This is a genomic window from Mycobacterium sp. ACS1612 (assembly GCF_001667505.1).
Taxonomy (GTDB): Bacteria; Actinomycetota; Actinomycetes; order Mycobacteriales; family Mycobacteriaceae; genus Mycobacterium.
The window spans coordinates 111,675-157,475 of record NZ_LZHZ01000001.1; the positions used below are offsets into that span (position 1 = coordinate 111,675).

Below are 45,801 nucleotides of genomic sequence, written 5' to 3' on the forward strand. Positions count from 1 at the left end.
GATTGCCGAAGCCAGTAAGCGCATTTCGGCACTGCTCGCAGGCACCAAGCAGTACTCGCAGATGGACCGGGCGCCGTATCAGTCCGCGGACATCCACGAGCTGTTGTGGAGCACGGTGATGATGTTCGGCGAGAAGGTCGGCAAGGAGGCGCCGATCAAGATCGTCAAGGACCTCGACAAGTCGATACCTGAATTGCTCTGCTACCCAGGCGATCTCAACCAGGTCTGGACGAACATCATCGACAACGCGATTCAGGCCATGGATGGCCACGGCACGCTGACGCTGCGCACCCGCCGGGAATCCGACGAGATGATCAGGGTCGAGATCTGCGACGACGGCCCCGGTATCCCCGACGACATCATCGACCGCATCTTCACTCCGTTCTTCACCACCAAGCCGTTCGGCGAAGGCACCGGCCTTGGCCTCGACCTGGCCTGGCGCATCGTGGTGGAAAAGCATCGTGGCAATCTGCGCGTGGAGTCGCAGCCCGGCGAGACCAAGTTCATCGTGACGCTGCCACTGCAGGCGCCCGCACCGGAACTACCGACGCCGACGGAGCTTCCTGCCGGAGTGGAATAGTGGCGACTCGGTCGAAGTTAACCCGACCATGACGAAGCCCAATCTCGGCGCCTACGGCGTATTCGGCCACCACCAGCTTTGGCAACAACTCAGTCCGGCGCAACTCAAAGACATCGAAGCGCTCGGATACGGCGCGATCTGGGCGGGCGGGTCACCGGCGGCCGAGTTGGCTTGGGTGGAGCCACTTCTGGAGCCGACCACCACGCTGCAGGTCGCCACGGGCATTGTCAACATCTGGACGGCCGACCCAGGACCGGTCGCCGAGTCCTACCACCGCATCGACACCGCCTACCCTGGTCGCTTCCTGTTGGGTATCGGCGTCGGCCACCCGGAGGCGGGCCACGAGTATCGCAAGCCCTACGACGCGCTGGTGGAGTACCTGGACAAGCTCGACGAGCACGGCGTGCCGAAGGACCGTCGGGTGGTCGCGGCGTTGGGACCCCAGGTCCTCAAGCTGTCCGCGCGCCGCGCCGCAGGCCCGCACCCGTATCTGACGACGCCCGAGCACACCGCGCAGGCCCGCGAACTGCTCGGCCCTGACGCGTTCATCGCACCAGAACACAAGGTCGTGTTGACCACCGACGCCGAGAAGGCGCGCGCCGTCGGCCGCAAGGCGCTCGAGATCTACCTCAACCTGACGAACTACCTCAACAGCTGGAAACGTCTCGGGTTCAGTGATGAAGAGGTCGCGAAACCGGGTAGTGACCGTCTGGTGGACGCGGTCGTTGCCTACGGCACCGTCGACGCGATCGCGGCGCGACTGAAGGAGCACCTGGACGCGGGCGCTGACCATGTGCCGGTGCAGGTGTTGACGTCGCCGGACAAGCTGGTGCCTGCGCTCGCCGAACTGGCCGGACCACTCGGACTGAAGTAAGGGGAAATGGACATGACCGAACTCAAACCGGACCTGGGCCGCTACGGCGTCTGGACCTTCGGATCGCCGGGGCCGGAACAGGCCGCCGAGATCGAAAAACTCGGCTACGGCGCGCTGTGGGTCGGCGGTTCACCCAAGGGGGATCTGGCGTTCGTCGAGCCGATCCTGGATCAGACACAGACGCTGCAAGTGGCAACCGGCATCGTCAACATCTGGACAGCGGACGCCGGCGAGGTCGCCGAGTCGTATCACCGCATCGAGAAGGCGTTTCCGGGTCGCTTCCTGCTGGGTGTCGGGGTCGGCCACCCCGAACACACCCAGGAGTACCGCAAGCCCTACGACGCGCTGGTGGAGTATCTCGACGTGCTGGACGCGAACAAGGTGCCGACCAGCCGCCGGGTGATCGCGGCGCTCGGCAAGAAGGTGCACGAGTTGGCCGCGAAGCGCAGCGCGGGCGCGCATCCCTACCTGACGACGCCGGAACACACCGCGCTGGCACGCGAATGGATTGGGCCGACAGTGTATTTGGCGCCCGAGCACAAGGTGGTGCTGACCACGGACGCGGAGCAAGCCCGGGCGATCGGACGCGAGACCGTCGACTTTTATCTGAATCTGAGCAACTACCTGAACAATTGGAAGCGGCTCGGCTTCACCGACGAGGACATCGCAAAGCCGGGTAGCGACAAGCTGATCGACGCGGTGGTCGCGCACGGCAGCGCCGACGACATCGCCAAGCGGCTGAACGAACATTTGGAGGCCGGCGCGGATTCGGTGCTGATCCAGGTGCTCGGTGGACCGGACAAGCTGCTGCCGACACTGACGGAACTGGCGGGACCGCTCGGGCTGAAGGGCTGAGCGTCGGCGGCGCTCTTCAGCCGCTAGGACTGTTCGGCTTGCAGCGAGGCGACTCGCGCCTCGAGTCTGGCGTTGACGGCCTCCAAGGCCGCGTTGCGTGCTTCCAAGTCGAGGATGCGCGCAACAGCGGCCAGGTTGACCCCGTCGTCGGTGAGTTCGGTGATCCGCTGCAGGGTGGCGAGGTCGTGATCGCTGTAGCGGCGCGTGCCGCCCTCGGTCCGTTGGGGGCTGAGGAGGCCGTGGCGCTCGTAGAGGCGAAGGGTCTGGGGGCCAAGACCGGACAATTCCGCGGTGACCGAGATGCCGTACACCGCCCGCAGCGATCCGCTATCCGGCCTCTCACGTCCGGTGCTCGCCGCGGTTTCAGCCATGTGCGGTTTCTCCCTTGCCAAAATGCCTCTCCAGTGCTATCACAAATCTATAGCAGAAGACATAGATCTGGCGCATCCGAGTTAGTGGGAGGTGGACAGAATGTTGATGCGCACGGACCCATTCCGCGAATTCGACCGTTGGACACGGCAAGTGCTGGGCACGGCAGCGCAACCGGCGGTGATGCCGATGGACGCCTGGCGCGAAGATGACCACTTCGTCGTCGAGTTCGACCTTCCAGGTGTTGAGCCCGACTCTCTCGACCTCGACGTGGAGCGTCACGTCCTGACAGTGCGTGCGCAGCGGTCGCCGCTCAATCCAGACAGGGAAATGGCCGCCGCCGAACGGCCGCGCGGCGTGTTCAGTCGCCAGTTGTTCCTCGCCGAGAACCTCGACACCGATCGGATCGAGGCGAGCTATCACGATGGCGTGCTGCGGTTGAGCATTCCGGTTGCCGACCACGCCAAGCCACGGCGCATTGAAGTCAACCGCAGTGACGAAAAGCGGCCGATCAGCGCATAGTCGGCCGGCAGGACAGCGATGCGACGCATAGGAGGTGATGCACTGAGGAGCACCACAGATTCGCACAAAACCTTTGTGCTAGAAGACTTCCGAGCATAGCGAGGTCGTCGTCATCTGAAGAGACGGACGCGACCCAGCGATAGTGGCGCGGACCTTCTGGCACCTTGTTTGTCTGTCGGCGGACCCCGGCCTGTTTCACGATTCGCCGGGGCCCGCCCCACAGCGCAGAAGAGTGAAAGCATGGATGACAGCGCCTTCGACCCGTATGCCGTCCTGGGTGTCCCGGCTACTGCCAGCCAGGAGCAGATCAACCATGCCTATCGCCGCAAACTGCGGGCCCTGCACCCCGATGCAAGAGACGCCGCGCTGCCGGCGGATCCGGCCGCGGACGACGAGCTTCGACGAATCATGGCCGCCTACGCGGCATTGCGCACGCGGCCGACCGATCGGATACCGCGTTCCGGCCCTGTCCGCATACCGGTCAGGCACGGCCGCCCACGCTGACGAGGCCCGCTAGGGTTCTACCCATGCGGTTGCTGGTCACCGGGGGGGCGGGTTTCATCGGCGCGAACTTCGTTCACGCTGCTGCCCGGGAAAATGCGGTGACGGTTCTCGACGCGCTGACGTATGCGGGTAGCCGCGAATCACTGGCGCAGGTCGAAGACGACATCCGCCTGGTCCAAGGCGACATCACCGATGCCGAGTTGGTGTCCAAGCTCGTCGCCGAGTCTGACGCCGTCGTGCACTTCGCCGCGGAGACCCACGTCGACAATGCGCTTGCCGATCCCGAGCCGTTCGTGCACACCAACGTCGTCGGCACCTTCACGATTCTGGAGGCGGTGCGCCACCACGGTGTCCGTCTTCACCACGTGTCGACCGACGAGGTCTACGGCGACCTGGAATTGAATTCGGCGCAACGGTTTACCGAATCGACGCCGTACAACCCGTCCAGCCCGTACTCGTCGACCAAAGCCGGGGCCGACTTGCTGGTGCGCGCGTGGGTGCGGTCCTACGGGGTGGCTGCGACCATCTCGAACTGCTCCAACAACTACGGGCCATATCAGCACGTGGAGAAGTTCATCCCCAGGCAGATCACCAATGTGTTGTCCGGGCGACGGCCCAAGTTGTACGGCACCGGCGCCAATGTCCGGGACTGGATCCATGTCGAGGACCACAACAGCGCGGTTTGGCGAATCCTGACCGACGGGCAGATCGGCCGAACGTATCTGATTGGCGCAGAAGGGGAACGAGACAACTTGTCGGTGATGCAGACGATCCTGCGACTGATGGGCCGCGATCCCGACGATTTCGACCACGTCACCGATCGCGCAGGACACGACCTGCGGTACGCGATCGATGCGACACCGCTGTACTCCGAACTCGGCTGGAGCCCGGAGCACACCGACTTCGAGGAGGGCCTGAAGGCCACCATCGGCTGGTATCGCGACAACGAATCCTGGTGGCGGCCACTCAAAGACGCCGTCGAGGCCGGTTACGAGGAGCGGGGTCAGTGAAGGTTCGCGAACTGTCTGTCCCCGGCGCCTGGGAGATCGCGCCGCAGGTGCACACTGACTCGCGTGGGCTGTTCTTCGAATGGTTCACCGACTCGACGTTCACCGAGTTCGCCGGGCACCGCCTGGATCTGCGGCAGGCCAACTGCTCGGTGTCCGCGGCAGGTGTACTGCGCGGGGTGCATTTCGCGCAGCTTCCACCGAGCCAGGCCAAGTACGTGACCTGCCTGTCCGGATCGGTGTTCGACGTGGTGGTCGACATTCGGGTGGGTTCGCCCACCTTCGGCAAATGGGACGCCGTGGTGCTGGACCCGCGCGAGCATCGCTCGATCTACCTGTCCGAGGGCCTGGGCCACGCGTTCCTCGCTCTCGAGGACGACTCCACGGTGATGTACCTGTGCTCGGCCGACTATGCGCCGGGCCGCGAGCACACCATCAATGCGCTCGACCCGGCGTTCGACATCGCGTGGCCTGCGGTCGACGGCGAACCGATCATGTCTGACCGCGACCGTGCGGCTCCGTCGCTGGCGGAGGTGCGGGCGGCGGGTCTGCTTCCCACCTGGGACGACACCCAGAATTTCATCGCCGACCTGCGTCGATAGCCGCCGCCGCCGGACGAAAACCTGCCCTACACCGAGGGGCCTTGCACACAGCGAGATGCCGATACTAGGATATCCTAGTATTCAGCCATTCGGGGCGAGGGACAAACTCATGACCACACAGATTTCGCACTTCATCAATGGCAAGCGCACGGCGGGCCAGTCCACGCGCACCGCCGATGTGATGAACCCCAGCACCGGTGCGGTGCAGGCCAAGGTGCCGATGGCCTCGGCAGCCGATGTGGACGCCGCCGTCGCAGGCGCGGCCGAGGCGCAGAAGGAGTGGGCGGCGTGGAATCCGCAGCGCCGGGCCCGCGTACTGATGCGCTTCATCGACCTGGTCAACCAGAACGTCGACGAGTTGGCCGAAACGCTGTCGCTCGAGCACGGCAAGACGGTCGCCGACTCCAAGGGCGATATCCAGCGCGGCATCGAGGTCATCGAGTTCGCGACCGGCATCCCACACCTGAGCAAGGGTGAGTACACCGAGGGCGCGGGCCCCGGCATCGATGTGTACTCGATGCGTCAGCCGCTCGGTGTGGTCGCGGGCATCACGCCGTTCAACTTCCCGGCGATGATCCCGCTGTGGAAGGCGGGGCCTGCGCTGGCGTGCGGCAACGCATTTATCCTCAAGCCCAGCGAGCGTGACCCGTCGGTGCCGGTGCGGTTGGCGGAGTTGTTCCTCGAGGCAGGCCTCCCGCCGGGGGTCTTCCAGGTGGTGCACGGCGACAAGGAGGCCGTCGATGCGATCCTCGAGCATCCGGTGATCCAGGCCGTCGGCTTCGTCGGCAGCTCCGATATCGCGCAGTACATCTACTCCGGCGCGGCCGCCAACGGCAAGCGGGCGCAGTGCTTCGGCGGTGCGAAGAACCACATGATCGTGATGCCCGACGCCGACATGGACAACGCGGTCGACGCGTTGATCGGCGCGGGCTATGGCAGCGCCGGCGAGCGTTGCATGGCGATCAGCGTTGCCGTTCCGGTGGGTGAGCAGACCGCAGACCGGTTGCGCGCCAGGCTGATCGAGCGGGTGAACGGACTGCGTGTCGGCCACAGCCTCGATCCGAAGGCCGACTACGGTCCACTGGTCACCGAGGCCGCGCTGGCCCGAGTGAAGGACTACATCGCCCAGGGCATCGAGGCGGGCGCCGAGGCCGTCGTCGACGGGCGCGAACGCGCCAGCGACGACCTGCAATTCGGCGACGACAGCCTCGAGGGCGGCTACTTCATCGGCCCGACCCTGTTCGACCACGTCACCCCCGACATGTCGATCTACACCGACGAGATCTTCGGGCCGGTGCTGTGCATCGTGCGGGCCAACGACTACGAAGAGGCGCTGCGCCTGCCCACCGAGCACGAATACGGCAACGGTGTCGCAATTTTCACTCGCGACGGTGACACCGCGCGTGACTTCGTATCCCGGGTCCAGGTCGGCATGGTCGGCGTGAACGTGCCCATTCCGGTGCCGGTGGCTTACCACACCTTCGGCGGTTGGAAGCGGTCCGGATTCGGCGACCTCAACCAGCATGGGCCGTCGTCGATCATGTTCTACACCAAGACCAAGACGGTGACGCAGCGCTGGCCGGCGGGCAGCCACGGCGCGGAGTTCGTCATCCCGACCATGAAGTAAATGGACTACTTCGGGCTGGACGACGACGAACGCGTGATCGCCGAGACGGCGGCCGCGTTCGCCGAGAAGCGCCTCGCGCCATACGCATTGGAGTGGGACGAGAAACATCACTTCCCCACCGACGTATTGCGTGAGGCCGCCGAACTCGGCATGGCGGCCATCTACTGCCGCGACGACGTCGGCGGCAGCGAGTTGCGCCGACTCGACGCGGTGCGCATCTTCGAGGAACTCGCGAAGGCCGATCCGACCATCGCGGCGTTCCTGTCGATTCACAACATGTGCGCCTGGATGGTCGACACGTTCGGCACCGATGCCCAGCGTAAATCCTGGGTGCCGCGGATGGCTTCGATGGAGGCGATCGCCTCCTACTGCCTGACCGAACCAGGCGCGGGCTCCGATGCCAGCGCGTTGCGCACCAAGGCGGTCCGCGAAGGCGGGGACTACGTCATCGACGGCGTCAAGCAGTTCATCTCCGGCGCAGGGACATCCGACGTCTACGTGGTGATGGCCCGCACCGGCGCTGATGGTCCGCGCGGCATCTCGGCGTTCGTCGTCGAAAAGGGCACGCCTGGGCTGAGTTTCGGCGCCGACGAGCAGAAGATGGGTTGGAACGCGCAGCCGACGGCGCAGGTCGTCTTCGAAGGTGTGCGGGTACCTGCGGACGCAATGCTCGGTGGCGCCGAGGGCGAGGGCACCGGGTTCGGCATCGCGATGAACGGGCTCAACGGCGGGCGGATCAACATCGCCGCCTGTTCGCTCGGCGGTGCCCAGGCCGCGTATGACAAGGCGTCGAGCTATCTGGCGGACCGCCAGGCCTTCGGTGGCTCGCTGCTCGACGAACCCACCATCAGGTTCACCCTGGCCGACATGGCCACCGCGTTGCAGGCGTCGCGCACCTTGTTGTGGCGCGCGGCGACCGCATTGGACAACAACCACCCGGAGAAGGTCGAGTTGTGCGCGATGGCCAAGCGCTACGTCACCGACTCCTGCTTCGACGTGGCCGACCAGGCGCTGCAGTTGCACGGCGGCTACGGCTATCTGCGTGAGTACGGATTGGAGAAGATCGTCCGCGATCTTCGTGTGCACCGAATCCTCGAGGGAACCAACGAAATCATGCGTGTGGTCATCGGTCGGGCCGCGGCGGCCCGGGCCCGCGCGTCCGCGTAAGGAGAAGCATGAACATCGCGTTCTTGGGGTTGGGCCACATGGGCGGCCCGATGGCGGCGAACCTCGTCGCGGCCGGGCACACCGTGCGTGCCTTCGATCCGGTGGCCGCGCTCAAGGATGCCGCCGCCGAGGCGGGCGCGCAGGTCTTCGACAGCGGCGCCGAGGCGGTAGCGGAGGCCGACGTGGTGATCACGTCGTTGCCCAATGGCGCCATCGTGAAGTCGGTGTACGCCGAGGTACTGTCTGCCGCCCGTGCGGGCGCGCTGTTCATCGACACCTCGACCATCTCCGTTGACGACGCCCGTGACATTCACAAGCAGGCGACCGACCGCGGCCTGGCCCAACTCGACGCCCCGGTCTCCGGCGGCGTGAAGGGGGCGACGGCGGGAACGCTGGCGTTCATGGTCGGCGGTGAGGACGAGGCCGTGGAGCGCGCACGGCCCGTGCTGGAGCCGTTGGCGGGCAAGATCATTCACTGTGGGGCCTCGGGCACCGGCCAGGCCGCCAAGCTGTGCAACAACATGGTGTTAGCTGTGCAGCAGATCGTGGCGGGCGAGGCGTTCGTGCTGGCCGAGAAGTTGGGGCTGTCCGCGCAGTCGCTGTTCGACGTGATCACCGGCGCAACGGGCAACTGCTGGGCCATCCACACGAATTGCCCTGTGCCGGGGCCGGTTCCGACGTCGCCGGCGAACAACGACTTCAAGCCCGGCTTCGCGACCGCGTTGATGAACAAGGACATCGGGTTGGCCATGGACGCGGTGAAGTCGACCGGTTCGTCGGCGCCGCTGGGCAGCCACGCCGCCGAGATCTACGCCAAGTTCGCCGCCGACCACGCAGACAAGGACTTCAGCGCCGTCATCGAAATGATCCGCGGAGGCTAGAACGGCGCGGACGCTTGGTTGCGCGCGCGTTCGGCCTTGACCCATGCGGCGTATTCGGCGGCTCGGGTGCGACGCCGTCTGGGCATCATCAGGCCGCGGTCACCGGTGTTCGGTACCACGATCGACGGTGGAGGCAGGTCGGCGGTCGTGATATCCCAAGTCTCGAAGAACAATCGGCTGCCCGGTTTGGTGATGTACTTCCTGCCGCTGGGCGAAATCCATATCACCGTGCCGTCAGGCAACTGAATGTCACGCCATCCGCCGAATGTCTTCATCAGATGGTTGGTTCGACACAGGCATTTGAGGTTCGACGCGTGGGTCGGCCCAATCGGATGAGGGATGGTGTGATCGATGTCGCAGCGATCCGCCGGTACGTCGCAGCCGGGTGCGCGGCAGTACAGATCTCGCATCCGGACGAATTCGGCCAACTCCGCCGACGGTCGATAGTGCGGTTCCGGTTCCTCGCTGGGCAAAAAGATCGGCCGGACCTTGGCGCCGTCGCGGATCAGCTGCGCCAGCACCGATGTGGGCACGACGCCCTCCCCGACGATCAGCGCCGGGGCCGACGCAGCTGTGCTTTCCTGCTTTTCGCCCTCGGCCACCGTTACGTCGTTAGCCGACGCGGTCGCCGCCTCCACCGTTGACTGTTCCGCCAAGACCCGGATCACGACGTTGGAGGAACTCGGTACGTCACGTGCCGGGCATGTCGGCGAACCGCATTGGCACGCCAGACGTGAATTGCCGGTGACGATGGCGCCCGCTGCGTCCGAGCGGCGTTCTCCCATGGAGCGAGGATCGTTTTCACAGACTCCCTGAATCATCTGCGCGACACGGCGTTTGAGCACCGCCGCGTGCGGGGTCAACAGCCGGCCCCACACCGAGGTGGTTTCGGCCGGATCGTCGAGATCTCCGACCACGAAGTCCCTGGTGCGCGTGGATGATTCCGAGCGGCGCACGGCGGCAGGATCGAATCGGAAGATCCACGCGTCGATTGCCTGATCGAGTCGTTCCTCCGAGAGCGGACCCCATTTGGTCGCTCCCTCCGCAACGGCGGCGTCGATGAGGGCCAACGCATCGGGGTCTTCCACCAGTTGGGTGCGCCACGTGATCGCCGAAACCACCCGTGAGCTGACCGCGCCCTGCACATACAGCGCCGCGACACGGGGAAGACGGTCACGCAGCGCGACCGCGATGCGCATCTGCGCCGACGCGCGGCGATGCCCGACCGTCATCGCCGCCGCCACCTCGGCGGCCGCTGACGCCCAGCCGTCGAACACCCATTTAGCACGCTCGTCGTCGTCATCGACTCGGCGACGGGCGAGCTCGGCGATGGCGGCCAGCCGACGAGCCCCGGCGGCAGCTTCCGCACGCGCACCCTCCTCGATGGCGGCGACGACCGTCGCGTCATCCGCCGTCGAGAATTCCGAGTCGAACATACTTTTGATTATGCCCATCGCGACCGACGGGCGAGAAAGTTATCCACAGGCGCGGATTCATCCACAGATTCGGTCCCGCAACACATTTGGACTTGACACGCCGACCGCTCTGGCGTCCTGGGGCGAGATCACCACACGCGCCGAACTCGGCGTGCGCTTGGGTCCGGACCCGCGCTGAGACGACAGTTCAGCGCTGCGGCCGTACCCCGAGCACGTCGCGAAACAGTGCCTGACGCAGGTCGAGTTCACGCGGATCACTGAACGGATACACGTTCATCCGGTTCATCAGGTAGGCGAACCCGACTCCGGTGTCCGGGTCGGCGAACGCGAAAGACCCTCCCGCGCCGGGTGTTCCGAACGCGGTGCTCGACGACCCGAACGCCCACTCCGCGGTCGGCTTGTTGAAACCCAGCACATACGACGTGTCGGCCCCGCCCACGAAGTCACGGGCCCCGCCGGTAGGCATGACTGCGCGCCGCTTCAACGCGTCCACCACGCGGGGCGTCAGCCCCAACTCCGCACCACCGGTGGCAGCGGCACCGTACAGCTTGGCGAGCGACCGCGCGGTACCGGTGCCGTTGCCTGCCGGTATCTCGAGCGCACGTATCTCGTCGCTGTTGATGTCGACGTCCTCGTAGCCCTCGGCGAGCGCGATGGCCCGCTTACCCAAACCGAACGGGTTCACCAAAGAGAACATTTGACGCGGCGACAGCTTCACCAGTTGCCGCAGCGCCGCGATTTTTCTCGGCGTAACCATGTCGGCCACCCGGTCGCGGCCGATGTCGGACGGCAACCCGATGTAGAAGTCCAACTCGTGAGGTTGCGCGATCTCCTGGTCGAAGAACTGCGCGATGGTGCGGCCCTGCGCATCGGTCTGGCGGATCAGTTCCGACGCATACCACCCGAATGTCAGCGCGTGGTAGCCGTGCCGCGTGCCGGGCGTCCACAGCGGGGCCTGTGCCGCGAGTTTCGCCGACATCGCCGCCGGGTTCGTGAGGTCGGCGAAGGTCAGCGGTGGATCGATGACGACGAGGCCGGCCTGATGAGATAGCAACTGCCGCACGGTGATTGCGCCCTTGCCCGCCTGGGCGAAGTCGGGCCAGTAGTCGGCGACCCTGGCGTCGTAGTCGATCAACCCACGCGATGCCGCCAACGCGACGGTCAGCGCGGAGACACCCTTGGTGGCCGAGAACACCGTGACCAGGGTGTCGCGCTCCCACGGCGCCCTCGTGGTCGCGACGCGGTAGCCGCCCCACAGGTCGACGACCTTGCGACCATCGCGGTACACCGCGACCGCGGCACCGAACTCGCGACCGCTCTGCAGGTTGCGGCGGAACGCGTCGGCGACTTTCCCGTAGCCCTCGTCCGTGTCACCACCGATGAGTCCGGGTGAGATCTTGATTTTGGCAGCCATATGAGCGCGAATAGTAATCGCGCCGGCTGTGCGCGCCCGTTTGCGAGGCTAGGCAGCGGACTTCTTGTGAGCGGCCCACCAGCTGCTGTGCAGGCGTTGGCATTCCGCGACGGACAGCGGCGAGTCGCCGGTGTAGTCGCTGCGGACCGCGACCGCCGCAGGGATGTCCGGGGTGCCGTCGCCGGTGATGACCACGCTGGCCAGACCAGCGCATGTCGCCGAACGCAGACCCGACGCCGACCCGGTGACGGCCAACGCGTTCTCGGCGGATATCCCGAGCTCCCACAGCGCACTCTGGAATGCCTCGCGGTCCGGTACCGGTTTCTTCACGTCGTCGGCGGTCACTACCGTCTCCACCAGCCCGTCGCCGACGAGTTGCCGGATCAGCGGCTCCGCCCAGCTGCGCGCGCCGTTGGCGATGACGCCCACCCAGACACCCGCTGCGAATGCGTCCATCACGAGGTCGACGAGGCCCGGTCGGGGCGCCAGGTCGGCGTCGTGGATCAACTCGTCGAACATGATCGTCTTGGTCGCGTAGATCTCGTCGGCGAGCAACTCGGTCAACACGTCGGATTCGGTCGCGATGCCGCGCTTGCGAAGCTCCGCCGACACGCGCTGCCGCTCGTCAGGAAGGGCCAGCAGCTGCCGGTAGCGGCCCACCGACCACTCGACGTCAAGGCCGTGCGCCGCGAATGCGGCGTTGAACGCCACGCGGTGACCGTCGCATTCAATGTCGGTCAGGGCGTCGAGGTCAAAGATCACGGCGCGCAGCGGATACACCGCACTTCGCGCGGGCGCGCTGGCATCCCACCAGAAGCGACCCGCGCGCCATGATTTCTCCTGGGTCATAGGCATGCGGATAGGGTGGCCCACATCACAGGCATCAGTCGTCCCCCAATTGGGGGATCGGGCAGGCCAAGATGTTCTACCTCAGGAAAAATCCCAGCTCTAAGGTGGTGCCATGGCTTCCAACGGGGCTCCCGTCCGGCTTGTGCTGGTCGATGACCACGAAATGGTCATCGAGGGTCTCAAGGCGATGCTCGCGGCGTTCTCCGACCGGGTCGAGGTGGTCGGCCAGGCCGTCGGCGCTGAGCGGGCGCTCAGCGTCATCCAGGAACTCGACCCCGATATCGTGCTGTGCGACGTGCGCATGCAGGGGGCCAGCGGTCTGGATCTGTGCCTGGAACTCCGCGAGAGTGACCCGAAGCGCAAGGTCGTGATGCTGTCGGTGTACGACGACGAGCAGTACCTGTTCCAGGCGTTGCGCGTCGGCGCGTCGGGCTATCTGCTCAAGAGCATCAGCAGCGACGAACTCGTCCGCCAGCTGGAATTCGTGCACAGCGGTGAGACGGCGATCGATCCGGGGATGGCGGCGCGGGCCGTCGACACCGCGGCGAGGTTGCAGCGCGACGAGTTCTGGCCCGGCGCGCGGCAGGGCCTGACCCAGCGCGAGAGCGAGATCCTCTCGTTCGTCGTCAACGGGCTGTCCAACCGGGCCATCGCCACCAAGTTGGTGATCGGCGACGAGACCGTGAAGTCGCATCTGCGGTCGATCTACCGCAAGCTCGGCGTCAGCGACCGCACCGGCGCCGTCGCGACCGCACTGCGCGAGGGGATCTACCAGTGAAACCTCGGCCGCCCAACGCCGTTCGCGATCTCGTCGATGCCGACCGCGAACTCGCTCTGCTGCGCGAACTGATCCAGGCCGCGTCGAAGGGACCCGGTGTCGAGCCGCTGGCCGCCGCTGCGGCCAGGATGATCACCGCCGCCACCGCAAGCGACGTTTGCTTCGTGCACGTGCTCGACGACAGCGACCGGTCGCTGACGCTCGCCGGGGCGACGCCGCCCTTCGACGCGGCGGTCGGCCAGGTGCGGCTGCCGCTTGGGCAGGGCATTTCGGGGTGGGTGGCCAGTCACCGTGAGCCCGTGGTGATCAGTCACGACAAGGAAGCCGACCCGCGGTACATGCCGTTCGAGTCGTTGCGCGGCAAGGACTTCACATCGATGGTGTCGGTGCCGATGGAGACCGATCCGGGCGGGCTGGTCGGCGTGCTCAACGTGCACACCGTCGAACGGCGTGAGTTCACCGAACGCGACGTCGAACTCCTGCTGGTGATCGGCCGCCTGATCGCGGGCGCGCTGCATCAGGCGCGGCTGCACCGGCAGCTGGTGGCCCGCGAGCGCGCGCACGAGAACTTCGTCGAGCAGGTCATCGAGGCGCAGGAGATCGAGCGGCGCAGGCTCGCGGGCGACATCCACGACGGCATCTCGCAGCGTCTGGTCACACTGTCCTACCGACTGGACGCGGCCACTCGAGCCGTCGACGACCTCGAGATGATGACCGAACAGTTGAGCAAGGCCCGCGAATTGGTCGACCTGACACTGCAGGAAGCACGTGCCGCGATCAGCGGCCTGCGGCCGCCGGTGCTCGACGACCTCGGGTTGTCCGGCGGGCTGGCCAGCCTGGCCGGCTCGATCCCGCAGATCGACATCGAGGTCGACCTCGCCGACACCCGACTGCCCGACCACATCGAGTTGGCGCTGTACCGGATCGCGCAGGAATGCCTGCAGAACGTGGTCAAGCACGCCAACGCCAAGCGCACGCGGCTCACCTTCGTCGTCACAAGCGACACCGCCCGCCTCGAAATCGTCGACGACGGAATCGGTTTCGACACCTTCGAGCATCCGCTTGGCGGCGACGAGATGGGTGGGTACGGGCTGCTGTCGATGGCCGAACGCGCCGAGATCGTCGGCGGCAGGCTGAACATCCGATCGCGGCCGGGATCGGGAACGGCTGTGACGGCGATCATTCCGCTGCCCCCGCGCGACGAGCCAGGCCCCCACTAGAAGTCGCCGGAGTTACGGCGCAATGTCTCAATCGAATCCGCGAGTGCCCGTGACTGCTCGTCGGACATGCCGATATCGGCGAACACCTCGTTGTTCAGCGTGACGGTGGCGTCCTCGACCGTCGAGCGGCCGAGGTCGGTGATCTGGACCAGCGTGGTGCGGCCGTCGGTGGGGTGCGGTATCCGCTCGACCAGCCCGTCGGCCTCCAGTCGTCGGATCGCGTGGGTGACGCTGGTGACGTGCACCTGCAACCGATCGGAGGCCTTGGTGATCGGCAGCGCGCCTGAGCGGCTGAACGCCAGCAGCCGCAGCAGTTCGTAGCGCGAAAAACTCAAGTCGTACGGCCGCAGAGCCGTCTCGACGCGGGCCAGCAGGATCTGATGGGCCCGCATCACCGACGTCACGGCGACCATGCCGTCTGCGACGTCGCCCCAACCCGCCCGGTCCCAATTGGCGCGCGCCAGCGCGATCGGGTCACGCTTGTCGGATTCCGAGGGCACGCCCCTTCTTACCGCACGCCGGTCAGCGGCCGGCCAGCGGTGCCACGGCGGCGAGCACCGCACGGGTGGACTGTCGGTTGCCGACGGTGATCCGCGCGCCTCCGTCGGCGTAATGACGTACCTGTAAGCCCGTCCCCTCGAACACCTCCCGCCACGGCCGTCGCCACTTCGGCAGGTAGACGAAATTCGCGTGCGCGTCGGCGCTGTACACGCCCATCGACCTCAGCCGCATCCGTAGGTGTCGCCGTTCCGATGCGATCACCCGGATACGTTGCCGCAGCTGACTTTCCGCATCGTAAGAGGCGGCCACCGCGACCAGGCTCGCATTTCCGATGCCGAACGGGGCCTGCATCGCCCACAACCGGCGGGCCAGGTCCGCTGCGCAGAAGCCGTAGCCGACACGCAGCCCGGCTAGTCCGTATGCCTTCGAAAACGTACGCAACACTATGACATTCGGGTACCGCGCCACCAACGCGGGTGCGTCGATCCGATGCTCCGGCGACAGAAACTCGACGTACGCCTCGTCGAGCAGCACGACCGTGTCGGCAGGGACTCGGCGCAGGAACCGCTCGACGTCGGCGGCAGGCTCGAACGTACCGGTCGGATTGTGCGGTCGGCAGACCACCACGACTCGGGCGTCGGCGGCGGCGTCGGCCATCGTGTCGAGGTCGTGGTGGCCGTGGGCATCCAACGGTACGGTCACCGCTTCCAACCGCGCCATCTTCGCGAAGATCGGGTAGCCGTCGAAGGTCGGTGACGGCGTCACGATCTTCTCGCCGGGACTGGTGACCGCCTGCAGCACTTGCAGGATCACCCCGGTCGCTCCCGCGCCGATCACCACCTGCTCATCGCGTACGCCGACCCGCCCCGCGATCAGGGACCGCAACTTCTCGGGCAGGAACTCCGGATACCGGTTGGCCGCGTCGATCGACGCGATCAGCGCCGAGCGCACCGTTGGCAATGGCGGAAACGGATTCTCGTTGAGCGACAACGCCAGTGGGTCCAGCGCGGTGGGCAGCGCACCGACGGCTTCAGCCGCCTCGCGCTTGAGCGTGGCCATCAGCGGCCGCCCCACTTGACCGCGGCGGCGCCTGCGAAGTCGCCTGCGTGCGCGAACGCCGCCATCATCACGACGTCGCCTGCCTTCAGGGTGCCATCGGTGATGGCCCGATCAAGGTTGATCGGGATCCCTGCGCCGAACAGATTCCCACACTGGTCGAATGTGTCGACATGGCGCTCCTTGGGCAGTTCCAGCGCCTCGCGCCAGTTCCGCAGGAAGACCCGGTTGGGCTGATTGGTGACGAACACGTCAAGGTCCTTGGGCTGCATGCCGATTCGGTCGCACACCGCGTACGCGACCTCCGGCACCTGACGGTTGCCCCTGGCCAGCACCTTGGTGATCTTGCTCTCGGTGAAGCCGATGTAGCCCTCGCCCGGTCCCGGCTGCCACCACTTGCGCGGCGGATCGATCTCGATCGTCATGTCGCCTGCGAATTCGCCATAGGTGCGGCACTCGACGTCGAGGATCGGTGACTGGTCCGACAGCGTCACCAATCCGACGGCGGCGCCGTCGCCTGGCACCGAGGCCTGGGCCTTGCGCCGCACCGTCGGCTGGTCGAACACCTGACCCGCGGCGTTCTGCGCGATCGCGATCAGAGCGGTCCGCCCGGCACCCGTCGACAGCAACTGCTGGGCCATCTGCAATCCCAGCACGAACGCCGCGCATCCGCCGTTGTGGATGTCCAGCACCCAATTCGGTTTCATGCCAAGGCGATGCGCCATCCCACCGCCGCCACCATAGAACGGCATATCGGGCACCTGGGTGTGCGTGATCAGCACGTCGACGTTTGCGATGACGTCCTGACCGTGGCGCCCGATCAGTCCCGCGGCGGCGCGCTCCACCATGTCGATGGCCGTTTCGTCCTCGGCCACGTGATGGCGGAACTTCGGGGCACGGAACATCAGGTTGTCACGCAGGTCGTCGGAGTCGGCGAACTGGGCGTAATAGTCGGCGCCGAGAGGCTCACCGGGTAGATAAGTCGAAACATCTATCAGACTGACGGTCATCGCTTACTCACTTCATCCAGGCCGGTGTGACGGGCAGGCCGTTGCGGTGCCGGTACTCGGCGATCGCCTTGAGGTTCTTCAGTTCGAGCAGATGGCCGGCGCCGAACATGTCCCAGAAGTCGCCCACCCACACCGGACGCCCCGGCGGGGCGGTCTCCGGATAGGGGTTGCGGTCGTAGAACGGGTGGTGACAGTTCGTCCACAACACCACCGACCCCGGCTTGTCCAGGACGGTCTGCGCGTCCACGATCCGCATCAGATAAATCATCCAGAGGTGTTTGCCCTGATCCCATGCGCAGTGGTAGTCGACCGTTCCCGCGGCCTTGTTCGCCACGGTACGGGTGAAAATTCTTGTCTCCGAACCCAATCGGTCATACGCCAGCCACAGGCCGGGCTCCTCGGTCGTGGTGAAGCCGCGCAGGCTGTACGTCCACTCCTCGAGGCAGCGGGTGTCGGACATGTAGTCGAACAGTTCGTCCGGTGGGCAATCGATGTAGGTGTTGACGGTGCAGAACTCACCGAACACCTGATCGTGCGGGTAGACCGACCGCATCATCTCCATGATGATCGGGGTCGCCTTCTCCCGCGGCGCGGTCTCGATCCGGACCACGTCGTCGATCGGTTCGGCGGTGCCCCGGTGGGCGGTGATGTCGTCAAGTGCCGGCAGCGACATGGGAACGGCTCTCCTTCGGGGCGGGTGCGGTGAGAAAAGCTGCGAACGGCGGGATTTCGTCGGCGGAGCATTCGATGCTGACCACCGAGGGCCCGTCCGCGTCGAGTGCGGTGCGCAGTGCATCGGGCAGCGCGTCGATATCGTCGACGTCGACCGCGTGCAGGCCGGGGAACATCGCGGCCAGCCCGGCACCGAAGCGGCTTGGCCCGAAACGGTTGTAGCTGTACCGATCGCCGAAGAAGATCTGCTCGCGCGTCACGCACATCGCATGTGCATGGTTGTCGAAGATCAGGAACGTCACGGGAAGCCGATACTGCAGCGCGGTGTGAACCTCCATGCCGTGCATCAGGAAGGATCCGTCGCCTGCGATCACGATCGTTCGACGGCGGCGCCCGAAGGCCATGCCGAGGCCGGCACCGAAGCTGTATCCCATGCCGCCCATGCCGAGGGCGACGATGAACCGCCCGTCACGTCGGGCAGGCAGGTAGTGGATGGCCGACGCACCGATGTTTCCCGCGTCGACCACGATGTCGGTGCCGTCCGGAAGCGCCGCGTCCAACGTCGCCATCGCGTCGCGATACCTGACTCCGGGCCCAGTGAACGGTGGCGGCCGCAACTCGTCTCGCGGCGTTCGACTGGGCGGCGGCACACCCGGCTTCCCCGACAGCGCCGACGTCAGCAGGGGCAGCGTGGCGCGCAGATCGTCGGTGTGCACGTGCGGGCACGGCACGTAGGGCGCCGCCGACCCGATGGACAGCACCGGAACCGACGCCAGCGTCTGGTCCAGTCCCGCGCGCGCGGTCACGTTCATCCGGGTGCCCACCAGGAGGCACACCGCGCTGGCCGCGATGGCGTCGGCGAGACCTGGATGACCCATCACCCCGGCGACCAACGCTGAGTCTGCGACGTCCTTGGCGTCGGGCACCGTGGCTACCTGGGCGCGCAAGATCGCCCGTAGCGCTTCGAGTTCCGCGCGCGCGTCGTCGCGAGCCACCTGCTCACCCGCGATGATCGTGACGGGCCCGTCCGCACGTTGCAGCGCGGACGCGATCGCTGCCGGATCGCCGGGGGCACTCGCGGCCGGGACGGCGCGTGCCCCGTTGGCGCCCACCGCTGCCTGCTGAATGTCTTTGGGCAGCAACAAGACTGCGGGTCCTCCGGATCGCGCGGCCTCGATGGCGTCTGGCAGTGCGGTGACGATATCCTCTGGCCGGGTGACCCGTCGGCAGTACACGGACAGCGCGGAGAACAGTGCCTGCGCGTCCAGCGCCCCATTGCGGCCGCTGGTGTCCTGGAAAGAGCCGCGGCCGTCGAGGGTGGTCGGCGGCTGGCCTATCAGCGCCAGCACCGGAACTCGGCTGGCGAAGGCTTCGCCGAGTCCGGGCAACGTGTTCAGGCAGCCGCCGCCCGACGTCGCAGCCACCACGCCCAAGCCTGCGCCGCTGCGGCTGTACCCGTCAGCCATTGTGGCAGCGGAGAATTCGTGCTTGGCCAGGACCGCACTGATGTCGTCGCACAGGAACGCGGCGTCATAGACATCTTCGATGTTCGCGCCGTCGACACCGAAAATGTAATCGACGCCGCTCGCCGCCAGATGCGCGACGATGTGATCGACGACGCGATGCCTGCTGACCATCTCTCACTCGCTTCTCCCCCGACCTGCTAGTGACACGACTCACGATGGAGTTGGGTTCACTCGTCGGGCCGGACTCACAGCTGCGTTTCGAGAAGGACCTTTCCGTCATCGGGCGAAACCAGTTGCACCGCAGCGATATCGCCCTTCTGCATCGGTGTGGTCGCACTCGGCAGCGCGGTGGCGCCCGAAATCCCGAGCCATGTCGCCACCTGGGTGTGACTACCGTCGCGGCCCACCACGACCATGCCGAGATTCTGCGGAGGGGTGCTGCCGCTCTGGCCCCACTCGCCGTAGGAGCAGGCCATGTCGATGCGCGTGCCCCACCCGTAACCGGTCAAGGTGATCGAGGCGTTGATCGAAGTCTCCGACACCTTCGCCATCTCCAACGCCTGGGTGGTTTGTTGCGGCGGGGTGTTCTCCAGACCCAGGATCTCCGGACGAATGGCGATCACCGCCCCGACCGCCAGCAGCGCGGCGGCCAACCCGACCGCGGCCGACATCAGCCACCGGGACCGCCTGCGGCGCCACCGCACCTTGTCCAGGATCGAGTCGAGCACTTGCGGCCGCAGCGGCGGAGTCTCCGGCGCGTCCTCGTCCAACGCGCGCACGTCCTCGAGATCCAGCATCGCCAGCAGCGCGGGCACGCCGCTGATCTCGGCCACCGCCGAACGGCACCGCTCACAGGTTTCCAGGTGGGCCTCGTATTCACGACGTTCATTGCTCGTCAGTGAACCGAGGACATAGGCCGCGTCCCAGGTCACGTAGCGATCGCCGTCCAACAGATCACCGCCTAGGGGAAAACCGAATTGTGTCATCGTGTCACCCCCATCTCTTGCAGATTCAGCCGCAACGCCCGAACCGCGTAATGAAGCCGGGATTTCACCGTGCCTTCCGCGATCGACAGATCCTTGGCGATCTGTGCGGTCGTCCAACCCTGGTAGTAGGACCGGCGGATCACCGCGCGGTGCTCCTCGGACAACTGGCTCAAGGCGGTGCCGAGCAGCAGGCGGTCCAGGGCCGAGTCCACTTCGTCGGGTCCCGCACGGTCGGCGACCTGCTCGAGGTCTGGCGTGCCCGCCTCGTTGCGGTATCGCGCGCTGCGGCGCTCGTCGATGATCAGGTTGCGCGCGACGGTGAACAGCCACGCCCTTGCGGACCGCTCCACCTCGTCGGTCACCTCGGGATGACGCCACGCCCGAAGCAACGTCTCCTGGACCACGTCCTCGGCACGCGCTTGATCACCAGTCAGCCGCAGGGCATAGCGCCACAAAGCTGCGGCGTGCTCGTCGTATAGCACCCGCATCATGGCGGCTTCTGGATCGTCCACTACCAACCTCCGTATTGGATACGACGTTGGGGGCGATCGGGTTCATTGCTGCGCCGGGCTAACCAACCGCCCTGGCGCAGGAAACTCACATTGTGAGGATTCGCGGGCCGTCGTCGGTGACGGCGACGGTGTGCTCCCAGTGGGCGGCGCGCGAGCCGTCGGCGGTGACGACGGTCCATTCGTCCTCCAGCACAACGGTCTTCGTGGTGCCCAGCGTCAACATCGGCTCGATGGCCAGCACCGAACCCACCGCGAGGTAGGGCCCGCGGCCAGGCGCGCCCTCGTTGGGCAGGAACGGATCCATGTGCATCTGGCGGCCGATGCTGTGCCCGCCGTAACCGGCAACGATGCCGAACTTGCGGTCGTAGCGGCCCTCCGCGGCGCGGCTGCCTGCCTCGATCGCGTGCGAGACGTCGGTCAGCCGGTTACCGGGCACCATCGCGGCGATCCCGGCTTCCATGGATTCCCGAGTCGCCTTGGACAACATCTCGTCGGCGGGGATCAGCGCCCCGATGCCGAATGTCACGGCGGAGTCGCCGTGCCAGCCGTCGAGGATCGCGCCGCAGTCGATCGAGACGAGGTCGCCTGCGGCGAGAATCTCGCCGGCCGACGGAATGCCATGCACCACACGGTCATTCACCGATGCGCAGATGCTGGCAGGGAAGCCGTGGTAGCCGAGGAACGACGGAATGCCTCCGCCGTCGCGGATCACGGATTCGGCGATCTCGTCGAGCGCGAGCGTCGACACCCCCGGGGCGGCCGCCTGCCGGACGGCAAGCAGGGCGGAGGCGACCAGCGAACCGGCCGCCGCCATCGCGTCCAGTTCACCGGCGGTGCGCTGCGCGACGACCTTTCGGTTGCGCAGTCCCGGAAGGCCGATCATCGAGTGCTACTTGCCCAGCGCACGCAGCGCACGGGCGAACACCTCATCCAACGCGCCAACGGCGTCGACGGTCTGCAGGTTGTTGTGGCTGTAGTACTCCAACAGCGGCTCGGTCTCGTCCCGGTACACCTGCATCCGGTTGTGGATGACCTCTTCGGTGTCGTCGGCACGGCCGCGCGCCTTCAGCCGCGCGAGTAGTTCCTCCTCGGAGACGGCGAACTCCAGTACCGCGTCGAGCTTGGTGTTGTGGTTCTTCAGCATCTCGTCGAGCGCCTTGGCCTGCTCCACCGACCGCGGATAGCCGTCGAGGATGAACCCGTCGACGGCGTCGGGCTGCTCGATGCGGTCTTCGACCAGCTTGTTGGTCAACTCGGCCGGCACCAGATCGCCCGCGTCTAGGTAGCGCTTGGCCTCGACGCCGAGCGGGGTGCCCTCACTGATGTTCTTGCGGAAGAGGTCGCCTGTGGAGATCTGTGGGATGCCGAGCTTCTCGGACAGCTTCGCGGCCTGCGTGCCTTTGCCCGCACCGGGCGGTCCGAGTAGAACGAGTCTCACTTCAGGAACCCTTCGTAGTTGCGTTGCATCAGCTGGCTCTCGATCTGCTTGACCGTATCCAACCCGACCCCGATCATGATCAGAACCGCAGTTCCGCCGAACGGGATGTTCTGGACGCCACCGCTGTTACCCATCTCCAGGAACAGGTTCGGCAGCACTGCGATCACGCCCAGGTAGATCGACCCGGGCAGGGTGATGCGGCTCAGAACGTAACGCAGGTAGTCGGCGGTGGGCTTACCCGGCCGGATACCCGGGATGAAGCCACCGAACTTCTTCATCTCGTCGGCGCGTTCGTCGGGGTTGAACGTGATCGAGACGTAGAAGTACGTGAAGAAGATGATCAAGCCGAAGTAGATGGCGATGTACACCGGGTCAGCGGGGTTGGTCAGGTAGTTGGCGACGAACCGCGGCCACCACCCGTTGCTCGCGTCCGGCTTTCCGCTGGTGACCAGCTGAGTGATCAGGTGCGGAATGTAGATCAGCGACGACGCGAAGATCACCGGGATGACGCCGGCCTGGTTGACCTTGAGCGGTAGATACGTCGACGTGCCGCCGTACATCCGCCTACCGACCATGCGCTTGGCGTACTGCACGGGGATGCGCCGCTGGCCCTGCTCGACGAAGACGACGCCGATGATGATCGCCAGCGCGGCCGCGCAGACCGCGGTGAAGACCAGGCCGCCGCGGCTGTCGAGGATGGTCTTGCCCTCGACCGGGATGCGGGCAGCAATGCCGGCGAAGATCAGCAGCGACATGCCGTTGCCGATGCCGCGCTCGGTGACCAGCTCGCCCATCCACATCACCAGCGCAGCGCCTGCGGTCATCACCAGCACGATGACGACGAGGGTGAAGATGTTCAGGCCCTCGCTCTGGCCCTGGATGATGTCCAGCGTGCAGCCCTGCAGCAGGCCGCCGTTGGCGGCCAGCGCGACGATGCTGGTGGCCTGCAGGATCGCCAGCGCGATCGACAGATAACGCGTGTACTGCGTCATCTTCGCTTGGCCGGACTGGCCTTCCTTGCGGAGCTGCTCGAAGCGCGGGATCACCACCGTCAGCAGCTGCACGATGATGCTCGCCGTGATGTAGGGCATTACGCCGACCGCGAACACGGTCAGGTGCAGAAGCGCACCGCCGGAGAACAGGTTGATCAACGAATAGATCTGCGCGGAGTCACCGCCGCTGACCTGCGCAACGCATTTCTGCACGTTCGGGAAGTTGACGCCTGGCGATGGGATCGAGGCGCCGACCCGATACAGAATCACGATGGCCAGCGTGAACAGGATCTTTCGCCTCAGGTCTACTGTCCTGAGCGAAGAGATGAAAGCCGAGAGCACTCTTCCTCCTGCGCAGCCGACCTGTAGATCCCGGCGTGCGAATGGGGCTGGTCTGACCAGCGTCTTGGTTTAAGTCCTGCGCGGACGCTCGACAGGCGCGCAGCCTGCGAAGTCACGCGTCAAACAGTCTACGAGACTAACAGTTGACGTTCCCCCGCCCCGCATCCGTTTGCGGGCAAGCTCCAACAAGTCTGCATCCAGAATCGAAGCGTACAGTCGGCGCCGGGTCGTTACATGACCTAAGTAACACCGTGTACCAGTCGAATAGGGGTCGAGGAAATGGCACGTACGGACAACGACACGTGGGACCTGGCATCGAGTGTCGGGGCTACCGCCACCATGGTGGCAGCAGCCCGCGCGATGGCCACCGCCGCCGAGAAACCGCTGATCAACGATCCGTATGCCGATCCGCTGGTGCGCGCCGTCGGCGTGGACTTCTTCACCCGACTGGTCACCGGCGAGCTGAAACCCGAGGATCTCGACACCGACGGTCAGACGGTCGGCATGCAGCGGATGACTGACAACATGGCCGTGCGGACGAAGTTCTTCGACGAGTTCTTCCTGACCGCCACCGGAGGTGGCAATTCAGCGGCCGCCACCGGAGGTGGCAATTCAGCGGCCGCCACCGGAGGTGGCATCCGACAGGCCGTGATCCTGGCGTCGGGCCTGGACGCCCGGGCGTACCGGCTGGCGTGGCCCGCTGGCACCACCGTCTACGAGATCGACCAACCCGAGGTCATCGAGTTCAAGACCAGGACGCTGGCCGACCTGGGCGCCGAGCCGACCGCCGACCGCCGCACGGTCGCGATGGATCTGCGCTACGACTGGCCGTCCGCGCTGATCGAAGAGGGCTTCGACCCGAACCAGCCGACGGCATGGAGCGCCGAGGGGCTGCTGGGCTACCTGCCGCCCGACGCACAGGACCGCCTGCTGGACACCATCACCGAACTCAGTGCTCCCGGCAGCCGGATCGCGGTCGAAAGCGTCCCGACGATCAACCCGGACGACCACGACAAGGCGATCCAGCGCATGCAGGCCGCCTCCGAGCAGTGGCGCCAGCACGGCTTCGACCTCGACTTCGCCGAACTGGTCTACCTCGGCGACCGCAACGAGGCCGCCGCCTATCTCAGCGATCACGGCTGGCAACTGAACCGCAGCACCGTCGGCGAACTGTTCGCCGCCAACGGTCTGCCGCCGATCGTCACCGACGGCGAGGACGCCGTCGACTTCGGCGAACTGCAGTACGTCAGCGGTGTGCTGAAATGACGCGCTCGGAGGCCGACAGCTGGGACCTGGCGTCCAGCGTCGGAGCGACGGCCACCATGGTCGCCGCGGCGCGGGCGCTGGCCAGCCTGGAACCGGAGCCGTTGATCGTCGACCCATTCGCCGCCGATCTGGTGCGGGCCGTCGGCGTCGACTTCTTCACCCGACTCGTCGACGGCGAGATCCCGCTGACCGCGCTCAACGGGGACGGTCCGCGGTTGATGGCCGGCGTCATCGCGGTGCGGACGAAGTTCTTCGACGACTTCTTCGTCAACGCGGGCGGGGCGGGCATCACGCAGGCGGTGATCTTGGCGTCCGGGCTGGATGCCCGCGCCTATCGGCTGCCGTGGGCCGCGGGCACCACCGTCTACGAGATCGACCAGCCGCAGGTGATCGAGTTCAAGACGGCGACCATGACGTCCATCGGCGCGACCCCGACGGCCGAGCGGCGCGCCGTCGCCATCGACCTGCGTGACGACTGGCCGGAGGCATTGCGTGCCAGCGGATTCGACGCGACCAAACCGACGGCGTGGAGCGCCGAGGGGCTGCTCATCTACCTGCCGCCCGACGCGCAGGACCGGCTGTTCGACAACATCACCGCGCTCAGCGCGCCGGGCAGCCAACTGGCCACCGAGTACCACCCGGACGCCGGTGCCGCCGTCGCCGAGCGGACGAAGAAGCTGGGCGGTCAGTGGCGCGAGCACGGGTTCGACGTCGACCTGTCGCAACTGTTCTATGCCGGCGAGCGGGCGCACGTCGGCGACTATCTGACCGCCCACGGATGGCAGGTTTCCACCAGGACGCGACCAGAGGTGTTCGCCCACTACGGCCGCGAGTTCCCGGTCAGCGACGAGGTGGCGCCGCTGAGCGCATCGCTCGCGGTCGTCGCGAAACGCACATAGGAGACAACACATGGCCCGAATCGACGGAGACACCTGGGATTTGGCGTCAAGCGTTGGCGCGACCGCCACGAGCGTGGCGGCGGCGCGTGCACTGGCGTCCAAACAGCCCGATCCGCTGATCATTGATCCGTTCGCCGATGCGCTGGTCAAGGCCGTCGGCCTCGAGCACTTCGACAAGCTGGCCGACGGCGAACTCGACTACGGCGACGATCCGGTGCTCGGCCGCCAGCACATCTGTGAGCAGATCGCCGTTCGCACAAGGTTTTTCGACGACTTCTTCATCAGCGCCGAATCGGCAGGGATACGGCAGGCGGTGATCCTGGCGTCCGGATTGGACACCCGCGCCTACCGGTTACCGTGGCCGCGGGACGCGGTGGTGTTCGAGATCGACCAGCCACAGGTGCTCGAATTCAAGAGCAGGACACTGGCCAGGCTTGGCGCCGAACCGGCCGCCGATCGGCGCGCGGTAGCCGTCGATCTGCGGGACGACTGGCCTACCGCATTGCGGGAACACGGGTTCGATCCGGGCATCCCGACCGCGTGGATCGCCGAGGGGCTCCTCATCTATCTCCCGCCCGACGCGCAGGACCGGCTGTTCGACAACATCACCGCACTCAGCGCGCCCGGCAGCCAGCTGGCCACCGAGCACATGGTGTTCGGTGGTTCGGCGAAAGAGTGGACCGACAAACTCAACGAACGGTCACGCCGGATGGGATCAAATCTGGACTTCGCAGAGTTGTTCTACACGGGTGACCGCTCCCAGGCCGGCGAATACCTGGCGGCCAATCACTGGAAGGTCACCGTCCGATCCTCACGGAAGGCATATGCGCTCAACGGATTCGAGTATCCCGCGGACGAGCTGACTGCGCTCGCCGGTGACTCGGGCTATCTCTCGGCGATCCTCGACTAGGAGGTCTACATGGCACGGACAGATGGCGATTCCTGGGACCTGGCCTCCAGCGTCGGGGCCACCGCCACGATGGTGGCCGCGCAACGGGCACTGGCCAGCCGGGACGGCCTGATCGACGATCCGTTCGCCGAACCGCTGGTGCGCGCCGTGGGATTGGACTTCTTCGTCAGGGCGCTCGACGGCGACATCAATCTCGAGGATGTCGATCCGGAGTTCAACATGCGCCGGGCCGCAGAGAGCATGACCGTGCGCACCCGCTGGTTCGACAAGTTGTTCACCGATGCCGCCGCCAAGGGGGTGCGCCAGGCGGTGATCCTCGCCGCCGGTCTGGATGCCAGGGCCTACCGGCTGGACTGGCCGGACGGCACGACGGTCTACGAGCTGGACCAGCCGGAGGTCATCGCGTTCAAGACCCAGACGCTGGCCGGGCTGGACGCCAAGGCGAGGGCGGATCACCGGACCATCGCGATCGACCTGCGCAACGATTGGCCGAAGGCGTTGCTGGACAACGGCTTCGACTCCACGAAACCCACCGCCTGGATCGCCGAGGGTCTGCTGATCTATCTGCCGCCGGACGCGCAGGATCTGCTGTTCGATCGGATCAACGAGCTCAGCGCTCCCGGCAGTCGTGTTGCCACCGAACACATCCCGGACATGACGATGTTCGCCGACGAGCGCTCACAGCAGATCACGGAGCGGCTCAAGAAGTACGGCAGCGACATCGAGATGAAGGACCTGATCTACCACGGCGAACGCAATCACGTCACCGACTACCTCGCGGCACACGGCTGGGAGGTCACCGTGCAGTCGATGCGCGAGGCGTACGCGACCAACGGGTTCGAGTTCCCCGAGGAAGACACGATCGGGTTCTTCTCGGGGCTCAACTACGTCTCCGCGGTGAAGCGCTGAATCATCCGCGCTCGGACAATTCGAGAAAGCGGGCGTAGCGGTCTGCCATTGCGTTGGTCCACAACGGGTCTGGCTCGACCACGCATTCCGTCGACGCCCACCTGCCCGCGTCGGCGGTCGACGTCTCCAGGCCTGCGGCGACTCTGGCGACGAACGCAGCACCCAGCGCCGCGCCTTCCGGGACGGCGGACACCGCGACCGGCAGGCCGGTCCCGTCGGCCATCGCCTGCATCCACGGAAGGACGCGGGTGCCGCCACCGGTCGCCACGATCCGATCGGGTGACGCGCCGCTGCGGTCGATCAGTTGGCGCACCACGAAACCGGACGCTTCGAAACCTGCGCGGCGCACCGCGGCGCCGCCGTGGGTGAGATCCAAGCCGTCGAGGTCAGCCCGTCGATCCGGATCGTGAAGCGGCACCCGCTCACCGCGCACATACGGCGCCCACACCGGCACACTTCCTGGCTGCACCGTCGAATCATCCTCCGCGACAAGGTTGTTGACCCAATTGAGGAACAACCCACCGGCGTTGCTCGGGCCGCCGATCTGAAACCTGCCCTGCGTGCTGTGCGGCAGCGTCCACAAACCGGGCACCTCGCGGTACTCACCGACGGTGATCCACACGATCAGCGTCGTGCCGCACAGCACGACGACATCGCCGTCCCTGTCGGCGCCTGCGACGAGTTGTTCGCACAGCGCGTCGACCGAACCGGCGGACAGCACGGCGTCGCCGAGTTGGCCGACCGCCTCACCTGTCTGCGCGACGGCGGGCATGCGGTCGGCCGTCGCGCCGCACTCCGAGCACAGGTCATCGCTCCACCCGGTGCCGTCGTACAACGGATAGAGGGTGCTCGCGGTGGCCGCGTCCACCACGGCCGCACCCGCAAGCGCGTGGTTTGCCACCGCGGACGCGGGCCAGTAGCCCTTGGCGTCGGGCGCCTGCTGCGCGGTCCAGCGCAGGAATTCGACCGATTCGCCGGACAGGAACGTGGTGCTGACGGCTGCCGCTCCCCTGCCCCTGCTGTCGCCATACAGCAGCCCCGAGGTCAGCGGCCTGCCGAGTTCGTCGACGGCGGTCAACGACGGCACCATCGCCGTGACCGCCACCGCCTTCGCGTCGGATCTGTTGAGTTGCGCCAGCGCGGCCAACGGTCCCCGGCGCCAGGCCACCTCGGCGTCGTGCTCGAGGCGGTCCGGCGCCGGCACCAGCAGCCGGTGAGGAATTCGTGTCCTGGCGACCACGGTGCCGTCGGCGTCGGCGGCCACGGCTTTCACGGCGGTTGTGCCGATGTCGATGCCGATTGTGACGTCTTTGCCTGACACGGCCGTCACCGTACGCCAGCATGTTCTGTCGTGACAGAACTTCGAGCGCTTGTCACGGCCCCGTTGCGCGGTGCCGGCCTCGCGAAACTCCGGGAATTGGCCGATGTGGTCTACGACCCGTGGATCGACCAGTCGCCGCTGCGGATCTACAGCGCCGACCAGTTGGCCGAACGCACCGCGGCGGCGGGCGCGAATCTGCTTGTCGTCGAGAGCGATTCGGTGGCAGGCCCGGTGTTCGACCTGCCGGTGCTGGCCGTCGCGTCCACGCGCGGCGACCCCAACAACGTCGACATCGCGGGCGCCACGAAGGCGGGCGTCCCGGTGCTCTACACCCCCGGCCGCAACGCCGACGCCGTCGCCGAGATGACGCTCGCCCTGCTGTTGGCCGCCACCCGCCACGTGATCACCGCCGACGCGGACGTCCGGGCGGGTCAAGCCTTTCGCGACGGCACGATCCCGTATCAACGCTTCCGGGCGTGGGAGCTGGCCGGGCAGACCGCGGGCCTGATCGGGCTTGGCGCCGTCGGCAGGGCGGTGAAGTGGCGGCTGGAAGGACTCGGCGTCTACGTCATCGCCTGCGACCCGTATTGCGCCGAAGCCACCCACAGCCTCGACGAACTTCTCGCTGCAGCGGACATCGTCTCGCTGCACGCGCCTGTCACCGAGGAGACCGTGGGCATGGTCGGCGCCGCCCAGTTCGCGGCGATGCGTGACGGCGTGGTCTTCGTCAACAGCGCACGGGCGCAACTGCACGACACCGACGCCCTTGTCGAAGCGCTGCGCAGCGGCAAGGTGGCCGCGGCAGGCCTCGACCACTTCGTCGGCGAGTGGCTGCCGGTCGACCATCCGCTGACCGGCATGCCGAACGTCGTCCTGACACCGCATATCGGCGGCGCGACGTGGAACACTGAGGCCCGGCAGGCGCAGATGGTCGCCGACGACCTCGACGCGCTGCTGTCCGGACAAGCGCCCGCGCACATCGCCAACCCGGAGGTGCTCAGATGAGATTCGTCGAGAACGCGGCGGACGCGGTGCTGGCCGCGGCCAAGGACATGCTGCGGCGCGGTCTCGTCGAGGGCACGGCAGGCAACATCTCGGCTCGCCGCGACGACGGCAACCTCGTCATCACCCCGTCGTCGGTGGCCTACGCCGACATGGCGCTGGACGACCTCGTGGTCGTCGACCCCGCCGGCGCGGTGGTGCAGGCCAAGATCGGCAGGGCACCGTCGTCGGAGATGGCACTGCATTTGGCGTGCTATCAGGCCTTCGACGACATCGGCAGCGTGATACACAGCCATCCGGTGTGGGCCACCATGTTCGCCGTCGCGCACCAGCCGATACCCGCCGCCGTCGACGAGTTCGCGGTGTACTGCGGCGGCGAGATCCGCTGCGCGGACTACGCAGCATCGGGCACACCGGACGTCGGCACCAACGCGGTCAAGGCGCTGGAGGGCCGCGCGGCCGCGTTGATCGCCAACCACGGGCTCGTCGCGGTCGGCCCGCGGCCCGACAGGGTGCTGCACGTCACCGCACTCGTCGAACGGACCGCGCAAATCGTCTGGGGCGCAAGAGCTCTCGGTGGACCGGCGCCGATCCCCGACGAGGTCAACAAGAACTTCGGCGCGGTGTACGGCTACCTGCGCCAGAACCCCCTCTAGGCCGGGCGGATGCCGCGGTAGAACGTCAGCCTGCCGACGAAGCGGTGCGGTCGCGAAGCCACCACGCCTGCGTCGAACCCGGCCGACCGCAGCAGTCGCGGGATCGCGTCGCCGAGGCTGCCGGTGATATGCGGACTGCGCAGCATCCGCCGCGCCGCGACGCCGTCGGCGGCGGTCATGGCACCACCGACATCGAGAATGTGCACCGAACCGCCTGGGCGCAACACGCGGAAGACTTCGGCTGCCGCAGCGGCTTTCACCTCGTCGTCCAGGTGGTGCAGCATCATCGACGACAGCACGCGGTCGAACTCGCCGTCGCCGAACGGCAGCTCTTGCGCGTACGCCCGCTTGAAGCGGATACCGGCGAGGCCCTGCGCTTTTCGCTGCGACCTGGCAAGCGCGAGCGGGTCAGGGTCGGTGCCGACGACGTCTGCGCCGGGCGCTACACGCTTGATGCGGGTGGTCACGTTGCCGGTACCGCAGCCGATCTCCAATACCCGTGAGCCGTCGACGAGATCGGCTTGCGCGACCAGCGCATCGTAGCTGCGACCCATGCCCAGCGCCCTGGTCAGCAGGTCGTAGAACGGAAGCAGCGCGTCCTTGCCGAACGCAGGGATGTAGTCATGCTGATGGATGGCGGCATGTGGACGATGTTCGGTCATGCACTTCATCATCACTCGCCATGACACAGCGTTGTTGGGTGATCATCGGCAATAGATGGACTATGTTTGGCACATGGAGTCACCTTCGCGGCTGGCGAGTCTGCGCGACGGCCTACCGGTCTACCAGTACCGGGCCGACTCCGAGACGCCCCCGGTGTCGGTGGTCAGAACGGACGGCATGCTCGTCCACGAAGTGCACATTCACGATTTTCCGGTGCTGTGGTACGCCGCAGCGGCCGGCGTGGTGTACGTCGTCGCCCCCGGCGTGGCCGTCAACCCGAACCGGGTGCCTCATCGAGACAGCGGGCTCGGCGTGTTCTTCGATCCCACGGCGCTGGACGGCGACGCGCGATCACCGTGGCCGTCATGGCGGGCTCATCCTCTGCTCTTCCCGTTCGTTCACGGAAAATCCAGCGGACTGCTGCAACTGACGGTGCCCCAAGTGCGCCGACCGGTGTGGTCCGCGACCATCGCGGCGATCGAAACCGAACTGGCGGAACGCAAAGACGGCTACCGGCAGGCGGCGTTGGCGCATCTGACGCTGCTGCTGATCGACGTCGCACGGCTCGCGGACGACGTGGTCGGCGATCTTCGGCGCAGCGGCGAACCGCTTCTGGCCGAGGTGTTTTCGGTGATCGACCGGCACCACGGCGAGCCGCTGTCGCTGCGCGATGTGGCCGACGAACTCGGCGTCACGGCGGGGCATCTGACCACCGTCGTGCGCCGCCGCACCGGCCGCACGGTGCAGGAGTGGATCATCGAGCGCCGGATGGCAGAGGCGCGCAGCCTGCTGTCCAACACGGAACTGTCCGTCGCGGAAGTGGGCAGACGCGTCGGAATCTCCGACCCTGGCTACTTCAGCAGGCAGTTTCGCCGCACGCACGGCACCTCGCCCAGGAACTGGCGGGGCAGCGCCTGACTCACTTGGCCTTGCGGATCGCCTCGAAGACCCCGGCGTCCAGCAGGGTCGACGTATCGCCGAGCTCACGGCCCTCTGCGACGTCGCGCAGCAGCCGACGCATGATCTTGCCGCTGCGAGTCTTCGGCAGCTCCGGCACCACGTGGATCTCCCGCGGCTTCGCGATCGGCGAAATCTCGCGAGCCACTTCGGCATTCAGTTCGGCGATCATCTGCTCACGCGTCATGTCAGCGTGGTGTGCCTTGAGGATCACGAACGCACAGATCGCTTGGCCGGTGTACGGATCGGACGCGCCCACCACCGCCGCCTCCGCGACACCGGCGTGTCCGACGAGCGCGGACTCGACCTCGGCCGTCGAGATGCGGTGCCCGGAAATGTTCATCACGTCGTCGATGCGGCCGAGCACCCGGATCTCGCCGTCCTCCCCGTAGCGCGCGCCGTCGCCCGCGAAGTACCAGCCCTGCTCGGCGAACCGCGACCAGTAGGTCTGTTTGAACCGCTCCGGATCACCCCAGATGCCCCGCAGCATCGCCGGCCACGGCTCGTCGAGCACGAGGTAACCGGTTGTGTGCTCGCCGAAGTCGTGTGTGGGTGAGAGCTCACGTCCGTCGTCGTCGACGATCTTCGCCGATATGCCCGGCAGCGCCTGCATCGCCGACCCGGGCTTGCACGACGTCACGCCGGGCAGCGGTGAGATCATCGCCGCGCCGGTCTCGGTCTGCCACCAGGTGTCGACGATCGGCGTCTCGTCGCCGCCGAACACCAGGCGATACCACCGCCACGCCTCCGGGTTGATCGGCTCACCCACCGAACCGAGCAGGCGCAGGCTGGACAGATCGTGGTCGTAGGCGATGTCGCGGCCCCACTTCATGAACGTGCGCACCAGCGTCGGCGCGGTGTAATAGATTGTCACACCGTACTTTTCGATGATCTGAAAGTGGCGATGCTCATCGGGCGACGCCGGCGTCCCCTCGTACACCACCTGGGTGGCGCCGTTCACCAGCGGGCCGTACACGATGTACGAGTGCCCGGTGATCCACCCGATGTCTGCGGTACACCAGTACACGTCGGTCTCGGGCTTGATGTCGAAGACGTAGTGGTGGGTGTAAGCCGACTGGGTGAGGTATCCGCCCGACGTGTGCACGATGCCCTTCGGTTTGCCCGTCGTCCCAGAGGTGTACAGCAAAAACAGCGGTTGTTCGGAGTCGAAGGCCTCGGGGGTGTGGTGCGTCGACGCCGCGCCGACGATGTTGTGCCACCACAGGTCTCGGCCGTAGACCATGCCAATGGCGGAGCCGGTGCGCCGCACCACCACCACATGCTCGACCGGGCTGGTCTCGCCGAGGTCGCCGATGGCTTCGTCGACAGCGGGTTTGAGCGCCGCCGCCTGGCCACGCCGGTACTGACCGTCGGCGGTGACGACGACCTTCGCCTGAGCGTCCTCGATTCTGGCCCGCAGCGCCGCTGCGGAGAAGCCGGCGAACACGACCGAGTGGATTGCGCCCAGCCGTGCACAGGCCAGCATCGCGATGATCGCCTCGGGCACCATCGGCAGATAGATCGCCACGCGGTCGCCTGCTACAACCCCGAGTGCGGCCAGCGCATTCGCCGCCCGGCACACCTCGTCCTTGAGTTCGGCGTACGTGATGTCGCGGCTGTCGCCGACCGGTTCCCCCTCCCAGTGGATTGCCACCCGGTCGCCATGACCCGCCTCGACATGCCGGTCCACGCAGTTGTAGGCGACGTTGAGCCTGCCGCCGACGAACCACTTCGCGAACGGCGCGTCCGACCAGTCCAGCACCTCGGTGAACGGGGTCTCCCACGACAACCGCTCGGCTTGCGTCGCCCAGAAGCGCAACCTGTCCGCCGCCGCCTGCCGGTAGAGGTCAGGTGTCGCGTTGGCCTGCGCGGCGAACTCGCCGGAAGGCGGATATAGCGGCGGAGTCTCGGTGTATGTCTGACTCATGGAGGGTGAGCGTAATCACCAAATCGGCCTCAGTCGGTCGTGCGCCACACTGGTCTGCGAGCGGCGCGAACCCCGCGCCGACCGGTCTGTGATGTCGGCCCAACGGTCGTGCAGCGAGGTGAAATGTCCGACGCGGTCTTGACGGTGGTCGTCGCGGCGTTGGCGTCGGCCGCGCTGGCCGCCATGGCGTACCTCGTCAGGAGCCGACGGGTGGTGGCGACGCCGACCGAACGCGCGGTGCACGAGACACTTCATACCGCATCACTGGCGGCGCGTGCGCTGCGTAAGGGCCTGGATGACGAGTCGGCACGCGCTGCGGCGCCGCATCTGCGGAAGCTCACCGGTGCGGACGCCGTCGTCGTGTTCGACGCCGAAGGCCGCGTGCTGGTCCGCGATTCCGTCGACGCCGCGGTCTGGTCGGCGGACGTGCTCGCGGAAAGTCAACGCGTCGCGCATGATTCGCTGACCGGCCAGCGTCGGGTGATGTCGGGTGGGCAGCCGGCGGTCGTCGCCCAACCGCTGCTCTCCGACGGCTCGGGAGTCATCGGCGTCCTTGTTGTGGTGACGACGCAGACGCCGGGACCGGGGATGCTCGGCGCCGTCGGCGAGGTGGCCCGCTACGCGTCGAGCCAGATCGAACTGGCCGAGTTGGATGCGTCGCGGGCGCGGCTGGACCGGGCCGAGGTGCTGGCGTTGCGGGCACAGATCAGTCCGCACTTCGTCTACAACGCGTTGAACACGATCGCGTCGTTCGTGCGCACCGATCCGGACCGCGCACGCGAACTGATCCTCGATTTCGCCGACTTCACCCGGTACTCGTTCCGCGCCGCAGGTCAATTCACCACCCTGTCGGAAGAACTGCACAACATCGACCGATACCTGCGTCTGGAGCGGGCCCGATTCGGCGAATCTCTGGTGGTGAGACTGCAGGTCGCGCCCGAGGTGCTCAACGTCGTGGTGCCATTCCTGGCGCTGCAACCACTGGTCGAGAACGCGGTGCGGCACGGACTGGCAGGCCGGGGCGGTGGTCTGGTGGAGATCATGGCGAGCGACGAGGGATCCGACTGCGTGATCACCGTCGAGGACGACGGCGCCGGGATGGATCCCGACGTGCTGCGAACCGGGCACGCGGACGCGCTGGCGGCCTCCGATTCCGACGGTCCTTCGGCGCACGTCGGGTTGACCAATGTCGACCATCGGCTGCGCGCGGCGTTCGGCAACGACTACGGTCTGGTGGTCGAGACGGCGGTGGGCGCAGGCACGAAAGTCGTGATGCGCGTACCCAAGTTCCGGTCCGGGGTCCGGGCCAGCGGAGGTGACCTGGCGTGACGCAGGAGTTGACCGTACTCGCCGTCGACGATGAAGCGCCCGCCCTCGACGAACTGACCTACCTGCTGCAGCAGCACCCGGCGATCGGCCGCGTGCTCGGCGCGGCGGACGCGACGTCGGCGCTGCGCCAATTGCACGAGGGCGGTGTCGACGCGGTTTTCCTGGACATCAACATGCCCGGACTCTCAGGCCTCGAATTGGCTTCGGTGCTGGCGAATTTCGCCGATCCGCCGCCGGTCGTGTTCGTCACCGCACACGACGACAAGGCGGTGGCGGCGTTCGACGTCGGCGCCGTCGACTATCTCCTCAAGCCGATCCGCCGCGACCGTCTCGACGAGGCGGTGCGCAGACTGACGACCAACCGGGTGCCCGACGCAACGGCCGCCGGCGAAGCCGATCAGCGGATGGACGTGGTGCCCGCCGAGATCGGCGGGGTCACGAACCTGGTACCGCGGGACTCCATCGGATGGGTCGAGGCCGAGGGCGATTACGCCCGTCTGCATGCCGCGTCCGGCTCCTACCTGGTGCGCATCCCGCTGAGCACCCTCGAATCCCGTTGGGCAGAAGCGGGTTTCCAGCGAGTGCACCGCTCGTATCTGGTGTCGCTCGGCTTGGTGACGGGTGTGCGCGCCAAGGGCGGTTCGGTGACGGTGCGCCTGAGGGCCAACGGGAAGTCGCCCGCAGTCGAACTTCCGGTCAGCCGCCGACAGGTACGGGAACTGCGTGACCGGCTGATCCGCGACCCGCTGCGCGGCTACCGTCAGGCGCCCGGCGATGACTAGCCCGAAGCCGCCACGGCAGCGGGTGGTGCTCGCACACCGTCGAGGCGCCAGGATCGTGCGCACCCGCGTCGAGGTGCAGGAGCAGACCCAGGTCGGCGACGCCCTGGTGCGCGGGCTGATGCGGGCCCAACTCGGGCTCGCGCTGCGACTGGCCGCCGTCGTGGTCGGGCTGGCCGTCGCCATCCCGCTGAGCGGCAGTCTGTTTCCGGGTTTGGCCACCGCGTCGGTGTTGGGCATTCGGCTGAACTGGGTGGTGCTCGGGCTGATGTTTCCGGTGGTGTACGGCGTCGGCGGGCTTTACGTCAGGCTCGCTGAACAGGCCGAGCGCGAGTTCATCCGCGTCGTGGACGCCGAACCGTGACGGGATCGGCAGCGCTGACGGGGGCCGCGCTGCTGGCCGCGGCGGTCGCGACCGTGGTGGTGGGCGTGTACGGCGGACGGTTGTCGCGCACCACGTCGGACTTCCTTGTCGCCTCGCGTAGCGTCGACCCCCGCTGGAACGCCGCGGCGATTTCGGGCGAATATCTCTCGGCCGCATCGTTTCTCGGAGTCGCGGGCCTGGTCGCCAAGTACGGCGCCGACGCGTTGTGGTACCCGATCGGCTTCACGGCAGGCTATCTGGGTTTGTTGCTGTTCGTCGCTGCACCCTTACGTCGGTCCGGGGCGTATACGGTGCCCGATTTCACCGAATTCCGGCTCGGCTCATCACGATTGCGCACGATGACCATGCTCTTCGTCGTCGTGATCTGTGTGCTCTATCTCGTTCCTCAGTACCAGGGAGCCGGACTGACGCTGAGAATCCTGCTGGGCCTGCCGTTCTGGGTCGGACCGGTGGCGGTGGGGCTGATCGTGATCGCCAACGTGGTCGGCGGCGGGATGCGGTCCATCACGTTCGTCCAGGCGTTCCAATACTGGTTGAAGCTCACCGCGATCGCGGTGCCTGCCCTCGCGCTGCTGGCGCTCTTTTTCGCTCACCCGGCACCGCTGGGCGAACCGCTGCCACCGACGGTCAGCCAACACACCGCGATCACGATCGAAACCGCGGTGGTGCTCCAGGTCGACGCGCCCGCCGGGCTGTCCGTCACCGGGACCATGGACGGTCGGCCGGTGCACGACGCCGCAGTCCCGTCGAGCGGCGAGCACATGTTCGGCGCAGGCGCCACGCTGACGCTGTCCGCCGGGGCAGCCACGCCCGTAGTGGCGGGCGCACCGAGTACGGGCGCGGAGTGGATTGCCTCCGGCGGCGGACTGGGCGGTGCGCATCCGTTGTTTCAGGTGCTGAGCACCATCGTCGCCACATTCCTCGGCACCATGGGGCTGCCGCACGTAATGGTCCGCTTCTACACCAACCCGGACGGCAGGGCCGCGCGGCGGACCGCCCTAACGGTGATCGCGCTGCTCACCCTGTTCTACGTATTCCCAACGCTGATGGGTGTTTTCGCGCGCCTGCACGTGCCTGCGCTGCTCGTCACCGGTGACACCGATGCTGCGGTGTTGCTGATGCCGCAGGCCGCGTTCGCCGGTCCGGTGGGGCAGTTGCTCGCTGCTCTCGCTGCGGCCGGCGCCATCGCCGCGTTCCTGGCCACGTCATCTGGCCTGCTGGTGAGCATCGCAGGCGCGTTGGCCACCGACGTGCTGCGCGGGCGTGTTCGAGACTTCCGGATCGCGGCGCTCATCGGTGGGCTGATACCCATGCCACTGGCGTTGGCGGCGTCGCAATTGAGTTTGTCGCGCAACGTCGGCCTGGTGTTCGCGGTCGCGGCCTCCACGCTGTGCCCTCTTCTGCTGCTCGGCATCTGGTGGCGGGGCCTTACCGCGGTGGGAGCGATGTGCGGGCTGGCCGCCGGGGGGACGGTGTCCGGGGTCGCGGCGGCGTTGGCGCTCGCGGGCGGAGTCGACGACAACGTCCTCGCGGGATGGCCCGCGGTGCTCGTCGGCTATCCCGCCGCCGTCAGCGTCCCGCTGGCCTTCATCACGATGGTGCTGGTCAGCAAGATCACCAGGACGCCTGACGACACCTCGCGGATCTTCGCGCGCATGCACGTGCCCGAACGCCTCGGCATGGGTGTCGAGCGGGTTCCGCGGGGCTGACCGCTCGCCGTTCGTCGTCGCCGATCGACCGCTCACCGCAGCGCTTGACGGCTTGACCGTTTCGGGGTCGACACCAGCGCCCGCTGTGAGCAAGGTCTCCGTCAGCCGCCGGCAACAGCCGGGTCACAGCGAGTCAGGAGCCGACCGGTGTCACCTACCAACAGTCCGCCACGCAGCGCGTCGACGACGCATCAACCGAACTACGTTGAATGCCAGCAGAGCCAGGAGTTCGCGGAGCTACGAAAAGCGCTGCGCCGGTTCGCTTTCCCGATGACCGCCTTCTTCCTGGTTTGGTACGCCAGCTATGTGCTGCTGGGTGCGTTCGCACACGACTTCATGGCGGTCAAGGTGTTCGGCAACATCAACATGGGCTTGCTGATCGGGCTGGGTCAGTTCGTGACGACGTTCGTCATCACCGGTCTGTACGTGCGGTTCGCCAACAGGGAACTCGACCCGCGTGCCGAGGCGATCCGCGCGGACCTGCAGGGAGAGCCCGCATGACGTACCTCGCCGCCGATCAAACGGTCGGCAATCCGGTCGCCAACATCGCTATCTTCGCGCTGTTCGTCGGCATCACCCTCTTCGTCGTCATCCGTGCCGGCCGCAGGAAGGCCACGGCCGACGAGTTCTTCACGGGCGGGCGCGGCTTCAGCGGTCCGCAGAACGGCATCGCGATCGCTGGCGACTACCTCTCCGCGGCAAGCTTTCTCGGAATCGCCGGTGCGATCGCCGTATACGGCTACGACGGCTTCCTGTACTCGATCGGGTTCCTGGTGGCATGGCTGGTGGCGCTGCTGCTGGTCGCCGAGCTGCTGCGGAACACGGGACGTTTCACCATGGCCGACGTGCTGAGCTTCCGGCTCAAGCAGAAGCCGGTGCGGATGGCCGCCGCCACCTCGACCCTGACGGTGTCCCTGTTCTATCTGCTTGCCCAGATGGCGGGCGCAGGCGGACTGGTCGCGCTGCTGCTCGACATCAACGGAAGGACCGGCCAGAGCGTCGTCATCGCCGTCGTCGGTGTGCTGATGATCGTCTATGTGCTGATCGGCGGCATGCGAGGCACCACCTGGGTGCAGATCATCAAGGCGGTGCTGCTGATCACCGGTGCGGCGATCATGACCGTGATGGTGTTGGCGAAGTTCGGGCTGGATTTCTCGGCCATCCTCGGATCCGCACAGCAGGCGATCTCGGGGTCGGCCAGTGAAGCGGTCGCCAGTCGCGATGTGTTGGCACCTGGCGCCCAGTACGGCGGATCGGTCACGTCGAAGATCAACCTGATCTCGCTCGGCCTGGCCCTGGTGCTCGGGACCGCGGGTCTGCCGCACGTGTTGATGCGGTTCTACACGGTCCCGACGGCGAAGGAGGCGCGCCGGTCGGTGGTGTGGGCGATCGGGCTGATCGGTGCCTTCTATTTGTTCACGCTCGCACTGGGTTACGGCGCAGCGGCGATCGTCGGCCCCGACCGCATCCTCGCCGCGGCGGGCGGGCAGAACTCCGCGGCGCCGCTACTCGCCTACGAACTCGGCGGCGTCATCCTGCTCGGTGTCATCTCGGCGGTCGCGTTCGCCACCATCCTCGCGGTTGTCGCGGGCCTGACCATCACGGCGTCGACGTCGTTCGCACACGACGTGTACGCCAGCGTGATGAAGAGCCACACCGTCAGTGGTGAAGAGCAGGTGCGGGTTTCCCGTATCACCGCTGTGGTGCTGGGTGTTCTCGCGATCGGGTTGGGCATCCTGGCCAACGGCCAGAACATCGCGTTCCTCGTGGCGCTTGCGTTCGCGGTGGCCGCGGCAGCCAATCTGCCGACGATCGTGTACTCGCTGTACTGGCCGCGGTTCAACACCCGCGGCGCACTGTGGAGCATGTACGGCGGCCTGATCTCGACCATCGTGCTGATCGTCTTCTCCCCCGCCGTCTCCGGGGCCAAGACCGCGATGATCCCTGGCGCCGACTTCGCGTGGTTCCCGCTGGCCAACCCGGGCATCGTGTCGATTCCACTGGCGTTCCTGCTCGGCATCGTCGGCACGCTGACCTCGCCGGACCGCGGCGACCCCGACGTCAACGCCGAGTTCGAGGTGCGGGCGCTGACCGGAGTGGGCGCGGAGGAGGCTGCCGCACACTAACGAAAGTCGAAGGCCACCTTCACCGCGCCGGACTTCGCCTGATCCGCGATCGCCAGAAACGCCTCCCGCCACTGCGACAGCCGGAATGTGTGAGTCAGCATGGGGCGCAGATCGATTCGGCCGTCTGCGACGAGGCCGAGGTAGTGCTCGATGGCATGCTTGCGCCGGCCTTCGACCTCCTCGACGCCGAATGCGTTTGAACCCACCCAGTTGATCTCCTTGAAGTACAGCGGGCTCCACTCCCATCGCCCCGGCGCGTGTACGCCTGCCTTCACCAGCGTTCCGCGCGCCTTGAGCACGCGGACACCGACCTCGAAGGTCTCAGGCTTGCCGACGGTGTCGTAGACGACGTCCACTGCACCCGGATACGCCATCGGCAGTCCCTGCAACGGCTGCCGCAGCCGACCGCCGCCCCACGCCGCGAGTTCCTCGACGACGGCGAGTCGCGGTTCGTGCGCAAGCACCAGATCGGCGCCGAATCGACGCGCCAACTGCGCCTGCGCGTCGAACCTCGCCACCACGGCCACCGCAACCTGCGGGTACAGCGCCCGCAGCGCGGCAACCGCGCACAGGCCGAGCGAGCCCGCGCCGTACACCACCGCACGGCCCGACACCGGCGGTGGATGCCGGGTGATCGCGTGCAGCGACACCGAGAACGGATCGGCGAACACCGCGACCTCGTCGGGCACCGCGTCCGGCACCGCGAACAGCATGCTGTGATGCGCGGGCATCAACTCGGCGTAGCCGCCGGTCACATCGGCGGACACCCCGGTATGGATGCCCGGCTTGATATCACCGTCGGTGAAGCTCCAGCACAGGCTGTAGTCGCCGACTTCGCAAGCCGGACAGGCCGGTTCGATGCCGCGCGGGGCGCAGGACAGCCACGGATTGAGCACTACGCGCTGGCCGACGTCCAGTCCGCGCGCGCACGGCCCCAACGCCACCACGTCGGCCACCACTTCGTGGCCCATCACTTGCGGAAAGGAGCAGAAGGCGGCCAGCGCGTTGTCGGCGTCGCCCTCGCCGAAGTCGAGCAGGATCTGCTTGGAGTCCGAGCCGCAGATGCCGGTCAGCCGCGGCTTGGTGATCACCCAATCGTCGTGCAACGGCACGGGATCCGGCACATCACGAAGCGCGACGGGCGATCGGGAGAGCCGGTCGGGCACCTCGACCGGTTCGGGCGGCACCCCGAACATCAACGCCCTCATGTCATGCCTGCCGCTCCGGCGATGTAGGTGTCGATGTCGGCGTTCTTCAGATCGACGACGGCTTTCATGTCGGGCACGTAATGCTCGAAGCCGTCGCCGCCCAGCGCTGAGATGATGCCCGCGGCCACGTCTTGCGGGCTGAACTTCGGGCCGTCGTAGACGGGTTCGTCGTTGTCGGGCTGGTCCCAGATCTCGGTGTCGACGGGTCCCGGTTCGATCAGCTTGACCTCGACGCCGGTGCCGTGCAGGTCGACGGCCATCGCCTCGCTCCAGCCGCACAACGCGAATTTGCTTGCACAGTAAGCGGCTTCATGGATGATGCCGAGCCTGCCGCCGACGCTGGACACGTTCACGATCAGCCCATCGCCACGTTCGAGCATGCGCGGCAACACCGCCAGCGTCAGGCGCATGGGCGCAAAGAAGTTCACCCTCATGACGGCCTCGACGTCGTCGGGTGTCAACGCGGTCACGGCCCTGCGCTTCGGCACTGCCGCGTTGTTCACCAGTACGTCGATCCCGCCCATGGCGTCCCACGCCTGTTGTCCTATTGCGCCGGCGTCTGCGGCAAGGTCGGCCACCCACATCTGCGACTGTCGCGATGCCTCGCGACAGTGGTCGAGCACCGCTGCGAGACGGTCGCGTCTGCGGGCGATCAGCCCCACGACCGCCCCGTCGGCGGCCAGTGCCAGGGCCAGCGCGGCACCGATCCCCGACGAAGCACCGGTGATCAGCACCCGCTTGCCCTGCGAGGCGAAAGCCATACCTACAGGCTGACGTATGCGGCCGGGTTAGAAGCGGTATTCGCCCAGCCACAGCGCGCTGACGCCGGTCAACGACCGCTCGACCTGGCTGACCGCACCGGCCACCGAGCGGCCCACCAACGCTGCAAGCGCGTCCGGCAGCGACGCCGCGGCAGGTTGAGACGATGCCTTCGGCCGCAACATGTCCATCAGCGACGACCCCGGATAGCTCACGAGGCGCACGTCGGTATCCGGTTCCAGGCCGGCGAGCACCTTGGCGCGCGTGACCGCGGTGCGCAGTCCGCCGAGTTCGTCGACCAGCCCGCGCTCCAACGCATCGGCGCCCGTCCACACGCGGCCGCGGGCGATCGCATCGACGGCCTCGACCGTCATCTTGCGCCCCTTGGCCACCCGCTCGACGAAGTCGGTGTAGAACAGGTCGGCCTCGGCCTCGACATGCGCATGCTGCTCGTCGGTGAACGGATGGTTGATCGACCACGCGTCGGCGTTGGCGTTCGTGCGCACCGAGTCGGAGCCGACGCCGAGGCGATCCTTGAGTTCGCGGGCCACCAGCTTGCCCGTCACAACACCGATCGAGCCGGTGATGGTGCCTGCGTTGGCGACGATCGTGTCGGCAGACATCGACACGTAGTAGCCACCCGATGCAGCGACCGCGCCCATCGACGCCACTATTGGCTTACCGTTGTCGCGGATCCGATTCACTTCGCGCCAAACGGTTTCCGATCCGGTCACCGAACCGCCGGGGCTGTCCACACGCAGCACGATCGCCGAGACGTCGTCGTCGGCGGCCGCCTCGCGCAACGCCGCGGCGATGGTGTCGCCGCCCGCGCTTGAACTGCCGAACGGCAACACCTGCGGGCCGCCGCGCCCGCTGACGATCGGGCCGTGCAGCGTCACGACGGCGATCCTCGGCTTCGCCTTGCGTCCGGGGATCGGCGGGGTGGGCGGCATGGGCCGCGACGCAGTGGCCCTCGCATACCGCGACAGATACAGCCGGGGCGGCGCGTCGTCAGAATCGGCGTCACCCTTTTCTGGTGAAATCCCGGGCGCACCAACGAATTCGCTGATGCGGGCGTACGCCTCGTCGCGGAAGCCGATGCGGTCGACCAGGCGTCCAGTGACGGCGTCGTCGCGCAGCAGCGGCGCCTTGTCGGCGAGGGCGTCGACCTCGGAGGTCTCGAGATGCCGTGCGTCTGCAACCGCCCGCAACACCTGGCCGTGCAGACTCTCGATCAGCCTGCTGTCGGCTTCGCGGTGCGCGTCGGTGTAGCGATCCTGTGTGAAAAGGTTTGCCGCCGATTTGTATTCGCCGCGCGCGATGAACTGCGCCTCGATACCCGCCTTGTCGAGCGCGTCACGCAGGAACATTGCATTGGTGGCGAAGCCGACGAGGCCCACCGTGCCCGACGGCTGCATCCACACCTCACGGAAGGCCGACGCCAGGTAGTACGACAGCGTGCCAGGATAAGTCTCGGCCCACGCCAGGGACGGTTTCACGTCGCTGAACGCGAGGATGGCAGCCCGCAGCTCCTGCACCGGGCCTGGCGCGGCCGCGGGTATCTGCACCCGGGCGATCAGGCCCGCCACCCGCGGATCCTCGGCGGCGCGGTGAATGGCGGCGACAGCTTCGCGCAACACCAACGGCTTGCCGCCGCTGGCGATCATCGCGAACGGATCGAAGCCGCCGGTCTCCTGCGGCATCGCCTGCAAATCCAGTTCGAGCACGCACCCGTCCGGCACGCCATGGTGCCGTGCGGTGTCCACCCGCTTGGCCAGGTTGCGCAGGTCGTCGATGCCGGGAACACCAGACAGGAAAGCAAACATCTTCCGAGCGTACCGACGCCCCGCCAGATCACACCAAGGCCCGGACACGCCTACCGTGGACGTGTGAAATTCTCGATTTCCATTCCTCAGCGGGCAGCGGACGGCTTCGACGCCGACGGCACCCGCGACTTCCTGAAGCGGGCCGAAGAACTGGGGTTCGAAGGCGGCTGGACGCTGGAGCAAATCGTGGGGCCCGCACCGTCTCTCGCGCCTCTGCAGCTGCTGTCATGGGCCGCCGCGCATACCACCCGGTTGCGGTTGGGCGTCGCCGTGCTCATCACGTCGCTGCATGACCCGCTGCAACTCGCGACGGCCATCACTGCCGCCGACCAACTCAGCCACGGTCGGCTGGATGTCGGCGTCGGCCACGGCGGCAACTTCAGGCCTTTCTCGGCGTTCGGCGTCGAGAAGGACACGTTCGTGAGCTATTTCACCGAAGGCCTCGCGTTGATGAAAGCCGCCTGGTCCGACGAACCGACCGTGACCTTTCACGGCCGCTTCCGCGATGTCGACAGTCTGCTGATCGAGCCGAAGCCCGTGCAACGGCCGCACCCGCCCCTCTGGTTCGGCGGCGGCGCCCCCAAAGCCCTGGCCCGCGGGGTGCGGCTTGGTGACGCGTTCATGGGCGCCGGCTCGTCGACTACCGAGAGTTTCGCCGAAGCAGTGCAGGTGGTGCGCCGCGAACTCGACGAACAAGGCAAGGACGCAACAAGATTCAGGATCGCCAAGCGCGTCTACCTGACCGTCGACGACGACGCGACCCGCGCCAGGGAGCGGGTGCTCGCCGGTCTGCACCGCATCTACGGCGACGCACTCGCCTCCCGACTGGGCGACGTCCCGGTGGCAGGCACCGTCGACGACGTGGTCCATGGGCTGCGCGAGGTCATCGATGCCGGAGCCGAGATGATCCTGTTGAACCCGGTCGGCCAGGACGTCGTTGAAGATCGTGAGCAGATGGAACGGCTTGCTGCAGAGGTGATTCCGCAGCTCAGCTAACACACAGCTTTTGCTGAAAATTAGCTGTTTTAAGTTTGTGATCTTGGTGGTAGAACCGGAGACATGATGGCGAAACTGAAATTCCTCGCCCCGCTGGTCATGGCGGGTGCGGCCGCGACGGCGATCGCCGCCGCACCGGTGGCCGCCGCCGAGTCCATCGCGGCGTTGACAAGCACATCGATCACGCAGTTCGCACCCGAAAGCCCTGGCGGCGACGGCTGCTACAACGGGGTCTGCGGTAGCGGCGACGCGGGCGGCGGCAGTGGATGCACCGCCGACGGCACGTGCGGGGGTGGTGGGCCGCTTGGCGGCGGTGGGTGCACTGCCGCAGGCGCGTGCGGCCACGGCGGACCGTCGGGTGGCGGCGGCTGCGTCCCCGGTGTCGGCTGCTTCAACTGGGGCCAGTAACGCAAGCAAAAGGGCCCCGCCACGCCGTGTGAAGTGGTCCCCGGAAGTTGGACCGAGAAATTTGGTTCCTTCTTCTGGGGAGTACTTTTTTGCATCCGTGTAGTTC

Annotated in this window: 47 protein-coding genes (1 of these 47 cut by a window edge); 27 read left to right on the top strand and 20 right to left on the bottom strand. The window is 66.8% G+C overall.

Features of this window, described 5'->3' with window-relative positions:
- The 3 genes in view from A5724_RS00575 to A5724_RS00585 are tightly spaced (at most 28 nt apart) and all read left to right on the top strand, a layout consistent with a single transcriptional unit that may run on beyond the window.
- Positions 1-580 carry the end of an ATP-binding protein gene (locus A5724_RS00575; protein ID WP_067794484.1) on the top strand. The gene continues 911 nt to the left of window position 1, outside the view, so the window shows 580 of its 1,491 coding nt (coding positions 912-1,491); the start codon falls outside the window, past its left edge; it ends in the stop codon at positions 578-580.
- 28 nt (positions 581-608) lie between these two features.
- Positions 609-1,454 (top strand): LLM class F420-dependent oxidoreductase, encoded by an 846-nt coding sequence (locus tag A5724_RS00580; RefSeq protein ID WP_067794486.1) that lies wholly within the window; start codon positions 609-611, stop codon positions 1,452-1,454.
- Between the two features lie 12 nt (positions 1,455-1,466).
- On the top strand, positions 1,467-2,309 hold the full coding sequence (locus A5724_RS00585; protein WP_067794655.1) for an LLM class F420-dependent oxidoreductase: 843 nt from the start codon (positions 1,467-1,469) through the stop codon (positions 2,307-2,309).
- A 23-nt stretch (positions 2,310-2,332) separates the two neighbouring features.
- On the opposite strand, the gene A5724_RS00590 is transcribed toward A5724_RS00585, so the two are convergent.
- Positions 2,333-2,680 carry a helix-turn-helix transcriptional regulator gene (locus A5724_RS00590; protein ID WP_067794488.1) on the bottom strand — a complete coding sequence of 116 codons (348 nt, stop codon included), beginning with the start codon at positions 2,678-2,680 and terminating at the stop codon, positions 2,333-2,335.
- A 100-nt stretch (positions 2,681-2,780) separates the two neighbouring features.
- On the opposite strand from A5724_RS00590, the gene A5724_RS00595 reads away from it, so the two are divergent.
- From A5724_RS00595 to mmsB, 7 genes are all read left to right on the top strand, one after another.
- Positions 2,781-3,200, top strand: a complete 420-nt coding sequence (locus A5724_RS00595; RefSeq protein ID WP_067794489.1) for an Hsp20/alpha crystallin family protein — start codon at positions 2,781-2,783, stop codon at positions 3,198-3,200.
- A 240-nt stretch (positions 3,201-3,440) separates the two neighbouring features.
- The gene (locus tag A5724_RS00600) at positions 3,441-3,704 is read left to right on the top strand and encodes a J domain-containing protein (RefSeq protein ID WP_067794491.1); all 264 of its coding nucleotides are present in this window, start codon (positions 3,441-3,443) and stop codon (positions 3,702-3,704) included.
- Positions 3,705-3,727: 23 nt separating this feature from the next.
- Entirely contained in the window at positions 3,728-4,714 is a 987-nt protein-coding gene (rfbB, locus tag A5724_RS00605; RefSeq protein ID WP_067794493.1) for a dTDP-glucose 4,6-dehydratase, read from the top strand.
- Positions 4,711-5,313: a dTDP-4-dehydrorhamnose 3,5-epimerase gene (gene rfbC, locus A5724_RS00610; protein WP_067794495.1), complete on the top strand. Its 603-nt coding sequence runs from the start codon at positions 4,711-4,713 to the stop codon at positions 5,311-5,313. The genes rfbB and rfbC overlap by 4 nt, the downstream gene beginning before the upstream one ends.
- A gap of 109 nt (positions 5,314-5,422) precedes the next feature.
- Entirely contained in the window at positions 5,423-6,940 is a 1,518-nt protein-coding gene (locus A5724_RS00615; RefSeq protein WP_067794497.1) for a CoA-acylating methylmalonate-semialdehyde dehydrogenase, read from the top strand.
- Positions 6,941-8,107 carry an acyl-CoA dehydrogenase family protein gene (locus tag A5724_RS00620; protein WP_067794499.1) on the top strand — a complete coding sequence of 389 codons (1,167 nt, stop codon included), beginning with the start codon at positions 6,941-6,943 and terminating at the stop codon, positions 8,105-8,107.
- An 8-nt stretch (positions 8,108-8,115) separates the two neighbouring features.
- Entirely contained in the window at positions 8,116-8,988 is an 873-nt protein-coding gene (gene mmsB / locus A5724_RS00625) for a 3-hydroxyisobutyrate dehydrogenase (protein WP_067794501.1), read from the top strand.
- Here the strand turns inward: mmsB and A5724_RS00630 are convergent.
- The 3 genes from A5724_RS00630 to A5724_RS00640 form a co-directional block, all read right to left on the bottom strand.
- Positions 8,985-10,424 carry an HNH endonuclease signature motif containing protein gene (locus tag A5724_RS00630; RefSeq protein WP_067794505.1) on the bottom strand — a complete coding sequence of 480 codons (1,440 nt, stop codon included), beginning with the start codon at positions 10,422-10,424 and terminating at the stop codon, positions 8,985-8,987. The genes mmsB and A5724_RS00630 overlap by 4 nt on opposite strands.
- A 187-nt stretch (positions 10,425-10,611) precedes the next feature.
- Positions 10,612-11,838, bottom strand: a complete 1,227-nt coding sequence (locus A5724_RS00635; RefSeq protein ID WP_067794508.1) for a serine hydrolase domain-containing protein — start codon at positions 11,836-11,838, stop codon at positions 10,612-10,614.
- A 48-nt stretch (positions 11,839-11,886) separates the two neighbouring features.
- Positions 11,887-12,693, bottom strand: coding sequence for an HAD family hydrolase (locus tag A5724_RS00640; RefSeq protein ID WP_067794512.1), 807 nt, complete (start codon positions 12,691-12,693; stop codon positions 11,887-11,889).
- A 106-nt stretch (positions 12,694-12,799) separates the two neighbouring features.
- Between A5724_RS00640 and A5724_RS00645 the strand changes: the two genes are divergently transcribed.
- A complete protein-coding gene (locus A5724_RS00645; RefSeq protein WP_067794515.1) occupies positions 12,800-13,465 on the top strand; it encodes a response regulator transcription factor in 666 nt (221 codons plus the stop codon).
- Entirely contained in the window at positions 13,462-14,685 is a 1,224-nt protein-coding gene (locus tag A5724_RS00650; RefSeq protein ID WP_067794518.1) for a GAF domain-containing sensor histidine kinase, read from the top strand. The genes A5724_RS00645 and A5724_RS00650 overlap by 4 nt, the downstream gene beginning before the upstream one ends.
- On the opposite strand, the gene A5724_RS00655 is transcribed toward A5724_RS00650, so the two are convergent.
- The 10 genes from A5724_RS00655 to secY form a co-directional block, all read right to left on the bottom strand.
- Positions 14,682-15,185 carry a MarR family winged helix-turn-helix transcriptional regulator gene (locus A5724_RS00655; RefSeq protein ID WP_067794521.1) on the bottom strand — a complete coding sequence of 168 codons (504 nt, stop codon included), beginning with the start codon at positions 15,183-15,185 and terminating at the stop codon, positions 14,682-14,684. The two genes, A5724_RS00650 and A5724_RS00655, sit on opposite strands and share 4 nt — an antisense overlap.
- 22 nt (positions 15,186-15,207) lie before the next feature.
- The gene (locus tag A5724_RS00660) at positions 15,208-16,245 is read right to left on the bottom strand and encodes a histidinol-phosphate transaminase (RefSeq protein ID WP_067794658.1); all 1,038 of its coding nucleotides are present in this window, start codon (positions 16,243-16,245) and stop codon (positions 15,208-15,210) included.
- The gene (locus A5724_RS00665; RefSeq protein WP_067794524.1) at positions 16,245-17,252 is read right to left on the bottom strand and encodes a 3-oxoacyl-ACP synthase III family protein; all 1,008 of its coding nucleotides are present in this window, start codon (positions 17,250-17,252) and stop codon (positions 16,245-16,247) included. The genes A5724_RS00660 and A5724_RS00665 overlap by 1 nt, the downstream gene beginning before the upstream one ends.
- Positions 17,253-17,259: 7 nt before the next feature.
- A complete protein-coding gene (locus tag A5724_RS00670) occupies positions 17,260-17,925 on the bottom strand; it encodes a hypothetical protein (RefSeq protein ID WP_067794527.1) in 666 nt (221 codons plus the stop codon).
- The gene (locus A5724_RS00675) at positions 17,906-19,561 is read right to left on the bottom strand and encodes a thiamine pyrophosphate-binding protein (protein WP_067794530.1); all 1,656 of its coding nucleotides are present in this window, start codon (positions 19,559-19,561) and stop codon (positions 17,906-17,908) included. The genes A5724_RS00670 and A5724_RS00675 overlap by 20 nt, the downstream gene beginning before the upstream one ends.
- A 74-nt stretch (positions 19,562-19,635) precedes the next feature.
- The gene (locus tag A5724_RS00680) at positions 19,636-20,376 is read right to left on the bottom strand and encodes an anti-sigma factor (RefSeq protein WP_067794533.1); all 741 of its coding nucleotides are present in this window, start codon (positions 20,374-20,376) and stop codon (positions 19,636-19,638) included.
- Positions 20,373-20,867, bottom strand: coding sequence for a sigma-70 family RNA polymerase sigma factor (locus tag A5724_RS00685; protein WP_232004651.1), 495 nt, complete (start codon positions 20,865-20,867; stop codon positions 20,373-20,375). Before A5724_RS00685 ends, A5724_RS00680 begins: the two co-directional genes overlap by 4 nt.
- 106 nt (positions 20,868-20,973) lie before the next feature.
- Complete coding sequence (gene map, locus A5724_RS00690) at positions 20,974-21,771, bottom strand: type I methionyl aminopeptidase (protein ID WP_067794538.1); 798 nt, start codon at positions 21,769-21,771, stop codon at positions 20,974-20,976.
- Between the two features lie 6 nt (positions 21,772-21,777).
- A complete protein-coding gene (locus A5724_RS00695) occupies positions 21,778-22,326 on the bottom strand; it encodes an adenylate kinase (protein WP_067794541.1) in 549 nt (182 codons plus the stop codon).
- Complete coding sequence (gene secY, locus A5724_RS00700; RefSeq protein ID WP_067794543.1) at positions 22,323-23,660, bottom strand: preprotein translocase subunit SecY; 1,338 nt, start codon at positions 23,658-23,660, stop codon at positions 22,323-22,325. The genes A5724_RS00695 and secY overlap by 4 nt, the downstream gene beginning before the upstream one ends.
- Positions 23,661-23,939: 279 nt before the next feature.
- Here secY and A5724_RS00705 point away from each other — a divergent pair, with 279 nt between their 5' ends.
- Genes A5724_RS00705 through A5724_RS00720 form a run of 4 tightly spaced genes read left to right on the top strand, consistent with a single transcriptional unit; the run spans position 23,940 to position 27,644 of the window.
- Entirely contained in the window at positions 23,940-24,926 is a 987-nt protein-coding gene (locus tag A5724_RS00705) for a class I SAM-dependent methyltransferase (RefSeq protein ID WP_067794546.1), read from the top strand.
- Complete coding sequence (locus tag A5724_RS00710; protein ID WP_067794549.1) at positions 24,923-25,825, top strand: class I SAM-dependent methyltransferase; 903 nt, start codon at positions 24,923-24,925, stop codon at positions 25,823-25,825. The genes A5724_RS00705 and A5724_RS00710 overlap by 4 nt, the downstream gene beginning before the upstream one ends.
- A 10-nt stretch (positions 25,826-25,835) precedes the next feature.
- The gene (locus A5724_RS00715) at positions 25,836-26,735 is read left to right on the top strand and encodes a class I SAM-dependent methyltransferase (protein ID WP_067794554.1); all 900 of its coding nucleotides are present in this window, start codon (positions 25,836-25,838) and stop codon (positions 26,733-26,735) included.
- 9 nt (positions 26,736-26,744) lie between these two features.
- On the top strand, positions 26,745-27,644 hold the full coding sequence (locus A5724_RS00720; protein ID WP_067794557.1) for a class I SAM-dependent methyltransferase: 900 nt from the start codon (positions 26,745-26,747) through the stop codon (positions 27,642-27,644).
- A 1-nt stretch (position 27,645) separates the two neighbouring features.
- Here the strand turns inward: A5724_RS00720 and A5724_RS00725 are convergent, their stop codons facing one another.
- Entirely contained in the window at positions 27,646-28,965 is a 1,320-nt protein-coding gene (locus tag A5724_RS00725) for an FGGY-family carbohydrate kinase (protein WP_067794661.1), read from the bottom strand.
- Positions 28,966-28,995: 30 nt separating this feature from the next.
- Here A5724_RS00725 and A5724_RS00730 point away from each other — a divergent pair, with 30 nt between their 5' ends.
- Both A5724_RS00730 and A5724_RS00735 read left to right on the top strand, forming a co-directional pair.
- Positions 28,996-29,970, top strand: a complete 975-nt coding sequence (locus A5724_RS00730) for an NAD(P)-dependent oxidoreductase (RefSeq protein ID WP_197518504.1) — start codon at positions 28,996-28,998, stop codon at positions 29,968-29,970.
- Entirely contained in the window at positions 29,967-30,623 is a 657-nt protein-coding gene (locus tag A5724_RS00735) for an L-fuculose-phosphate aldolase (RefSeq protein ID WP_067794562.1), read from the top strand. Before A5724_RS00730 ends, A5724_RS00735 begins: the two co-directional genes overlap by 4 nt.
- Here A5724_RS00735 and A5724_RS00740 read toward each other — a convergent pair.
- A complete protein-coding gene (locus A5724_RS00740) occupies positions 30,620-31,285 on the bottom strand; it encodes a class I SAM-dependent methyltransferase (protein WP_067794664.1) in 666 nt (221 codons plus the stop codon). The genes A5724_RS00735 and A5724_RS00740 overlap by 4 nt on opposite strands.
- Positions 31,286-31,358: 73 nt before the next feature.
- Here A5724_RS00740 and A5724_RS00745 point away from each other — a divergent pair, with 73 nt between their 5' ends.
- Entirely contained in the window at positions 31,359-32,204 is an 846-nt protein-coding gene (locus A5724_RS00745; protein ID WP_067794565.1) for an AraC family transcriptional regulator, read from the top strand.
- 1 nt (position 32,205) lies between these two features.
- Here A5724_RS00745 and acs read toward each other — a convergent pair whose 3' ends face one another.
- Positions 32,206-34,170, bottom strand: a complete 1,965-nt coding sequence (gene acs, locus A5724_RS00750; protein ID WP_067794568.1) for an acetate--CoA ligase — start codon at positions 34,168-34,170, stop codon at positions 32,206-32,208.
- Between the two features lie 123 nt (positions 34,171-34,293).
- Here acs and A5724_RS00755 point away from each other — a divergent pair, with 123 nt between their 5' ends.
- The 6 genes from A5724_RS00755 (at position 34,294) to A5724_RS00780 (ending at position 40,498) form a co-directional block, all read left to right on the top strand.
- Complete coding sequence (locus A5724_RS00755; RefSeq protein WP_067794571.1) at positions 34,294-35,499, top strand: sensor histidine kinase; 1,206 nt, start codon at positions 34,294-34,296, stop codon at positions 35,497-35,499.
- A complete protein-coding gene (locus A5724_RS00760) occupies positions 35,496-36,281 on the top strand; it encodes a LytTR family DNA-binding domain-containing protein (protein ID WP_067794574.1) in 786 nt (261 codons plus the stop codon). The genes A5724_RS00755 and A5724_RS00760 overlap by 4 nt, the downstream gene beginning before the upstream one ends.
- Complete coding sequence (locus tag A5724_RS00765; RefSeq protein WP_067794577.1) at positions 36,274-36,642, top strand: hypothetical protein; 369 nt, start codon at positions 36,274-36,276, stop codon at positions 36,640-36,642. The genes A5724_RS00760 and A5724_RS00765 overlap by 8 nt, the downstream gene beginning before the upstream one ends.
- Positions 36,639-38,372, top strand: a complete 1,734-nt coding sequence (locus A5724_RS00770; protein WP_067794579.1) for a cation acetate symporter — start codon at positions 36,639-36,641, stop codon at positions 38,370-38,372. Before A5724_RS00765 ends, A5724_RS00770 begins: the two co-directional genes overlap by 4 nt.
- Before the next feature lie 147 nt (positions 38,373-38,519).
- Entirely contained in the window at positions 38,520-38,873 is a 354-nt protein-coding gene (locus A5724_RS00775) for a DUF485 domain-containing protein (protein ID WP_067794582.1), read from the top strand.
- Positions 38,870-40,498, top strand: coding sequence for a cation acetate symporter (locus A5724_RS00780; RefSeq protein ID WP_067794585.1), 1,629 nt, complete (start codon positions 38,870-38,872; stop codon positions 40,496-40,498). The genes A5724_RS00775 and A5724_RS00780 overlap by 4 nt, the downstream gene beginning before the upstream one ends.
- On the opposite strand, the gene A5724_RS00785 is transcribed toward A5724_RS00780, so the two are convergent.
- Genes A5724_RS00785 through sppA form a run of 3 tightly spaced genes read right to left on the bottom strand, consistent with a single transcriptional unit; the run spans position 40,495 to position 44,291 of the window.
- Positions 40,495-41,706 (bottom strand): zinc-binding dehydrogenase, encoded by a 1,212-nt coding sequence (locus tag A5724_RS00785; protein WP_067794588.1) that lies wholly within the window; start codon positions 41,704-41,706, stop codon positions 40,495-40,497. The two genes, A5724_RS00780 and A5724_RS00785, sit on opposite strands and share 4 nt — an antisense overlap.
- Positions 41,703-42,467: an SDR family oxidoreductase gene (locus A5724_RS00790; protein ID WP_067794591.1), complete on the bottom strand. Its 765-nt coding sequence runs from the start codon at positions 42,465-42,467 to the stop codon at positions 41,703-41,705. The genes A5724_RS00785 and A5724_RS00790 overlap by 4 nt, the downstream gene beginning before the upstream one ends.
- Positions 42,468-42,494: 27 nt before the next feature.
- Positions 42,495-44,291 (bottom strand): signal peptide peptidase SppA, encoded by a 1,797-nt coding sequence (gene sppA / locus A5724_RS00795; RefSeq protein ID WP_067794594.1) that lies wholly within the window; start codon positions 44,289-44,291, stop codon positions 42,495-42,497.
- A 63-nt stretch (positions 44,292-44,354) separates the two neighbouring features.
- On the opposite strand from sppA, the gene A5724_RS00800 reads away from it, so the two are divergent.
- Together A5724_RS00800 and A5724_RS00805 are read left to right on the top strand one after the other, a co-directional pair.
- Positions 44,355-45,287, top strand: coding sequence for an LLM class flavin-dependent oxidoreductase (locus A5724_RS00800; RefSeq protein WP_067794597.1), 933 nt, complete (start codon positions 44,355-44,357; stop codon positions 45,285-45,287).
- Between the two features lie 66 nt (positions 45,288-45,353).
- The gene (locus A5724_RS00805) at positions 45,354-45,695 is read left to right on the top strand and encodes a PE-PGRS family protein (RefSeq protein ID WP_232004649.1); all 342 of its coding nucleotides are present in this window, start codon (positions 45,354-45,356) and stop codon (positions 45,693-45,695) included.
- Positions 45,696-45,801: the final 106 nt, after the last annotated feature.

Coding starts and splice junctions, on each gene's coding strand:
- A5724_RS00580 (WP_067794486.1), top strand. CDS start 609: ATGACGAAGCCCAATCTCGGCGCCTACGGCGTATTCGGCCACCACCAG.
- A5724_RS00585 (WP_067794655.1), top strand. CDS start 1,467: ATGACCGAACTCAAACCGGACCTGGGCCGCTACGGCGTCTGGACCTTC.
- A5724_RS00590 (WP_067794488.1), bottom strand. CDS start 2,680: ATGGCTGAAACCGCGGCGAGCACCGGACGTGAGAGGCCGGATAGCGGA.
- A5724_RS00595 (WP_067794489.1), top strand. CDS start 2,781: ATGTTGATGCGCACGGACCCATTCCGCGAATTCGACCGTTGGACACGG.
- A5724_RS00600 (WP_067794491.1), top strand. CDS start 3,441: ATGGATGACAGCGCCTTCGACCCGTATGCCGTCCTGGGTGTCCCGGCT.
- rfbB (WP_067794493.1), top strand. CDS start 3,728: ATGCGGTTGCTGGTCACCGGGGGGGCGGGTTTCATCGGCGCGAACTTC.
- A5724_RS00615 (WP_067794497.1), top strand. CDS start 5,423: ATGACCACACAGATTTCGCACTTCATCAATGGCAAGCGCACGGCGGGC.
- A5724_RS00620 (WP_067794499.1), top strand. CDS start 6,941: ATGGACTACTTCGGGCTGGACGACGACGAACGCGTGATCGCCGAGACG.
- mmsB (WP_067794501.1), top strand. CDS start 8,116: ATGAACATCGCGTTCTTGGGGTTGGGCCACATGGGCGGCCCGATGGCG.
- A5724_RS00630 (WP_067794505.1), bottom strand. CDS start 10,424: ATGTTCGACTCGGAATTCTCGACGGCGGATGACGCGACGGTCGTCGCC.
- A5724_RS00635 (WP_067794508.1), bottom strand. CDS start 11,838: ATGGCTGCCAAAATCAAGATCTCACCCGGACTCATCGGTGGTGACACG.
- A5724_RS00640 (WP_067794512.1), bottom strand. CDS start 12,693: ATGCCTATGACCCAGGAGAAATCATGGCGCGCGGGTCGCTTCTGGTGG.
- A5724_RS00645 (WP_067794515.1), top strand. CDS start 12,800: ATGGCTTCCAACGGGGCTCCCGTCCGGCTTGTGCTGGTCGATGACCAC.
- A5724_RS00660 (WP_067794658.1), bottom strand. CDS start 16,245: ATGGCCACGCTCAAGCGCGAGGCGGCTGAAGCCGTCGGTGCGCTGCCC.
- A5724_RS00665 (WP_067794524.1), bottom strand. CDS start 17,252: ATGACCGTCAGTCTGATAGATGTTTCGACTTATCTACCCGGTGAGCCT.
- A5724_RS00670 (WP_067794527.1), bottom strand. CDS start 17,925: ATGTCGCTGCCGGCACTTGACGACATCACCGCCCACCGGGGCACCGCC.
- A5724_RS00675 (WP_067794530.1), bottom strand. CDS start 19,561: ATGGTCAGCAGGCATCGCGTCGTCGATCACATCGTCGCGCATCTGGCG.
- A5724_RS00680 (WP_067794533.1), bottom strand. CDS start 20,376: ATGACACAATTCGGTTTTCCCCTAGGCGGTGATCTGTTGGACGGCGAT.
- A5724_RS00685 (WP_232004651.1), bottom strand. CDS start 20,867: ATGATGCGGGTGCTATACGACGAGCACGCCGCAGCTTTGTGGCGCTAT.
- map (WP_067794538.1), bottom strand. CDS start 21,771: ATGATCGGCCTTCCGGGACTGCGCAACCGAAAGGTCGTCGCGCAGCGC.
- A5724_RS00705 (WP_067794546.1), top strand. CDS start 23,940: ATGGCACGTACGGACAACGACACGTGGGACCTGGCATCGAGTGTCGGG.
- A5724_RS00710 (WP_067794549.1), top strand. CDS start 24,923: ATGACGCGCTCGGAGGCCGACAGCTGGGACCTGGCGTCCAGCGTCGGA.
- A5724_RS00715 (WP_067794554.1), top strand. CDS start 25,836: ATGGCCCGAATCGACGGAGACACCTGGGATTTGGCGTCAAGCGTTGGC.
- A5724_RS00720 (WP_067794557.1), top strand. CDS start 26,745: ATGGCACGGACAGATGGCGATTCCTGGGACCTGGCCTCCAGCGTCGGG.
- A5724_RS00735 (WP_067794562.1), top strand. CDS start 29,967: ATGAGATTCGTCGAGAACGCGGCGGACGCGGTGCTGGCCGCGGCCAAG.
- A5724_RS00740 (WP_067794664.1), bottom strand. CDS start 31,285: ATGACCGAACATCGTCCACATGCCGCCATCCATCAGCATGACTACATC.
- A5724_RS00745 (WP_067794565.1), top strand. CDS start 31,359: ATGGAGTCACCTTCGCGGCTGGCGAGTCTGCGCGACGGCCTACCGGTC.
- acs (WP_067794568.1), bottom strand. CDS start 34,170: ATGAGTCAGACATACACCGAGACTCCGCCGCTATATCCGCCTTCCGGC.
- A5724_RS00755 (WP_067794571.1), top strand. CDS start 34,294: ATGTCCGACGCGGTCTTGACGGTGGTCGTCGCGGCGTTGGCGTCGGCC.
- A5724_RS00765 (WP_067794577.1), top strand. CDS start 36,274: ATGACTAGCCCGAAGCCGCCACGGCAGCGGGTGGTGCTCGCACACCGT.
- A5724_RS00780 (WP_067794585.1), top strand. CDS start 38,870: ATGACGTACCTCGCCGCCGATCAAACGGTCGGCAATCCGGTCGCCAAC.
- A5724_RS00785 (WP_067794588.1), bottom strand. CDS start 41,706: ATGAGGGCGTTGATGTTCGGGGTGCCGCCCGAACCGGTCGAGGTGCCC.
- A5724_RS00790 (WP_067794591.1), bottom strand. CDS start 42,467: ATGGCTTTCGCCTCGCAGGGCAAGCGGGTGCTGATCACCGGTGCTTCG.
- sppA (WP_067794594.1), bottom strand. CDS start 44,291: ATGTTTGCTTTCCTGTCTGGTGTTCCCGGCATCGACGACCTGCGCAAC.
- A5724_RS00805 (WP_232004649.1), top strand. CDS start 45,354: ATGGCGAAACTGAAATTCCTCGCCCCGCTGGTCATGGCGGGTGCGGCC.